Consider the following 57,671-nt stretch of genomic DNA (forward strand, 5'->3'; position numbering starts at 1 on the left):
AAAGGAAATAATGGTCCTCGCCATCATTATAATTGACCTCGCTGTATGTTTGGTGAGCAAATTTGGTTACTAAATGCAAGTGTTTGCCTGCCACATGGGCTAAAAAGGCAGCCAAATCTTTATGATACGTAATATTTACATCATTCCAATAATCTAATCCGGCACGTTTTAAGTGTTTATCATCTGTTGAAAATCCTAAAGGTTCGATTAAATGCAACGGTGTATTCGTCGCTGCACATGTCCGTGCAATATTTCCAGTATTTGCTGGAATTTGTGGTTCAAATAAAACAATATGGTTCGTCAACTATCTTCAGCTCCTCAAATATCAATCGTGTTCATTTTAGCATAAATTCAAAATAAATAGCGCCCACAATACTTATTTTCAAAAAAAAACCGCATGACGCGATGATGTCAGGCGGCAGCTATTCTAACCAATAAAAAAAACGTACCGTCTCGGTGTCTAGCACGGCGAGTCGTTACGTTAGTGAAGGTCTCTTCACTAACTTTTATCAGAACAGGACCCTGATAAAAACCAATGAAAAAACAACTTGTAAGTAATATAACACCAATGTCACTTTATTGCAAGACTTTTTTAGGATTTTCTTCACAAAAAAGTCTATCTTTTACGACCTACTAACAAGCGGACGTCAATCGTGATTTTTTCCAATGGTCGCTGTTGTAGCTCGGCTTTAACTTTTTGAGAAACTTGCCACTCTAATGGCGACATTTCTAATAAATCCAACCGTCTTTCCTCGGGAATGTCAAAGCAATAAGTTATTCGTTCATCTACTTCCACAGCTAATTCCTCGGCAAAACGTTGGACTACTTTTTGATTGGAATAACTTTGTTTCTTTTCGTCATTGGGATAAAAAGCCGCTCGTAATTCCTTTAAATAATTCTCTTCAGGAATAATTTTAATCACAGTCCCGTCAGCTTTTAGTACTCGCCGAAATTCTTGATAATGTGAAGGAGAAAAAATATTCAAAATCGTATCAAGCCCTTCATTCGCAAATGGCAAATTCGTTAAATCCGCCACACACCAAAACGCATCAATTGGCTGATTACTTGCTAAATAGATTCCTTCCTTTGATAAATCAAACCCGATTTTCAGTCCAGATAAGCCTGCTTGACTTAACTCAGCTAGAAAACTCCCTTCACCACAACCAACATCGACTACTGTTTTATTTTGAGGAAGATAGTGCATAATTTTGTTTAAAACAGGCGCGTACATGCCACTTTGAATCATTTTTCCTCGAGAAGTAAACATTTTTTTATTATATTCTGTCTGAACGCCATGATTTAGAAAGTATAACGTGCCTTTCTTGGATAAATCAAATTGATGCCTCTGTTGACAAATCAGACCAACCCCTTCTACATGCATTGGTTGATGACAAGTTGGACAGCGAAATACAGCTGCTTCTTTTTTCAATAATTGTTGTGCTCGTTCAATTTTCTTTAACATTTAAAACTCCTTACGTTCATCAAATGAACATTTTCTCTTATAAAAAGTTGCACTCTTTTTTTCAGGGCTATGGTAGTAAGCAGAATTATGGTACAATGCCTGTGAAGAAAAAGCAAGGAGCGATAAGAAATGATTAAAGAATTCTGTGCCGAAAATTTCACTAAGATTCCCCAAGCCATTCAAAAAGGTGCGAATCGCATCGAATTATGCGATAACTTAGCCGTGGGTGGAACGACGCCAAGTACTGGTGTTATTGAAGAAGTCTTAGCATACGCTGGCGAAAATTCTGTACCAGTGATGACAATCATTCGTCCTCGTGGCGGCAATTTTGTCTATAATGATATTGAATTAAAAATTATGCATACCGATTTAATCGAAGCAAAGAAATTAGGAACCGACGGCATTGTTATTGGCTGTTTAACTGAGGACGGCTGGTTAGATGAAGAAGCTTTGGACTTATTCATTGAAACAGCTGAAGGCTTGCAAATCACTTTCCATATGGCTTTTGATGCCTTGTCGAAAGAAAACCAATTTAAGGCGATCGACTGGTTAGCTGAGCGTGGTGTGACGCGTATTTTAACTCATGGCGGGCCAGCTGGTACCCCTATCGAAGACAACTTTGATCATTTAAAAGAATTAATTGCCTACGCAGATCAACGGATTCTTATTTTACCAGGTGGCGGTATTTCCACAGAAAACGTTCAAACTGTGATGGACACTTTAAAAGTCACAGAAGTCCATGGCACAAAAATTGTTTAATTTCTTGTATCTAAAAAAGTGAGGTAGCCATCGTAGTAACGGCTATCTCACTTTTTTGATTTCAAGCAAACCAACGAAACCTTTTACCTCAGTCTCATGATAAATAAGTGCAATTTTTTAAACAAAATAACGCATAAACATGCTGGCAATATTGAAATAAATTAATACACTGGTTAAATCACTTAAGGTAGTAATAAACGGGCCACTGGCAACTGCGGGATCAAACCCTAATTTATCCATTAACATCGGGATTAAACTCCCTGCTAAATTCGCCACAGTAATTGCACAGAGCATTGCCATCCCAATCACAAATCCAAGCGGAAGATTATGTTGCCACACGCCAACCACAATCATAATGGTTAAACCTGTCACAGCCCCCGTCACTAGTCCCGTGAGCACTTCACTTAAGATTAAGCGACCAAAATTACTATCCTTTTCATCTTTCATAGCCAAACGGCGTACCGCGACCGCCAATGATTGTGTCCCAGCATTGCCGGCTGTTCCGGTAATTAAAGAAATAAAAACGGCTAAAATACTCGCTTCGCTAACTAAAGACTCATAATTACTGATTAAAGAGGCCGTAGACATTCCTAAAAACAGCAATGTAATTAACCAAGGTAATCGTTTAGAAGCGGCTTTTAAAGGGTTCTCACTAACTTCCTCAACGTCGACCCCGGCTAAACCAGAGTAGTCGCTAGCGGCCTCATCATCAATAACATCAATAATATCATCAACTGTTACAATCCCCAACAAATGATCATCATAATCTGTAACTGGCACAGCCAAGAAGTCATAGTCACGAATTGTTTGCGCGACATCTTCTTGGTCATCGCCAACATGAACTGAAATAACCCGTTCATTCAAAATATCAGCAATCAAGGTATCATCATCATTAACAATTAAATCCCGCAACGAAATAACGCCGACTAAATGATTTTCTTGGTCGACTACGTAAACGTAATAGATTGTTTCCGCCATGTCCGCTTGATTCTTTAAGACGTACATCGCAGAACGCACTGTTTGATTCGCCACAATCGAAACAAATTCGGTGGTCATAATCGCCCCAGCAGTTTCATCTTCGTAATGAAGTAACTCTTTAATTTCGCCTGCTTCTTCACTACTTAACAAACTAAGATATTTCGCCTTTTGACTTTTATCTAACATATTTAGTAAATCCACCGCATTATCGGTATACATCTCAGCTAACATATCTGCTGCATAACTTGGGCGCATTTCAGCTAAATAATCTTTCATATTCTCATTATCTTCTTCGATAACATCAAACATATCCGCTAGTTCTTTCGGAGATAGGTAATTGTATAAATGTTGTCGGTCTTTTTCATCTAACGATTGGTAAAATTGTCCTTGTTCATAAATGTGTAACGCTAAAAATAGCTCACGAAATTCGTTCATTTGTTGATTTTTTAGCGTTTCTAAAAGAAGGGCAAATTGCTCTTCCATTTCTTGGCCTTCATTCATCTTACACTTTCCCCTCCTGCCTCTTTATTATTATAACGTATCATCTACACTTTTCATATCCTCCGCTAGTGGGGAAATCAGATGAACCGTTTCTTTGGTAAAAGGATGAGTAAAAATTAGTTCCATGCAATGCAACGCTTGCCGCTCAATTCCTTGATCCATCTTTCCATGATACATCTCATCCCCTAACAATGAACAGCCAATTGCTTCAAAATGTACCCGAATTTGATGTGTTCGTCCTGTATGGAGCTGAATGCGCACAGCTGCTGCTTGGGCTCCTCTTTTTGCGAGCCAATATTCTGTACTAGCAAATTGACCTGTTTCGATAACTTGGCGTTTTAATAAAGAGGACAAGTCGCGCCCAATTGGCTTTTCAATCAATTGATGCTCGTTTAACTGCTCAATCGCTCCACCAACAAGGGCATAATAAATTTTTGTCACCTTTTTTTCTCGTAATTCTTGGTCAATTAAAGCATGGGCAAAGCCGTGTTTCGCAAATAACATCAGCCCAGAAGTATCTCGATCTAAACGAGTCACGACATGAATAACTTGATTCACGTAATTTTGTCGCTTGTAATAGCCCTTAACACGATTCGCCATCGTTCCTGAAGGATGATACTGAGCAGGTATTGAGGCAATGCCAGCAGGCTTATTAACTACTAAAAAATGATCATCTTCAAACACAATTTCAATCGGTTCATCATCTGTTAATAATGTCTCATGTTCCGCTTCATCTGGAATCGTCATTTTAACGACATCGCCAGTTTGTAAAGGATAGATGGCATTTTGAACGGTCCCATTCACTTGAATTTTACCACCCTGAAATTTCACCTTTGCTAATAACCCTTTTGAAACACCTTGTTCCTTTAAAAAATATTTCACTTGTTGTGTTGTTTCTTTGTCATATGTCCATTGAAATTCCATCGTTTAATTAATCCTCACCAATAAAGGCATCTTTCACTCGATGCCAAAAATGCATGTGCCGATAAGAGGCAAAATGAATCCGTTCGTCTGCAATTCGATAGCAGACAGAAGCGATATTTTCTTGATAAATATCTAATTGGTCCACCGTGACAAAATAATCATCACTTTCCTGTAATTTAATCTCCAGCCACTCCGTATGTGCGATTACAATCGGTGACCCCAATGTTCGAAAGACACGATTGTTTAAGGAGGCGATTTCGGTTAACTGAAACGCATTAATGCTAGGATGCAAAACAGCCCCACCAATACTTTTATTATACGCAGTAGAGCCGGTTGGGGTCGAAATCGACAACCCATCACCACGAAATCGTTCAAACAGTTCGTCTTTAATAAACACATCGCCCACCATCGTCCGGTTTCCTCGTTTAATTGTCGATTCATTTAATGCTAAAAAATGTTTATCTGGTTTCCCATCTCTAAACCGAATCCGCACATCTAATAATGGATAACTTGTACTTTTTTCACGATGAATACATAAACTTTCAACTAGTTCTTTTAATTCATAATCACGCCAATCTGTATAGAAACCCAAGTGTCCGGTATGTACACCTAAGAAACTTACTTCGTTTAACAGATGATTAAATCGATGAAAAGCGGAAAGAAGCGTACCATCTCCGCCGACTGAAATCACAAGTTCAGGTTGACGATTGTCTATTTGAATTTGGTTTTGCTCTAATAGTGTTGTCAGTTGTTTTGTGACTTGTTTCGATTTTTCTTCCGAGTTATGAACAATCGCCACTTTCATAAGCAGACTCCTTTACTGATTTTCTGGTGTTTCGTTTTTAATTTGCTTATAGTATTCGTTTTCTAGCAATCCACGGCCATGAGAGAAGTAATGTTGTGCTTCTTGAATTTCTTCACGAATAGATGACATTTCTTCATCTAATAAATAGGCTGCCTCTGCCGCTCGCTGAAGGCGTTCTTTCATTTCTTCAGGAAAGACACCTTGATATTTATAATTCAAAGAATGTTCAATCGTTGCCCAAAAATTCATGGAAAGTGTCCGAATTTGGATTTCGGCCAAAATAATCTTTTCCCCAGTGACTAATTGCACAGGATATTCCACCACCACATGGTACGAACGATAACCACTTTCTTTTTTATTTTCAATGTAGTCCCGTTCTTCCACAATTTTTAAGTCTTTACGATTTCTTAAAAGTGCGACTACCTGGTAAATGTCTTCCACAAATTGGCACATAATCCGCAAACCAGCAATGTCTTGCATTTCTTCTTCAATCCGATTTAAAGGAATATGCCGAATAGCCGTCTTGGTCAAAATACTATCTACTGGTTTCACACGTCCTGTAACGAATTCAATTGGTATGTGTTTATCTTGCTCCCGAAATTGTTTACGAATACCTCGTAGTTTTACTTTTAATTCGCTGACCGCCTGTTCATATGGCGCTAAAAACAGCTCCCACTCTCGTTCCATGGTAGATCCCTCAATTTCCTTGAATTTCATTCACTGATTATTTTACCACAGTCCTCCCTAAAATAGGGTGTTATTCGCTATTTGATTTCCAAACGCCTTTCATTAGAAAAATTTTTCACAGAGAAGACCACTTTTCTTGACGGAAACCTATATAATATGTGAAAATTGGAGTGATTTAAGAAAGAGAGAGAACCCCATGAGTGAGCACTTAGAAATTGAATTTAAAACATTAGTTAGTCCGCAAGATTTCAAACGATTAATCGACCATTTTTCTATTCAAAAAACGGACTTTTTTACGCAAACAAATCATTATTTTGATACGGACGATTTTCAATTAAAAGCACAACGAATGGGCTTAAGAATTCGCGTATTAGCAGATCGTGGTGAGTTAACCTTAAAAGTTCCTGCGCCAGAAGGATTATTAGAAATCAATGACCCTTTATCGCTTGAGACGGCGAACCACTTTATCAAGAGGAATCACCTCCCTACTGAGGGGGCTGTGGCGAAGAAATTACAAGAATTAGGTATTGAAATCGCCTCGATCCATTTAATTGGTTCATTAAAAACAGCACGTGCAGAAAAACAAATTCCTCAAGGACTACTTGCGTTAGACGAAAGTTGGTATAACCAACAGCACGATTTTGAATTAGAGTTAGAAGTTACTGAAGCTGAAAGCGGCAAGCAAGCGTTTCAAACATTAATGGCTGATTTGAACATTCCCATTACGCTTGCACCTAACAAGATTCAACGCATGATGCGGACCACTGCCCCTTAGTATTCGAAGCACTGACGTTCTGGCACCTGTATTTGAAAAAGCATGGCATTGGAGGAAGTATGAATGGTTGAAATTTATTTGTTCGTCAATCCTTTAGGCGGCGTCTGTTTAGAAATTGAAAAAGAAATTATACAATTGTCTGTTAACGACAAGAAAAAAATACAATTGCGCTTTATCCCTTTATTAAACATGAAAACGATCAATGAATTTTTGAGTCGTCAACATATTCCGATTAATGACATTAAACGACGGAATCGAATTTTTGAAGATTTATACTCAGCCGCTCTTGACTATAAAGCAGCACAGTTACAAGGCCGAAAAAAAGGCCGACAATTGTTGATTGGCTTACAAAAAGCAGTAGCTGAAGACGGTCTAGCTTACTCTCCTGAGTTATCAGAAGAACTACTTCTAGCGGCCGGCGGGGATATTGATATGTATCGTAAAGACCGACAATCCGATTTTGTCAAAGAATCTTTCCAAACCGACCAAAAAGTTGCTCGAGAAATGGGGATTAAACAACATCCTACCGCAGTCGTTTACAACTATACTTGCGAGAACGATTTCGGCATTTTAGTCGAAAATTTTGAAAACATGGATGAAATTAAACAACTTTGTCGTGTCCATCCACATAACGAACCGTTGCTGGACCAAGGTGACGCAACCTTTGAATTTAAACGTCGCTCCAATTATCATTTTCCAAATGGACATTTACATTTATTATAAAAAAGAAGGACCAGTTGACTGGTCCTTCTTTTACTATTTTCACCATGTTCTATAATAATAGATAAAGTCTAATACTACTACATTTGATGCTTTGTTCTTATAAAAGACAGCTATGGAATGGGTCCATGTATATATATTATGTACTCTTAAATATTAACACCGAAATTTGTATCAACCACCAATATCTATTTCAGTTCATCGACTAATCTCTTGGAACGCTATCAGACAATACTCGCCGATACTAACTCAAAAAATCGAGTAAATTTTATTCGGTTTAACACAAGCTAATTTATTTCTTCCCATTTATTTTTAGTCTGTTTATATAATATGGTTAGTTCTTTTTTATCCTTATCTAAATTTTTATTTATTAATTCCTGAATCTCATAAGAAAATTTATTTCTTTGATTTACATTGTCAAAGATGAATTCTTTATCAAAAGATAACTCTAACCCATTTAATGCTCCTGTTGTCCAGTAAATTTTTATATTCGAATCATCACCGCTATAATACATATTAAACTTTTCGTTTTCAGAGATATACGAACTCATTAATTCCAATTCTTCTGGAATTGTAAACAGATTATAATTATCAATTTTAACCACATGATATTGAATGTTATCTTCTATTAAATTATAAGTTTGACCATTTTGATTCCATTCTTTGACACCGCTATACAAATTATTCAGACGAAGTTGTAAAATAGTAAAATATCCACCTATACATAGTACTATAATTAATAATATTAAAAATAATTTTTTGTACTTCTGTCCCTCTCTAATATCTTTCGAAAGTTTCTCCACCATCGTATTGTCCTCCTTCAATAATCGATCCAAGGTCATTTCATAAAGATTACTTAGTTCAATTAAACAATCAATATTAGGATATGATTTATTATTCTCCCAGTTAGAAATTGTTTGCCTAGTAACGTATAATTTCTCAGCAACCTCTGATTGTGTCAATCCTAATTCATTTCTTCTCATTTTTAATGAATTCCCTATGTTCAAAAAAAAACCTCCTTTTATTACTCTAAAGATAATAGAAGCTTGATATAAAAGAAAGCAACAATCTATTTAATTATATAACTAAACCTGGTTTTACACAGATATATTTACTATTCTGTATAAAACCAGGTTTATATTTTATGTTTACTAAGAAGTTACGAATTATAATTTTTCAACCAAAGCTTCTAATTCCGTTAAACGTTCTTCAAAAACTTTCATTGCATCTTCGATATACGCGGCTTGTGTCATATCCACGCCCGCTTTTTTCATCACTTCAATTGGGAAGTCACTACTTCCTGCTTTCAAGTAGTTAAGGTAGTTCTCTAAAGCTCCCTCTTCTCCAGCTAAAATATGTTTAGACAATGCCGAAGCGGCTGAGAAGCCAGTTGCATATTGATAAACATAGTAATTGTAATAAAAATGTGGAATTCTCGCCCATTCGTAACTGATTTCTTCGTCTCTAACTACTTCTGGTCCATAATATTTAGCATTGAGCTCGCCATAATACTCACTCAAATATTCACTTGTTAATGGCGTGCCTTTAGCATCTTCCGTGTGAATAAAATGTTCAAATTCCGCAAATTGGGTTTGACGGAAAATGGTTCCCTTAAAGCCGTCTAAATAGTGATTTAAGACATACGCACGTACTTTAGGATCTGTTTCTGTTTGTAATAAATATTCTGTTAAAATATTTTCATTTGTGGTTGAAGCAATCTCAGCTAAGAAAATTGAATAGTCGCCATAAACATACGGCTGATTATTTCTTGTATAGTAACTATGAACACTATGGCCCATCTCATGGACTAATGTAAATAGTTGATCCAAACTATCATGCCAATTCATTAAAATGTATGGGGCTGTATCATAAGCTCCTGAAGAATATGCGCCGCTTCGTTTTCCTTGATTTTCAATCACATCAATCCAACGACTTGAAAAAGCTTCTTTGACAATAGATAGATAGTCTTCACCTAGTGGTTTTAAAGCCTCAATTGCTTTTTCTTTTGCTTCTTCATAGCTGTAACGAATTGGTGCTTCACCTAGCAAAGGCGCATACAAGTCGTACATGTGTAATTCTTCTACGTTTAATAATTTTTTTCTTAATTTTACATAACGATGTAGCAAAGGTAAATGTTTATTTACTACAGCTACTAATGTTTCGTGAACACTTTCAGGAATATGATTACTTGCTAAAGAGGCTGCCCGAGCAGAATCATAATTTCTAATTTTTGCTTTATAGTTATGTGTTTTAACATGTGCACCTAAAGTTGAGGCTAATGTATTTCTAAATTGTTTGTATACTTTGTACAACCCTTTAAATGCTGCTTCACGAACAGATGGATCGACACTTTCCATTAATTGACCATAAACGCCATGAGAAAGTTGAATTGTTTCGCCTTCAGCATTTTGCACAGTTGGAAATTCTAAGTCTGCATTATTTAAAATTGAAAATGTATTACTTGAGGCACCAAAAATTTCACTAGCCCCCGCCAGTAAAGCTTCTTGTTCCATCGATAAAACATGGGGACGTTCATCTAAAATATTTTGAATATAGTGACGATAAACAGCTAATTTCGGCTGCTCTTCAAAATATCCCCAGATTTGTTCATCACTTAATGTTAAAACCTCTGGGTCAAACCAAGAAACAGCTTCACTAACTTGTGCATATAAAGAACTAGCTCTGGCATATAAAGCTTGGTAAGCTGTATTTGTAGTGTCTTGATCATTTTTTAAATGAGAATAGACATATAATGTTTCCACTTTTCGATAGACATCTAAAACGTATTCTAACGCAGCTAGAAAAGCTTCTGCACCATTCCCTAAGGTACCTTTAAATGATTCTGCTTGATTTAGCTCTTCTGTCAACTGATTATACGCAACATCAAAAGCAGCATCATCTTTAAAAATTTTGGTTAAATCCCAAGTCAATGGAGTTGGAACTTCATCACGTGTTGGTAATTGTTTAATTTCGCTCATAGTTTACTCTCCTTTAAGAAACGTTTTACTCATTATACTATCATAATTTAACACGTGTGACTAAAAAAATGTTGTTTTTTCACTTTTTTTAGCCAATGAATGAGCTTTTCAGGATCTTCTCTTAGGAAAATACTAGTTATTAGGTACTTATTGTTTACTTTAATTAACACATAACATTCTTGTAACCAGCTCAATAATCTATTCCCCACGATTTTAAAAAGCTTTTTTAAGCCAATATTCGGCAGTGGCTGCCAAACAAAGTTCCCTTCTTCCAAAAAAATAGCTTCCAAGATACGCCATAGTTCCTGTTTGGTCACTAAACGCTCTTCTTCGGTTTTTAGTGCTTCCCAAACAAGCATTTTTAAATGAATATCTTCTTCAGAAGAAGGTAATAGCTTCAATCCAGGATAGTAAAACCAAGGAGGTAACTGGAGAAGGTGACAACCTTTCGTATATAAAAAGCTCTGTGTTCTAAGCAACTGAGCATTTCTGTAACCAAGTTGTTGTGTCAATTTTTGATAATAATCATGCATCAATTGACCAGTGTGCCGTCTATTTGGCAGTAAATTTAAATTAGCGGTCGGTAGTCGGAAGATTTCTAGTAATTTTTTTTCGTAAAAATCCCATGATTGTTTTCTTCTATAAAATTGTTGACATTGACTCTCTTCAATATGACAAAGTAATTCTATTCGTTCTTGCTTCTTATTGGCCGTCCATAAATAAAATCCCAAGGACTCCGAAAAGTAAAGGAATTGTTTCGTTAATTGCGTGAGCTTGTCTTTAGGCACTAATCGTTCACCTAAAATCCAAACAACTTGATAGCCATGAGCTTGATAAGTCTCCGTCCGTTCCACCAAACGTTTAATTGGCAATGGACTACATTGAATTTCAATGGCTATCTTGCCAATGAGTAAATCTGGGCGTTGCTTCAAGGTGGGTAAGTATGCCTCAACTTGAAAGGACAGCTTTTCGCGTAAACACTTTTCCGCAAAAAGCTGCTTCAAGCGGAGGTGTTCTTCTGTTTCAGCTTCTGCTTCGTACCAACAACTATTCTTTTTACGATGAGCAAAATGGGGTATTTTAATGGGGCCTGCCTTCAAAATGACCGATTGATAACACATTGGACACACAAAAGCTTGTTCGCTTCGTATCTGTGTTAATTCATCAATCGAGCAATCGATTAAAGAAAATAATTCTTGGTTGTCTGCCGTTAAAGCTGTTAACATGATTTTCACCTCTCATAAATAAACTACGCAAAGTTTCTTAATTTTCATCAAAAAAAAAAAGCAAAAACTCGAAAGTTTTTGCTTTTTTGCTTAATCATTAAAGTAATAACGTGTTAATTCCAGCGCACTGCGTTCCATAATACAAGTGCCATATTCGACTAAAGTATCCTGAGTGACAGTTGTTTTATGAGCGAATTCTAAAATCTGTGCAATTTCATTGTCAACATTTGTTTTTTCTAATTCATCGGTTAAGAACAAAACTTGTAAGTAATAACGATCGTTGTACGTGTATAAGTTAGTCAAAACAGATTGCATGAAGACTTCTTTGGATAATTGGATCATCGCTTCAAAATTATCTAATTCAAAGATTACATTTCTGTTTGTTTCATCTGTGGCTTCCATCTCATCAAGTTCATCGGCGGCTGCTTTGTCTGCTTCAATTTGTTTGCGAATCAATTCGCTAACATCTGCATTGACTTCGCTCAGACCTTCTAAGGAAGACAAGTCGTCCATAGCGACATTTTTACTAATAAACAGTTCTAAGCCATCATTTTTAGGCAAGACTTGGAAAGTGACTGCTTCACTACCTTGGAATTCATCTTCGACATCAACTTCTTCTAAAATACTATAAAAGAAATTTTCAACATCTTTGTGGTTTCCTAGTAAGTCAAGAAAAGTAATCCCTCTATCCGCCAGGTCTTCGTTGCCAATTAACACACGAATCGTATTTTCATTAATATGTTCCATTTCCATAGCGCTACACCTCTCTTTGCTTCAATCAGGAAACTTCTTACGTTCATTGTAGCGAAAACTACACAAAAGTAAAGTGGAAAGTCTGTAAATCCTCGAAAACTAGCGAACGTTTTATAAACTTTGAACTTTTTTAACGATTGGTTTTTCGCTCCTTCTACCTCTTCATCTTAACGCAGTCTCTCCAAAAAAGATACTATTTTTCCTTGACCACGTTCTGCCAAATCAAATGAATACAAGTTCTAAATATGTATTAAAAAGCCAGAGATAAAAATCCCTGGCCCTAAATTCATATGAATCGTTCTTTATTAAAATTAACAAATAAAGAACAAAATTTTATATTTTTTATAAACCTGCCATTAATTGTGCTTGGCGCAATTCCAGTTGTCGAACATCTCTTGGTAAGAATCGGCGAATTTCATCTTCGTTAAAACCGACTTGTAATCTTTTCTCATCAATCATAATTGGCCGACGCAACAATCCAGGGTTTTCTTGAACCAACTCTAATAAATCTTGAAGTGGAAGCTCGTCCAAATCCATATTTAATTTTTGGAAAACTTTAGAGCGAGTAGAGATAATCTCTTCTGTTCCATCTTCTGTCATGATTAAAATTGCTTTTAATTCCTCAATATTTAAAGGTTCAGAAAAAATATTTCTTTCTTTAAAAGGAATTTCGTGCTCTTGCAACCAGGCTCTAGCCTTACGACATGACGTGCAACTTGGGGAAGTATAAAGTGTCAACATTGTGCATCACTCCTTTTCGCGAATCATCGCGTTTCTGAAACAGGGAACTGTACTGTTCCTCTATTTAAAACCAGTATACCTAATTTCTAATAAAAATACTAGGGGTTTTTAAACATTTTTTATTAACTTTGTTTATTTTTCCTTCATTACATCCGTGTAAAATTAGGGTTAATTTTTATGAAATTTTATGGATATTCGTTATGATTCTGTAAAAAAGTAATACAGTTTTCTATTTTTATGGTTGCTGTTATAATTTACTTCTCTTGGTGATTTTTCAAGAAGTTCCCATGTATTTTTTTCTAATAAAATGTATAATAGAACTATTCACTATCTTAAGTCTAAAGTCAGGTGGTTATTTAATGAAAACAATTTTTTCTGGTATTCAGCCCAGTGGTACTCCGACAATCGGAAATTACATTGGTGCAATGAAACAATTTATCGAATTACAAAATGAATACAATTGTTATTTTTGTATTGTGGATGAACATGCCATTACCGTTCCCCAAGAACCGCAAAAGCTACGCCAACAAATTCGTAGTTTAGCAGCTCTTTACCTAGCGGTTGGTTTAGACCCACAAAAAGCAACAATTTTCATACAGTCTGAAGTGAGTGCGCATGCAGAAGCTGGTTGGATCATTCAGTGCAATACTTCTATTGGTGAGTTAGAGCGAATGACACAATTTAAAGATAAATCGCAAAAAAATGGTCGTGCTGGCGTAAGCGCTGGTCTTTTAACATACCCTCCATTAATGGTTGGTGATATCGTGTTGTACAACGCTGACTTAGTGCCAGTCGGAGATGATCAAAAACAACATTTAGAATTAACACGTGATTTTGTGGAACGCTTCAATAAACGTTATGCCCAAAAAAATCAAGAAATTTTAACGATGCCTGAAGTAAAAATCGCTGAGCAAGGTAGTCGAATTATGAGCTTACAGGAACCAACGAAAAAGATGAGTAAGTCTGATACAAATGTGAAGGGCTTTATTTCAATGCTTGATGAGCCAGCAGTGATTCGCAAAAAAATCCGCTCTGCTGTAACTGATTCAACTGGTGTAATTGAATATAATAAAGAAGAAAAGCCTGGTATTACTAACTTACTAAATATTTATTCTGCTGCGACAGGTCAAACTGTTGAGGAACTTGTTCAAGCATACGAAGGCAAAGGCTATGGAGACTTCAAAGCAGATTTAGCAGAAGCAGTAGTTGCCTTATTAGAACCTATTCAAGTGCGCTACCAAGAGCTTCTAGCTTCAGAAGAATTAGATATGATTTTAGATGAGGGTGCAGAAAACGCTCGCCAGGTAGCCAACAAAACACTTCAACGAATGAAAAATGCTGTTGGTTTGGGAAGAAAAGTTCGGCGCTAACTAAACATAATAAAAACCTGCGAAGTTTTATTCGCGGGTTTTTTATGTTCTAAATTGAGCATCGTACAAGCGACGATAGTGGCCTCTTTGCGCGTACAAAGTTTCATGTGTTCCATCTTCTAAAATTCCTTGGTCACTCACTACGATTATTCGATCAGCATGTTTAATCGTTGCCAGTCTGTGGGCAATAATTAATGTTGTTCGCCCGTCAGCTAACGAGTTTAATGACTCTTGAATCACTTGCTCTGTTTCTGTATCTAATGCAGAAGTCGCTTCATCTAGAATTAAAATCGGCGGGTTCTTCAAGAACATTCGCGCAATTGCCACTCGCTGCTTTTGACCGCCCGATAATTTCACGCCACGTTCGCCAATAATTGTGTCCAAGCCATCTGGCATTAGCTGAATTACATGTTCTAAATGTGCTAATTTCACCGCTTGTTGAATGTCTATTTCTGTAGCATTTAAATTCCCATAAGCAATATTTTCTCGTAATGTTCCAGGGAATAAAAACACATCTTGTTGAACAATTCCAATTTGCTTACGTAATGAAGCCAAGGTCATTTGCTGGATATTTCTACCGTCAATCGTAATTTCACCACTACTGACTTCATAAAAACGAGGCAACAGATTGCACAAGGTCGTTTTTCCTGAACCACTTTGGCCAACGAAAGCAACGGTTTCACCAGGTTGAATTTTTAAATTGATATGGTCTAAAACTTTTGTGCCATCTTCATAAGCAAATGAAACATCTTTATAGGCAATCGTTCCTTCTAAATGCGAAACAGCAACAGCTCCTGGCAAATCTTTGATGGACGGTTGTTTGTCCATTTCTTCCGTAAAACGTTTAAAACCAGCAAATCCTTTGGGATAACTTTCAATCATATTGTTGACTTTTTCAATCGGCCGAATAAAAATATTGGCTAATAAAATAAATCCTACAAACTGACCTTCTGTAATTTCTCCTTTAATTGTATAATACGCACCAAAAATTAATGAAAATAAATTTATCAGACGAATTAATAAGTAATTATAGGCGGAACTGACACCCATCACCTTATAAAAATATAATTTCGATTTTCGATACATTTGATTTAAATAATTAAACTGTTCTCGTTCAAATGGTTCATTTGCAAAAGATTGCGTGACACGTATTCCACTTACTGACGCTTCAATCCCAGCATTAAATTCACCTAAATTATCGTAAATATCCGTATTCGCTTTTGTCATTTTTTTATTAAAATAGCCTAGCGCAATCGTGATAAATGGCAATAAAATAAACGTAGCGATGGCTAATTTCACGTGAATGGTTAACATTAATAAAAAAGAACCTGCTAACGTCATAATCGTAATAAAGACGTCTTCTGGACCATGATGCGCCACTTCCGAAATTTCAAAAAGATCAGTGGTCAAACGGCTCATTAATTTCCCTGTTTTTTGATTATCATAATACTCAAACGGTTGTGTTTGAAGATGTTGATATAATTCTTCACGCATATCTGTTTCAATATTCACGCCTAACATATGACCAAAATAAACCACAATAAATTGTAAAAACGTATTGATTATATAAAATGCAAATAAGCCCGCACTAGCTAATGCAATGAGGCGAAAATCTCCTTTTGGCATAATCTTATCAATTACTTGGTTGACTGCTACTGGAAAAGCCAACTCTAACAGCCCCGCAAAAACGGCACACCCAAAATCCAAAATAAATAATCGACGATAAGGTCGATAATACCCAAAAAAACGCTTTAACATAACTCCCTAACTCTCCCCCTTCATTCTCATTCATTATACGGAAAAAGACTGTCTCTTGCAAAATTCTAACTTCTATCAGAACACGTGTTATTTAAGTAACTTTGACTCAAAATCATTTTCACAAACTTTTCATTATCAGAATATTTTTTCATTTATCGTTTCCATTTTTTCGGTAAAAATAACTATAATTGTCTTTTCCCGCAAGGCTTTGATTTCTGTACAAAACCTTGAAATACAGTGAAAAATACTCTATTTATTTGTGAAAATATCGGCTACAATATAACATATGAAAAGTTTTGTAAAAAAGTTAAGAGGTGCACTTGTTAAATGAGAACCATTGTTTTTGATGTTGATGACACGCTGTACGATCAGCAACAACCCTTTCGAAATGCGATGACTAAAATTTTCCCGAACGTTGCGACAGAGGATATGCATGAATTGTATCTTCGTTTTAGACACCACAGCGATGAAACGTTTCCGAAAGTTTTAGCCAATGAATGGTCCCTAGATTTCATGCGGTTTTTCCGAATGAATGAAACATTAAAGGATCTAAACTATCCAGGAATTTCACAAGAAGAAGGAAAAATTTTCCAACAAGTTTATGAAGAAGAATTGGATAATATTACGATGCATCCAGAAGTTACTAAGCTTCTTGATACTTTACAAGAGAAAGAAATTCCGATGGGGATTATTACAAATGGTCCAACAGACCATCAATTTAAAAAAGTTAAACAATTGAATCTTGAAAAATGGGTTCCAAGCCAAAATATCATTATTTCTCAAAGTACGGGTTTTCAAAAACCTGAAAAGGAAATTTTTGATTTAGCCTGTAATCAATTTTGTATGGAACCTGAACATACTTTATATGTTGGTGATAGTTATGACAATGATATTGTAGGCGCACGTAATGGTGGCTGGCATTCTCTTTGGTTTAACCACCGCTCTCGTGAACTACCAAGTTGCCAACCTGCATCACACCTTGCAGAAGTCACTTGTTTCACCGAACTTTGTCCGACTGTGGAGAAATTATTTAATCTTTAAAAAAAAGCCGCTCTTCAAATTGAAGAGCGGCTTTTTTTATTTATTTTTTTGTTTTTTCAGACGTAAAATGATGAACAGGCAAATTATCAGTAAAAGGATCAATAAACCGATTAAGAGATAAATAAGTTTAGATTCCGTTTTTTTGACGGTTACATCTTTCTCATTAAATGTTTTTGCTTCCTCTTTTGAGATCGTAAATTCTTTCGTAAATTGCCATTTTTTTCCTGAGCCTTCCACAGTCATTGCCAATACATACGTCCCAGCTTCCATTTCATTTTCTTCATAAGGAATAGGGAAATTAAAAATTGAATTGGGCGCCATTTGCATATCTTCTTGTTCTTTCTCTAAAATAACGTTATTTGTTTTCTTATTTTTAACATTTGCCGTTACTTTCATTGATTGAAGATAGGCTGCTTCATGGTTTAACAGTGTTGCAGAAATAACACTGCGCGCATTTCTTTGCGTCGGTTCAACTTTCTCTAAAGACAATTCTGGTTGTACAACTGTTTCATTTTCTCGAAGTAAAACAGCTACTGTATAGGCATAGCGATTTTCAATTGCTAAGCCGTTTGTATTTTCTTTTTGCTTGTCTTTCGTTTCATCGACTTTTTCACTAAACGTGATCCCGCCCGCTAGTTGCCCTGAAAACTCTTCTTTAGGCATCTTCACTCGCAATTCAACTACTTTTTCACTTTTAGCAGGCAATTCAACACTCTCACCGCCGTCTTTCAGTTGAATGATTTCTGATAAATCTGCTGGTGCAGATTTATCTAATGCTGTCAACGACTCACCATATTCAATCACTCCGTTGCTGTTTGTTGTGGCCGACTTCACACTAACATCAATCACTAAATTTTCATCTGTACTATTGGCCGCTCGAACTTTCAAAATTTGTTCTTGGTCTGGTTTCATCATTAAATCAAAATATGTTTTTGTTTTATCTATTTGGTTTTCTGGAATTTCTGTTTCAACACTAAATCGTAATTCTGCTGCTGAGGTTTCAATCCCAAAAGCAAAGAAATAAAAACTTAGGATCATCAGAATAAAATATCTATTTTTCATTTCGCTCTACACTCCATTTCTATGTAAAGGAGAAAGGCTGAGTTCCCCTCTTCCTTTCTCCAAAAAGGTTCTTTTTATACTGGCGTATTAGCTAATGTCCAAGTAATTGTTGTTTTGTAGGCATCGTTTAATTTAACTGATTTACCTGGCACTTTTAATTGAACATCTTTCATTACTTGACGGCCGTCAACTTCAGCAATTGAACTAGCATTGCCGTATAAGTATGACCATTTCCCAGCACCTTGATCTGTTGCGGCTACCATCACGTTATGACTTTCACCAACTGTACCAAAAGTTACGCTCGCTAAACTTGTTGGTGCAGCGCTTTGTCCTGCTGTCACAGCTGAAGCATTTTGAAAGACAATTTCAGTTCCTTCAAGCGTCTGACCTTTTGTAGCAGAAGTAAATGCAGAATTTTGTTTTGCAGATAAAGTCCAGCCTTCTAAAGTTCCACGATTATCTGTAATTTGAGCAAATAAGGGGCCCGTTTTTTCAACATTATTTTTATCTTTTAAAACTTGTGCTGATGCAAAATAGATTTCATCTTTTGTGCTGATGATATTTTCACCAAAGTTTAAACTTGAAGCATAGTCCAAGGTTAAGGGGCCTGTAGAACCTTCATCAACTGGTTTGTCAGGATTTACTGGGTCGATAGGTGTCACAGGATCTTTGCCGTCTTTGTCTTCTGGATCCACTACAGGATTTTTGCTGTTGGGGTCTTTTTCATCTGGTGCTTTAAATTTTACAATAGCATCTGTGTCGCGATTAGCCACTTCCTCTGCTTGAACTGGTAGTGTGCCTACCGCGATGGTTGCTAAAATTAAGCTACTTGCGATGGTCATTTTTTTCATGTTAGTGCTCCTTCTCTTCTATTGTTATAGTTTCAATAATTATACGCTTGGTAAATCAGCGATTGTCCATGTTAAAACAGTTTTGTATTGAACAGCATCTTTTGGTGTTGCTCCTGGTACAGTTAATGTGATCGCTGTATTTTTATCTACGCTTTCACCGTCAACTTCCACTTTTTCAATCCCACCGAACGCACTAAGCCAAGTTCCAGAACCTTGACCTTCAGCGGCAGACATCACATTTGATGAATCGCCAGCTACTAAAGTTACTTCATGCGCAGTTGGTGTGACTGCTTTGGAATTAGACACTGCTTTGTTTTGACTTAATTTAATTTCTGAACCGTCTAAAACTTTATTTAATGTTTCTTTTGTCGCTGTTAATTGTGTTTCTTGTTTAACTGTTAAGGCCCAACCGGCATTCGTTCCGCGTTTGTCGGAAATTTGTACATAATTTGGTTTAGGATTAGTCAAATCAGGACCAGAACCGTCTGCCAAGAAAAAGTATTGTGGATTTGCATAATATTTTTCATCTTTATTTGAAATTTTATTTTTGCCAAAGTCTAAACTAGAAGCATAATCGATACTTAGTGGACCAGTTGTTCCTTCATTTGGCTTATTACCAGTGTCTGGTGTCGTTGGGTCAAAGGGTTCAACAGGTTTTTCGGTATCTGGATTCACTGGATCGACAGGTTTGTTGATAGAGGTATCCGGCGTAAATTCTACGATGGCATTTGATTCATAGTTTTTTTCTTCTGCATTCACTTCTGGTGCAATAGCCACGCCTAAAGTGATAGCGGGGATTGTTGATAAGATAATTTTTTTCATTTTATTGTTCCTTCTTTCTTTTTTTTAAAATAAAACTAGCCATAAAGATGACTATTATTCCGAGATAATTAAACATTTGTTGCTGTTTAGTACCAGTTCGAGGTAAGAAGCCTGAGCCTTTTTGATCAACCGTTTTACTTGTTGAATGCTTCAATGATTCTCCACTCACTGCTGGTATTGCTTCCGACTGCTTGGGGAAACGCTGTGGTATCTTACCATCTGGTTTTTCTTTGTTGGCTGGTGGCTCATACTCGCCATAAAAAGAAACTTCTGCATTTGTCGGATAGGCATTTGTTTCAGCAAATACATCAACTGATGAAATCAATCCTAATAGCAATACACCGCTAACTATTTTTTTGATAAGACTCACCCCCTATTTTGCACTGCCATCAGGTACGTCCATCAAGTGCCAAGTTAGTTTTGCTTCGTATTCTTCTGCTTTGGCCGTCCCTCCAGGAACAGATAATAACAACTCTTGGTCATTTTCTTTCCATTGATCAGAAATATTTGTTTCTTGATGTCCATTGACTTGGTTGTGAACAAGAATCGATTGGCCTTCTGGAATGTCCTGTAAGCGATGGTTGGTTCTAAATTTTAAAATATTCGGCAACGTAGCACCTGATTCAGATTTGAAATCAGAAGTAACGGTTAGTGCAAGCGACCAATTATTCCCCGTTTGACGAGTATCCCGTATCACTAATGGTTGATCCATGGAAACAATTGGATATTGGGTCGTGCTACTAGCGATTTGCAGCTCATTCCCAAAGGAAATCGCTGTGGGTACCGTTTTGAACCTGACAGAGCCAACCACAGTGACTGTTAGCGCTAATTCATCAATCTTGTAGCCTTTATCATAGACTTCCACGACCAACTGCTGTTTTCCATAAGTTAGTTCTGGTAATAACAAGGCTTTTTCCTTAAATGTTTTAGAATTAGTGGTTGTTTCATCTGCTAATTTCTGGATTTCTTGGCCCTCTTTTTTGACAATAAATTGTAATCTATTCCCAGCATCGACATCTTGCCAATAAAAAGGCAGGGCTGTTTTTTGAAAGTCATCAATATCGATTGTTTTTTCCATCGACTTTTCTATACGCTCTTTTGACCAAGATAGTTTCGTTTCACTTAAGAAAACTTCTTTGACAGGTTGGACGACTGTTCCAGAAAAGTTCCCTAAGTATGCTTTATCTGTTGATTCCCAGATATAAGAAACGCCTTCATGAGCTTTGGGTAAATTCCATTCAAACAGTCCTTTTGTGGCATCGTAACTTCCATAAGGGCTAATCGTCAGCGGTGGAAATAGTTGACCATCACGAGATACCACCTTATTTTTTAATTGCAGTGGTTTCCCAGCAATATAATCGACAGAAGATAAGATAATCATTTGATTAGATACATCTAGCCCTGTAATGGCCGTTAAGCCTTTTAACGGACTGATATCTGAAATTTGATTTTCTCCCACATCTAAAACTGTTAGATTGAGTGTTTTCTCTAACGGTGCCAAGGAAGAAATTTGATTGTTTCTTGCATACAGTACACGCAGATTAGGAACAGTGCTTAAAGCTTCCAGACTAGCAATCGTTTGATTCATAATACTCAACTCTTCTAGACGTGGCTTATTCGCCAAGGGCGCAATTGTTTTTAATTGATTATTTTCCACATAAAGACGGAGTAGGTTATTTGCTTCCGTAAGCCCATCTAAAGTAGCAATCTGATTATTGGCAGCCCAAATGGTTTCTAAATTACGAAGAGAACGAAGCGGGTCGAAGGAAGTCACTCGATTATTCGGCGTGATTTTTGACGGATGATCTGTCGTATTTTGGATACTTAAATTTTTTAAAGCAGCCATTCCTTCAAGTCCATTTAATGTCGTTAATTGATTGTTCTCAACATACAAGCCTTCTAAACTAATTAATCCTGCTTGACCTAACGGACTAAGATCAGCTATTTTATTATTTCTCATATATAAAAAACGTAATAGCTTAAATTCACCTTTAGCAAAAGGACTCAAATCTGTTACATTGAGCGAATCTTGAAAAGATAATTCTTCTAAGTTTCTTAGGTATTGAACTCCTTCCACATTAGAAACAACGACATTTTCTAAAATAACTTTATTCAGTTTATCCAATTCTGCTTGGGTGACAGTATTAGAGGTCCGAGATTTGCTTAACTGTTTTCTGATATTTTCCGCAAAGGCTGGATCAGGAAATAGTGTACTGATAGGCGTCGCTTTATCTAAGACAGCACCTGCGTATAATTGGGGCATCATCAGTTGTGCTTCCGTTATCGCTAGTGCTTCATTTGGCGGCTCTTCACTTGTTTCAACAGTCGTTAACTCTTCTGATTGGGGAATCTCCGAACTACTGGTTGCTGAATTTTGCTCTTCTGCTGATGAAGTTTCTGGAATCTTTTCTTCTGAAACAGATGAAACATTTTCTTCACTGGAGGATGCGATTGTTTCGGTCGTTTCGGCGAAAGTTGTTACAGGAAGTAGCAAACTATTAGCCAAAAGTAAGGCACTAACTGCGGAGATGCACATTTTTTTCATAAACTTCACCTCCTGATATTTTCTTAATTATAGTGAATATCAACTGAAAATGGGTTCAATTACGACAAACTGTCCAAATTAATTTGTATAGACAAGACAAAGAGCGCCAAATAGGGTTTTCTACCCCTATTTGGCGCTCTTTGTCGCTAAACACAACCAGAATGTATTATGACAAATTCTCAATTATGCCTAGTTTTCTTTTATTTCTTTTAAACTATCCTCTATTTTTTCCAATTGCCCAGCAAAAAATTCTTGTTTGGCTTTTGGTAAAAACAATGTGATAGATAAGAGGATTTGTTCTTTAAAGATTGACCAATCTGCGAATATTTCTTCATTGGTTAAAATCATTTCTATTTTTTCTGCTATTTTTTTCCAGAGGATCATTCGCCAGTTATTTTCACCCACTTCATATTCTTTAAACATGCCTAATACATGAAGAATATGGGGAACATTTTGGCTGACAATCGCCGCAAATAAAAAATCAATAATTACTTGCTCGATAATTTCTAGCGAGCGAATATCAATAATTTCCCGCTCATTGACAGATTGTAGCACACGAAAAAGTAACGAAGTTGGAAACGGCTGCAAGCCAACGTTTTTTTGTAATGCTAAAAATTTCAAATTAAAAATAGTATACACATCGGCATTAATTAATCGTTCCAGAATCTGATTTTCTAATGCAATAATTTCCTCTTTTGTCACAACCGTTTGAGGGTTAAAAAGATATTCCAACGCCAACATCGAATACATTACTTCTTGCTTTCCTAAAGCAAAAGACGATTTATCATAATACGCTCGATAATCTGCAACGATTCGACTACTTTCTTGAAAATTTTTACTAAAGATTGCTTGATTAAACTGCTCCTTAGCTAAAACTGTTTTGGACATTGGCGTTAATTTTTCTGTCATTTCCATCGGCGAAATAGACAAGATTTCGACAATAATGGCTAAATCCGAAATACGCAATTCACTATTTCCTTGGACAAAGCGTTGATAACTTCGACTAGAAACACCATTTTCATCAAAGACACGCAGAGGAATATTTTTTCCTTTACGAATCCGTTCAATTTCTTCACCTAGCGGCCGATATTCCATATATTCTTTTTGTTTCAAACGAATTACTCCATTTCTCTTTAAATAAGATAGCAACTAAGTTGAACGGCTATTCTCCAATGCTTAAAATTGTGCGAATATCTTCTTCCGTCATTTTCGCTAATTGCTCTTCATTTCCTTGAATCACTTTTTGGAACAGCTCGCGTTTCTCTTGCTGTAAGGAATTCATTTTTTCTTCAACCGTTCCTTCTGCAATCATCCGCCACACTTCAACAACTTTTTTTTGTCCCATGCGGTGTGCCCGACCAGCCGCTTGTTCTTCGACTGCGGGATTCCACCATAAATCGTATAAAATAACTGTATCTGCACCAGTTAAATTTAGTCCGGTTCCCCCTGCTTTCAATGAAATTAAGAAGACATCTTTTTCTCCTTCATTGAAAGCATTCGCCATCGTTAACCGATCTTGAGGCTTCGTACTTCCTCGTAAATAAAACGTCTCTAAGCCTAATTCATTCAATTCTTTTTCTAAGATAGAAAGCATGCTTGTGAACTGAGAAAATAATAGGACACGACGATTGTTTTCTTTGGCAGCCACTAAAAAGTCTTTGACTTGTTCCACTTTGCCAGAACCTCCCGTGTAATCCTCAATAAACAAACGCGGATCGCAACAGATTTGTCGTAAACGGGTCAAGCCTGCTAAAATACTCATGCGATTTTTCTTGAAGGTCGCCTGATCCATTTGACTGACATCTGCTTGCATTTGTTTTAGATAGGCCAAATAAACCGTTTTTTGTTCTTCTGTTAAGACACTGTACATATTATTTTCAATTTTTTCTGGTAAGTCTGCGAGCACCGTTTTCTTGTCTCGTCGTAAAATGAATGGTTGAATCATTTTGGCAATTTCTTCCGGCTTAATTTCTCGAAAGGCTTTTTTGCCTGGGAACAATCCCGGTAAGATCATTTGAAAAATTGACCACAGTTCATCTAAATTATTTTCAATTGGTGTGCCACTTAATGCAAAACGTTGGGGTACTTTTAAACTTTTTAAGGCTTGCGCCGTTTTAGTCCCACTATTTTTAACCATTTGGGCCTCATCTAGAATCAAATAGCCGACACGCATTTCCTGATAAAGCTGAACATCTTGTCGCATACTTGCATAAGAAGTAATCAGAATATCTTCGGTGCTATTTTGTAAAAGCGCTGCTCGTTCTTGGCGATTGCCAGAAACCACTTGAACATTTAAGGTTGGCGCAAAACGTTTGACTTCGGCTAACCAGTTATAGGTTAAACTTGCAGGAGCGACAATCAAAGCTGTCCCTTTCAAGCGCTCTTCTTCTTTTTCCGAAAGTAAATAGGTAATGGTTTGTAGTGTCTTCCCTAAACCCATTTCATCAGCTAAAATACCGCCAAATTGATAATGGCTAAGCATTTTCAGCCATTTATACCCTGTTTCTTGGTAATGGCGTAACGTTGCTTGTAAGGTTTTGGGGACTTGCGCTTCAAAGTTTTCTGGATGTGTTAAATCCGTGACCATTTTTTTAAAGGAATCTGAAAAATGTGCCCGCTCGTTGTCTTCTAATAAACTTTCGATCATGAGGCCTTGGTTTTTGGGCACATGAATGACATTGTCTTCTTGATGCATATTTTTTCGCAGCTTCGTTAAAATTGCACTTGTATGGAAAAATTCCTCTGAGTCAAAAGCAAGAATTTCACCACTTTTTAACGTATAAAAAGCATCATTACGTAGCAGACTAGTCAATACTGCATCGATTTCGGTTTCATCAATGCCAGTGACATCAAACCGAATATCCAACCAAGAATCCCCTTCCGCAACTTCAATCGTTGGTTGATGATGCTGGGCATCTAAATACAATTCCCGTAATTTCCGTCCCATCCGAACTTCTCCTAATTGACGGAAAGCTGGAACTTCGGCTTTAAAGAAATAATACAAGGACTCTCCAGCAGGTAAGACTTTTTCAAAGCCTGTGGTTGTTTGCTGATAGGCAAACTGTTGAAATTGCTGCTTAATTGCTGTTTCTTTTGCTTTATCTCGAACGATTTCTTGATTGACTTCAGGTAATTGAGCATATTTCGGGTTTGTCGAGAAAATGACTTCTCCATAGTGATAGTCAATCCGAGCGTTAATCCGACCTTTAATTTTCTTAAAAATAAAGACTGCTTTTAAAGGATGATGGACGACTAATTCTTCAACTGATTCTTCAACAGACACTCGACCAATTTTTTCCAATAATGGTAACACTTCACTAAATAAATCAGAAACTGTTTCTTTTTCATAAATAATTGACGGCTCTTCCAAGCGTTTCATTAATTGAAGTAACGTGGTGTAGATGGCTTCCTGCTCTTCTGTTAGTAAATAAACCGTTTGATCCGCAATCGCCCAGTGATAGTGGGCTAGAAACGTTGTAATAGGATTCTGAATAGTTAATTTGAAGCTTTGTTCCTCGGTTTTTTGCACTGTAAACGTAAGTGGCAAACTGGTTTCTTTGAACGTTAGATAGCGATACTTATGAGTTTGATTGGTCAATATAAACTGACCCGTTCGATTCATTTTTTCAACTAACGATTGACTGCGATCAATTGGTAATAATAGATAACGTTTGTCGATTTTCCCTTTAACTTGAATACCGTTTGCACCTAATAATTGGCTGGTATGATAAATTGCCGCAAGTTCTGTTAAAATTTCTTGAATCTCCATTGAAAAAGAATCATGTAGCAAGGTAAATTGGTGTTGTTTATTCACCATAAAGGTCATTTCTTTTTCATATGCTTGTAAAAAATCACCAATATTTTTCACAATATATGTTTTAGGTTTGGTGCCTTCCAAACCAATTTTTAAAGAAAGACCAATCGTTGATAATTCTGGATAGTAATTATTCGTTTCGATCACATCTAAATGAAATTCTAAACGTAAAGGCTGCAAGGGAACTTCGGCAGAAGCTTTGCTTAATTTGGCAAAGCCTTTGGTAAACATTTCAGCTGTTGATCGATTTGTTTTCTCAAAACTGACTGTTTGATTCGCTTGAATAATTCTTGACACGCCTCGTTGTTTCAGTGCCAGTTCAACTGCCACTGTATGCTTGCAATAGCCATGTTCCATCCAATATTGACATTCACAAACATCTTGTTCTTTGGCGGTACCATCCAATTCAACAAGATAAAGTTCTTCCCCTAAAACCTCAGACAACCAGATCCTTTTTTCTGGATTTTGAACGATAGATAAGACCCGGCCTTCTTGCATATATTCGCGCCCTTGTTCAACGATTCGCTCTGGAATACTCCATTTCATCGACTCACCTCCTCTTCTACTAAGCTAGCTGATAGTGAACGGTACTTTGACCATTCCCATTGCTTTTTATTTGTAATTGTTGTGGAATTCGTGCTTTTAATTCGCCAATATGACTAATAATCCCAATCATGCGGCCTTCATTTTCAATCGTTTCTAACGCCTCCATTGCCATTTCCAATGCTTCTTCATCTAAGGAACCAAAGCCTTCATCAATAAACAACGCATCAATTAAGACTCCGCCGGCTTGTTCTTGAATCACTTCTGCTAAAGAAAGTGCCAAAGCTAACGCTGCTATAAAACTTTCCCCGCCTGATAACGTGTGAGCACTGCGCACCGTCCCCGAATTGTCATCATAAATATTGATTTCTAGCCCCGTTTGATTCCGATAACTGCCTGCTTCGTGATTCAATTCAAATTGATAACGACTATTGGTCAGGCGGTCTAAACGCTGATTAGCGACTGTCAGCACTCTTTCTAAATACGTTTGTAACATATACCGTTCAAAACTAATTTTTTTAGGATTATTGCCATTCACCGTATCTGCCAATTGTTGTAGTGCAGCAACTTCCTCAAACTTGTCTTCAATTGTTGTTCTTTGCGCATTAATTTCTTGAACCAACTGTTGGTTGTTCAGCATTTTTTCATGCAGTTGATAGTATTCTTTTTCTTGTTCTTCAATTTGTTGTGTTATTTGTTCAATTTCTGTGGTGATTAAAGATAATTCTGGGAACGTATCACTAGATAATTTTTTTTCAATTTCAGCGAGTTGGATAGTCAGTTGGGTTTGCTCTTGTTCAAATAAAGCAATTTGTTCTTGCTGACTTTCTAGTGTCGGTACCTCTTTCAACCACTCCGTCAATTGGTCCTCTGTCACTCCTTGTTCCGTTAAAACTGCGTTTAACTGACTCTCAAGTTGTGCGACTGTTTGTTGAAGTGTTTGTTGTTCTTTCTCCAAATGAGTCAACGTACTTTCAAGGATCATTTCTTCTTTCTTCAAGGTTTCTCCTTGTGTCGTCACGTTTTCTTTTTGACGTTCAAATGCAGAGAGTTCTTCTTGACGCAAAGCTTGTCGTTTAGTCATTTCTTCGTATGTGACGGTTGCATCCAATAATTGGCTAGCAATCATTTGCTGGTGGATAGTGATTCTTTCCAGACTTTGTTGCATTGTTTCTACTTGTTGTCGGAGCACTTCAAAGCGTTGAGAATTTTCAGCTACTTGTTCTTCTAGTTCCGTCAGACGGTCCTTTTCGACTGAAATTTCCGTTAGTTTTTGTGCTATTTGTTGTTTTTCTTTAGCTAATTGCGACTCAACTTCCGCAATTTCTGCAGGTGTTACTTGTGAAAAAGTTAGTCCTGTTAACGGCAACTGCAAGTCAGCAAACTGCGCTGCTAATTGTTCTTGTTCCTCAGTATACGCAGCTTCCTGTTCTTGTAATTGGCTTTCTTTCTGTTGCTTTTCCGCCCCTAATGCAGAGAGCGTTTCAGTAAATCGTTGAACCGTTTTTTCAACTTCCGTTAATTCCCGTTCCGCTTGATTAATCTCTTCTAAGGAAACTTCTTGATGAGTTTGTTGCTTTGGATGTTCTAAAGAGCCACAAACTGGGCAAGGTTCCCCCTCTTCAAGTAACAAGCTTAATCGTTGGATTTGTAAAGAGGCCCATTGACTTTTCTTTGTCTGCAACTTCGCTTCTTCGGCGCTTTTTTGTTGCTGTTCAACAGCAAACCGTTGTGTCAACTCGTGCAATTCCCCTTGGTTTTGACTAATTTTTTGCCAAGCTTTTTGATTTTTTTGCCAACGTTCTACAAAATTTTGCCAATGATCTGCTACACTAGAACATTCAAAATTTGCTTTTTCAAGTGTTCCTTCTTGTTCAATAAATTGTTTGGCTGTCGCCACTTTATCCGCTAATGTTGTTTTTTCCTGTTGGCAAGATTCATACTCTTTTTGAATGGCTTGATAATTGGCTTGTTCTGCTATTTTTCGTTGAGCTAACTGTTCATATTCTTGGTATTGTGGTAATTGACGTTGAATCGTTTGAAGATGTTCTTGTTTTTCAGCAATCAATGGTTGTTGTTCTTCCAACTCACTCATGATTGCTTGCCAATCTGTCAATGCTTGTTGCGTTTCCATGAGAGCTTGTTGTTTGGACTTTGTTTCTTGTTCTTTTTGTTGTTTTTCGCTTCGTTTTTCAAAGACTTTTTCAGCTAAAGATTGCTGTTTTTGGCTCCATTTTAATTGCTGAATCTGTTCCTTTAACCGCTCAATGACGGTTTCCTGTTCAGCTTGTTTTGCTTTCTTTTCCAGTAATTCTTCTTTTTGCTGTTGCAAGTTTTGTCGTTCTTCAATAGCATAACGAACTTGCTCTTTTGCTTGTTTGGCTTGTTTTAAGGTTGCAATTTGTTCTCTTTCAACTAATAGTTGTTGCTGAGCCTCTTGTTGTTGGCTTTCTAATAATTGAAGTTTTTCAAAAAGTGTCATTGTCGGTTCAGGTTCTTCTGACCAATGCAACTGTTCTGTTTTCAGTTCAATTTTTTGCTGGGTTTCTTGAATCTCTTGATTGGCAATTTTTAAGCGTTCTTTTAAATTTTCGCTGAACAACTGATACAATTCTGTTCCGAATAAATTACGCAAAACCTTTTCTTTTTCATCACTTTTAGCAATTAAAAAAGTCCGAAACTCTCCTTGTGGTAACAATACAATTTGAGCAAATTGATTGGCATTCAAATGCAATAATTCTTGAATGAGTTCGTCCACTTCACGTCTTTTAGAATAGGCTCGTAGTTCTTTCCCTTGAGCATCTTTGACAATTAAAGAAATTTTGGCACTTTGTTTACGGACTCCTGTGCCACGTTTTTTAAAAAGTTCTTGTTCGGGAAGGCGGTTCAGTTCATAGAGATACTCGTTATGTTTAAAAAGCAAAGTAACTTCAGTGGCTTCTGAGGGGTCAGCAAATGTGGAACGCATTTCTTTGCCTAAACGTAATTTTCCAGAACTTTCACCAAACAAAGCATAGCTCATTCCATCAAAAATCGTTGTTTTCCCAGACCCTGTTTTTCCACTAATTAGAAAAAGTGAAGAATCTTCAAACTTCGTAAAATCAATGGTTTCATTAATATACGGTCCGAAGTTTTTCAATGTTAAAGATAATGGTTTCATCCTGTTACTTCCCTCTTTCTAATTGATTAAGTGTACTCAGTTCTTCTTGGACCCATTGTGCTTGTTGTTCTGTCAAGGCCTCTCCTGTCACATCGTTAAAAAAGTCATGCAGATGTTCTTCTGGTGAACGTTGTTCTATTTGTACCACTTTTTTCTGATTTCCGTTGCTTGTTTCTCGACCATTCAAACGTTCCAACCCAATAATTTTGGGGTAAATTTTTCGCAATTGATTCATCATGTTGGGAATGATCGCTCGGTCGGTTAATTGGACATGTAAATAATTTTCCCGATTCACTTCTTGATAAAAAGCGGGATCCGTTAACTGCTGAAACGAGCCCGTCAATTGTTGAATGTCTCGCAATGGTTTCAAAGTACGGAATTTAAAATGAACTTCAGCTTCTGTTTCAACAAGCCAAACACCCTTTTCTTGTGTCATTTCTGATAAAGAAAATTTTACAGGCGAGCCACTGTATCGAGCATTAGGTGCCTGCAACGCATTTTTTCCATGTAAGTGGCCCAACGCGACATAATCAAAAGGCTCTAACAAAGCCGTCGGTACAACATCCAAACCACCCACTGTTAATTTTGTTTCAGAATCAGTTTTTTCACTGCCAGCGACAAAAAAATGACTAACTAACACTTGTTTTTTGTTGGGGAGAAAAGATTCTTGCATTTTCGCGACAACTTTTTCCATCGCCGCCTGAATCGTTCGAATCGTTTCATCTTCAAAATATAAGCGAGCCGCAATCGGTTCAAAATAAGGCAACAAATAAAATTGGGTATTGTCGATTTCAATTGGTTGAAAGGCTTGTTCTAAACGCGTATTCAAATGAAATTGCGTTTGGTTAAACCAAGGGCCTCCTGTTTCTAAACGAGTGCTGCTATCATGGTTTCCCGAAATAGCTAACACGGGGAAATGCTCTTTGAGATTCATTTGAATCATCATTTCATTAAAAATCTCGACTGCTTCAACCGCTGGAACAGAGCGATCATACAAATCTCCAGCGATCACAACAGCATCCACTTGCTCTTCTTTCGCAATTGCTAAGATTTGTTTAAAGGCTTCCCTTTGTTCTGCCAATAAATCAAAACCATGTAATTTTTTGCCAATATGCCAATCTGCTGTATGTAAAAATTTCATTTTTTCACCGCCTAAAAAAGTCCTTCTTATTATTATAACAAATTTCTGGTATTTTTTAAGAAAATCGGACAGAAGAATTAGATTTTTAACAAACTTTTTTCTTAACGCAAGAAAAAAGACAGGGAGCATCATCTTTTGATGAAACTACCTGCCAGTAACATTCCTATTCTGTAGCGGTTTGTTTTATTCTTTTTCTGTTGATTCATATTTAAAAGTTGGATCAATTTCTTTATCTAACTGATCAAATGCTTCTTGCATCCGACGTTCTACTTCAGCTAAACCGTCTTTATCCATTTTTTTAATATCGCTAATATCGATTGGCTCCCCAAAACGAACCGTTACTTTTTTACGTTTAAACAACTCTTTTAAAGTTAACGGACCTTGATAAACAGATGGCACGATAGGTACTCGCCCCATTTTAGCAATCAAGGCTACCCCGCCTTTTAATTCTGAGGAATGACGCGTACCACTGGGGAACATAATCAAACTTAAATCAGAATTTTTTAAAATTTTGACAGGTGTTTTAATCGCGCTGGGACCGGGCTTCTCACGATCCACCGGAAACGCATTCGCATGTTTTAAAATGAAACGTAAAACAGGATTTTTAAACAACTCTTTTTTTGCCATAAAACTAAACTTCTTAGGACTGCCAGCAACAGCTAAATACAGCGGTTCCCACCATGTTCGATGCGGCGCAACTAAGACATAGTTTTGGTCTTTTGGTAATTTTTCTTTATTTTCATAATGTGCATTTCCATTAATCACAAATAAAATGACGCGAACCACGCCACGCATAAATGTAAAAAACATAATTTTCTTCCTTTCTTCTCTCCGCTTTCTAGTATGCCGAAAGCTCTACCTTTTGACAAGCTTTTTTTACGTCTATCAATTAGAGAAATAACATGTCCCTACTAATCTAGGGAACAGATTTTGTCATACGGGTTTAAAAGTAGTATAATACATGAACAATCAGATGAAAAGTTGGAGGTTCTTAATCTATGTTATTATCCGGCGAACGGATTGATCAATTATATGCGGATGATATTCAAATTATTCAAAGTAAAGAAGTCTTTTCTTTTTCCATTGATGCAGTCTTATTGGCTAATTTTCCGCAACTACCAAAAAAAGGCAAGATTGTCGATTTGTGTGCTGGCAATGGCGCGGTCGGCCTCTTCGTTAGTCGGAAAACAGCTGCAAAGATCGACCAAATCGAATTACAACCTCGTTTGGCAGATATGGGTCAACGAAGTATTCTATTAAATAAATTGGAAAAACAAGTAACGATGTATGAACGTGATTTAAAACAAGCGACAGAAGTCATCAAAAAAGATTCTGTGGATTTAGTACTATGTAACCCCCCATACTTTAAAGAACGACCAACTAGCCAAAAAAATCCAAACCCGCACTTAGCGATTGCCCGTCATGAAATTCACACGTCTCTTCAAGAAGTGGTCACTGTGTCGGCGGATTTATTAAAAACAAATGGTCGCCTCGCAATGGTTCATCGTCCTGATCGTTTCCTGGATATTTTACATGCCATGGAAAACGCCAATATTGCGCCGAAAAAAGCTCGGTTTGTTTATCCGAAGCCAGGCAAAGAAGCTAATGTTTTACTAATTGAAGGCATTAAACAAGGCAAAAAAGACGGTTTTCGTGTGTTACCACCTCTTTTTACATACAATGAAAAGAACGAATACGAAGCAGAAATGAAGGCTATGCTGTATGGAGAATAAGAAATCCCATTATTTTTATGTTTTACTTTGCCAAGATGGTTCCTTTTACGGTGGCTATACAACTGAGCCAGAACGTCGATTAACCGAACATAATAGCGGAACTGGTGCAAAATATACTCGATTAGCCAAACGACGGCCAGTCGAAATGATTCATACAGAGAAATTTGAAACACGTAGCGCGGCCACCAAAGCCGAAGCCGCCTTTAAAAAATTAACGCGCAAACAAAAAGAACAGTATTTAAAAACTTTCCATTAAGTGACAATAAGCAAAAAGAAACAGCCATCATTTCATTGATGAAATGATGGCTGTTTCTTTCTCTTTTTAAACTAAGTTTTCGACAAAATGAATAACCATTTCGGCTGATTTTTTCCCAGCTTCATCGATGAATTCGTCAAAGCTTTGAGTTGCTTCGCCATCTGCTGTATCACTCATTGCCCGTACAACTAAGAATGGAATATTGAACTGTGAAGCCGCTTGGCCAATTGCTGCGCCTTCCATTTCACAAGCTAAGGCTTCAGGAAACTCTTTCTTAATTTTGGCGATTTTCTCAGCGCTATCCACAAAAGTATCTCCAGTAACAATCAATCCTTTACGAATAGCTAAACCAGTTTTTTCAGCAGCTTTCGCAATTTCCATCCGCAAGTATTCACTTGTTTCAAAATACAAAGGCACGCCACCAGGCAATTGTCCATAGGCATAACCAAAACCAGTGACATCAACATCAAAGTAAGCTAATTTGTCTGCAATGACTAAATCGCCAACTTTTAGTCCTTCACCGATACCACCAGCAGAACCTGTATTAATCACCATATTTACGCCATATTGATGAATCAATAAAGTCGTGGTCACAGCTGAGGCCACTTTACCAATTCCTGAACGAACCACAATCACCTCATGTCTTCCTAACGAACCAGAAACAAATAAAGCGCCTGCTCGTTCCCATGACATTGTGTCTGTCAATTTTTCTTTTAGAATTTTGACCTCTTGATCCATTGCTCCAATAATTCCAATTTTCATAGTGATTCCTCTTTTCTATAAATTCAAAACGATATATGCCACAACGGCTAATAAAATCGCTACAATAATAATTGCCTTGTTTAACCAAGTACTCCGTTCTCGACGCTTCGAGTATTCTCCTACTCGTGACTTGTTGATTGGTTTTTGTTTTTTCTTTTCTTTACGATAAAACGTCGAAATTTCTTTTTCTTTTCGCTTATACGCTTTTTCCGCCAGCTTCTGCTCTTCTTGCTGACGACGTTCCGCTTCTTTTTCTTCTGCTTCTCTGCGTTTGCGAAGCTCTGTCCGAGTGACTAACGGACCTTTGCTCATTGCGTGTCCTCCTTAAACTGTCTCTGCAGTAAATACAATTCCCAGTATTGTATAGCAAAAAGTGTTTTGGCATCACAAATCGTGCCTTTTGCCACCTCTGCTTTGGCTTCAGCTATTGTTAGCTCGTAAAGTTCCAAGATTTCATCTTCATCTTGAGGACGCGGATTTTCGACTTTCTGCAAATCCGTTGCCAAATAGAGAGCCAATTTTTCATTAGCAAATCCTGGTGACAGATACATTGAATTTATGTAGGTAAGCTGACCTGCACGATACCCAGTTTCTTCTTCTAATTCCCGCATAGCCGTCGTTTCCAGTTGATTTTCTTCTCCAGGATCAATTTTTCCCGCCGGAATTTCTAAAATTACTTGTTCCAAGGGTTTTCTAAATTGTTTAACTAAGACGATTTTTCCTTCTGCGGTTAACGGAATCATAGCTACTGCGCCTGAATGAAAAACCAATTCGCGTTTAGCAGTGCCGCCTGTCGGTAAAGCCACGTCATCCAAAAAAACATCAATAATCTTTCCTTTAAAAATTTCTCGACGTTGAAGTGTTTTTTCTTCGAAGTCCTCATAATTTAACATATCTTTCACCAACCTTTCTTGTTTATCATACCCTAAAATGATAAAAATCGCACCCCTTCTTCTCTAGTTAAACCCTTTTCAAAGAAAAAAATTTATTGCTTTAGAAAAAAATTACATTTTCGAAAAAAAATAGACATAAAAAATTCACAACTTCCTTGTATTATTTAAGCATACCAACAAACAACCCTAACAAAACACTTTTTCATTTTTAACTCCTTTCCCGTCCTACCCCCAATTAGGACGGGTCTTTTTTTGCGTTTTATACTTTTTTTCTTAGGATTTCACTAAATCATAAAATACATCTTCCGCTGTATGTCTTTTCTCTCACAGAGTATGCTAAAATAACTATTGTAACGAGAGCTGACTCTTTCGAGGATTAGATAGATAGGAGGAACTATATAAATGAACAAATTAAATACAAAATTACTGATTGGCTATATTCTTTTAGGAGCCTTAATCATTGCTGTCGCTAGAGAATATGGCTTCTTCGCTTTTGTGATTCTGGTAGGCTTTTTAGGATTCGTTCTCTATCGAAAAAAGAAAAATGCCGCCGACAAGAGCGATCAAATGCCTTACTTAACAAAAGATAAAGAAGCCCATTATCGTGAGTTGGGGTTATCTCCACAAGAAATTGATTTTTTCAGAAGTACAATGAGCACAGCCAAAAAACAAATCATACAATTACAAGAAAACATGAATCGTTCAACTAAATTACGGGCGATTGACTTACGTAATGATACTACGAAGGTTTCTAAAGCTCTGTTTAAAGAGTTAGTGAAAGAACCTAAAAAGTTACACTTAGCCAATCACTTTCTCTATACACATTTACCAAATATCGTTGACTTAACAAGTAAACATTTAGAAATCGAACAACATGAAGTAAAAAACAAACAAACGTATGAAAAATTAGAAGAAAGCGCACAAATCATTGACCAATTGTCAAAATTAGTTAAAAATGATTATGAGGAAATCGTTTCCGATGACTTAGACGATTTAGATGTCGAAATGTCGATCGCTAAAAGCAGCTTGTCGCAAAAAGCTGCAACTGAGGAATCACCTCAAGTAAACGAAGACCAGCAATAATCATTAGGGAGGAAAAAAAATGACTGAGCAACAACCCAAAGAAACAACATCTGTAACCAATACATTGGATGATTTATTAAGTAATCCATTTTCATCAATGGATGAACTAACACCAACGCAACAAAATGAACTATCTGAGTTAAAAGAACAGCAAGCAGCTCCTCGTTTAATTGATAAATTACCACAAGAACGTCAAGCCCAAGCAAAAGAGTTAGCTTCAAAAATTGACGTCCAAGATTCACAAGCAGTAATTACCTATGGTTCAAATGCCCAAATCAAACTCGGCGAATTTTCGCAAGCGATGTTAAACCACGTTCAAGCACAAGACATTGGTCCTGTTGGTGATTCACTGACCGATCTAATGTTTCGTTTAAATGAAGCCAATCCCAATGAATTACGTGCTGGCGAAGGCAACTTTATTCAAAAAATGTTAGGTAAAGTCAAACAATCCGTTTACGAAATTACCGCCAAATATCAAAAAATTGGTGCGCAAATTGACAAAATTGCTGTCAAATTAACCCATGAAAAAGATGGTCTTTTAAAAGATAATGCCATGTTAGATCAATTGTATCAAAAAAATAAAGATTATTTTGATGCCTTAAACATCTATATTGCCGCTGGGGAATTAAAAGCAGAAGAACTACGGACGCAAATTATTCCTGAAGCCATGAAAAAAGCGGAAGAATCTGGGGATCAAATGGATGTCCAAATTGTTAATGATTATAACCAATTCCTAGACCGTTTAGAAAAAAGAACCCATGATTTACGCTTGGCTCGTCAAATTACGATTCAACAAGCCCCACAAATTCGTTTAATTCAAAATACTAACCAAGCCTTGGCTGAGAAAATTCAATCATCGGTGAATACAGCGATTCCGTTATGGAAAAACCAAGTAGTCATCGCCTTGACCTTACTCCGTCAAAAAGATGCTGTGACTGCTCAACGTCAAGTCTCTGAAACCACCAATGACTTACTGAAGAAAAATTCAGAAATGCTAAAAATTTCTGCAATTGAAACAGCAAAAGAAAACGAACGTGGCCTAGTCGATATTGAAACATTACAAAAAACACAAAATGATTTAATTGAAACTATCCAAGAAACATTACGTATTCAACAAGAAGGAAAAGAAAAACGCCAAGCTGCCGAAATCGAACTTGGCCATATGGAAGAAGATTTGAAAAATAAATTATTAGAATTAACACAATAAACAACGTTTAGAACAAACTTCTTATAGTACAAGCCTGGGACAAAAATCCAAAGTGATTTTTGTCCCAGGCTTGCTTTTCTTTTTACGCTTGAATATTGTATTTCAGCCACTTAATGATACAATAAAAGAAAACCATGTTTCTTTTTGAAAGGAGGAGCAATTGTGCCACAATTTGCTTCTAAAGCCGAAGAAAAAAATTATTATGAACGCCAAGCTAGCTTAGCAGAGTTTCTAACTTGGTATCATCAACAAGAATTACCTGAATATGAAAAACCCTCTTTAACCGTTGATATGGTTCTTCTTTGTTACAACAAGGAAGCTGATCAATTAAAAGTCTTACTGATTCAACGTAAAGGTCACCCCTTTAGAAACTCATGGGCGCTTCCTGGCGGTTTTGTTAATCGTAACGAATCTACTGAAGATAGTGTTTTAAGAGAAACAAAAGAGGAAACTGGTGTGGTGATTTCTCAAGAAAATATTGAACAATTACACAGCTTTAGTCGCCCAGATCGTGATCCTCGTGGCTGGGTCGTGACAGTCAGCTATTTAGCCTTTATTGGTGAAGAACCTTTAATTGCTGGCGACGATGCCAAAGAAGTCCACTGGTTCAATCTTGAACGGCATGGTCAACATATCACGTTATCTCATGAAGATGTGGAAATTACTTTAGACTTGAAAACAGCGGCCTCTCTTGGTAAAGATACATTAGCCTTCGACCATAGTGAAATTATAATTAAGGCGTTTAATCGTGTTGTTGATAAAATGGAACATGAACCGCAAGTGCTTCAAGTCTTAGGAAAAGATTTCACCATTACGGAAGCCCGTAAAGTTTTTGCGAAGTTCCTCGGCGTTGATTATCGCAGCATTGACCATTCAAATTTTAAAAAAGCCATGACACAATATTTTGAAGAGTTAGGTGAACGTCCCGTTGGCATTGGCCGCCCTTCAAAAATTTACCAATTGAAAACAACAACAGGTTTCTAAGAGGAGGGAATATTTTTTGACTGTTTACTTAAGAAAAGCAGAACCTTCTGATTTGCCTGACATCCTTGCTATCATTGAAGATGGACGCCGCACCTTACAAAAAAGTGGCATTCCCCAATGGCAAAACGACGATGGCCCGAATCAAGAAATTTTAGCAAAAGATATCGACCAGCAAACTTGCTATATTTTAATGGTTGATGATGCCTTGGCAGGCGTTGGTGTTTTATGTTCGGAGATTGATCCTGCTTATGAAGCGATTTTTAATGGTTCTTGGCAACCTCATTCTCAAGCTACGTATACAGCAATTCATCGTGTTGCTCTAAAAAGTTTCTTTCAAGGTCAAGGACTGGCTTTGGTGCTTTTGCGCTCACTGGTTACAGCCGCTCGTTTGCAAGGTGCTACTGATATTCGAATTGATACACATCCACAAAATCTCGCTATGCAGCACCTGATTAAAAAAGCTGGCTTTGTTTATCAAGGTGACGTGATTTTAGATGTTAACGATGGCGAACGTTATGCTTATCAGATGATATTGAAATAAAAAAGTTAGGGATAACTGCCAGATTGACAGCTATCCCTAACTTTTTACATCTTATGAACACTATGAGCGCTTTGAATGCCCTCACAGGCTTCTTTACAAGCTTGATTAATTAATAAATAAGAGGATTCTTTTTGGCGGATTCCTAATTGATATTTCAATTCATCTGTCACTTGGCAAGATTCACTTAATGCCTCTAACCAGAAAAATACTCCTTCTTTATACGTATCTAATCCTTCTAGCAAGATTTTCGTTGCTTCTTTATCATAATACGGCTCTAAATTTTTACGAAACATCATTTCTTCTGTAAAAAAACGATTCACATTATTTCGGCAAAACATATAAGTGTCACGGCCTCTCCGATGTGCAGCCTGATTACAACCGTATTCTTGAACTTCTTTAGAGATGGCTTTGAAAATTTCGTTGTATACTTCAATTCTTTGCATAATTGACAAAATGGTATCTGTATAACTAAACATAACTCCTTGCTCCCTTCCCCTTCTAAGTAACAAAAATTTGCTTGTTACTTTCATTATAAAGGGAATGTTGGGTTTATATCAAATGATACGCTGTTTCCTTGCTAAAATCCTTCGTTTTTTCCTTAGAAGAATAATAAGTAAGCGGATTATTTAATCTGTTATGTTCGGATTTTCTACACTTGGAAAATAAATTATTTTATAAAGCCATTTTCCGTTTTAACTGATGGCAACGGGCCAGTCTGTGTATTGCCAGGAACACCAATATACGTATTGCCGTTGATAGAAGTCATTTCGTTTTCCTCAGCTGCTTCATCTTGAACGGTATAATCACTTTGATATAAAAATTCACCGTTCGTATGGAAGACATAGCCGTCTTGATCTCGTTCATCTGGCTTTTCTAAATTTAAAGACACACGTAATTGATGACGGACATTTTCAATACTATCTGGATATAGTTCAACCATACTGCGCCCTTCATTACTAAAAGTGCGCCAGTCAAAAGAAAGCTGTTGTTTATCATAATTGGTCCAAGTCAAACCTTCTTTGACTAAATGAGTCAATTCATTGGAATCCACATCAGTTTGAATGTTTCCATTTAACGAATCAATAATGTCCATTATTTTCATGATTGATTGACCAGATTTCAACTTGTCTTCAACTGCTTGAATAATTTCTTGTTGTCGGAATCCACGCATAATATCGTTATCGCTATGTCTTTCACGGGCATAAGATAAAGCTTTCGTACCATCTAAATGCTGTTTCCCTGCATCAAAATGAATGGATCCTGGCCCGTCTTTGGTGACACCATCAAACGCCTGCTTGACATTGACATCTATGCCGCCAACTGCATCAATTAACTTAATAAAAGATAAAAAGTTAAACACAACGTAATGATTGATTGGAATATTCAATAATTTCTCAACGGTGTTAACAGAAGCTGTTGGTCCATCGTAGGTATAGGCGGCTTCAATTCGCTGCATCCCTTGGTAATTTTTCGCATCAATTTGCACAAAACTATCCCGTGGCAAACTTAAATAGGTTATTTTCTTCGTCTTGTTATTCACGGTAATCACCATCATAGCATCAGTCCTAGTTGTGCCTAATTTCCGTTCAATTGTATTGTCTAGACCCATGACCAAAAACGATTGACTATCTTTATTTTGCGCTTCAGTATAATCATTTTTTATGGGGACATAGCCTTTATCAATCGTTTTCTTTAAATAACTACCCGCTACAGCAAAGTATGCTGAGCCGACTGTGACAAAAAACAAAATGATGACTAAACTAATTAAGCTGATTTTTCGCTTCCTACTCATTGGCTGTACTTCCTCTCTCTTGAAAAGTCTCCACCATCATTACTACTCCTCTAAGCAGACAAGAGACAAGTCTATCTTACCAGTCCCTTTCAAAACTAAACATAGCAGAATTTATATAGGGGTATAACCTAGAGGAAACAAAAAAGAGGGGCTTGTTTGTTTAAAAGTCTCTCTTTTTTGTTATTTATTTTTGTGTTCTTTTTTGAACAATTCCACCATTTTTTGCTGTGGTTTTGGAAAAACATAGTCCGAAAATTGTTGTGCTGCTACCCATCGCTGCGACTCTAGTGTGGCTAATTCGCCTGTATTTCGGCCATAAAAGACTAAGATATGCCATTTTAAATGACTGAAAATATGAACGACTTCGCCTAAGGCACGTTTTTGCCAGACAACTGTTTCATAGTCCGTAAAAAAGCTGACAGGTTCTTCAGCGACCAAAGGCTCTGTTACAGGCTCTAACTCTAAAGTTAATTGTTTTTCCGTTTCTACTGGTTGCGCCATTTTTTGCAATTGTTGAAATTGTTTTTTGCTAATTTCTTCAATCGGAAACAGCCACATATTGGCTAACAAACCGGTTTCAGGGCGTTGTTCTAATAAAAATTCTTGCTTTTTATTTTCAATAATAGTGCCGACATAATACACATCTTTCGGCTTAACTTTTTTTGATTTGACTGGATAAGCGGTCATTTTATCTGCCTGATAGGCCGCACAATATTGCTGAAGCGGACAGCTTTCACACTTAGGTGAAGTTGGGGTGCAGACGGCTGAGCCTAGATCCATTAAGGCTTGATTAAAATCCCCTGGACGCTCACGATCGATGATTTTAAGCATCGCCGCTTCAAATACTTTACGACTACTCGCTTTTGCAATATCTGCATCAATTTCAAATAAACGGCTCACTACCCGCATGACGTTACCGTCAATTGCTGGTTCGGGTAAATTAAAGGCAATACTGCCAATCGCACCAGCCGTATAGGGGCCGATTCCTTTTAAACTCCGAATATCTTCGATTGTGTCAGGCATTTTCCCACCAAATTCTGAAACAATCTGTTGCGCTGCCACTTTTAAATTACGCGCTCGTGAATAGTAACCTAACCCTTCCCAAGCTTTCAACAACTTATCATCTGGCGCTTCCGCTAAATCTTGAATCGTCGGAAACCATTCCATAAATCGATAAAAATAATCAATGACTGTATCTACGCGAGTTTGTTGTAGCATAATTTCAGAAATCCAAATACGATACGCATCTGTATTCGCTCGCCAAGGTAAATTGCGTTTTTCTCGTTCATACCAAGCTAAAAAATCTTCCTGGAATGAACTAACTTTTGCGGGACTCCACGCCTCCCAAGGCTCTTTATTCGTCATGTTCTACTTCCTTTTCGCTAATAAATTGCTGAATCAAATCATAGTCAAACCCTTTTTGGAATAAGCTTTGTTTGACTTTTTGGACTTTTTTAGAAAAATCAAATCGCTGATTGGCACGCCATAAACGTTCGCCTTCCTTGTTTAACGCTTGTTGTTCTTGTTCTTCGTCCTTTTCAAAAGCTAAAGATTCCAAAGCTAGATCAATGATTTCATTTGTAAAGCCCTTTTGCATCAGATGCAGACGCGTTTTCTGTAGTGCATCTTTAAAACTTTTAGTTCGATAGCGTTTCATGGCCTTTTCTGCAGTTGCTATGGCAACATTAAGCTGTTCATCTAACGTATAAAAGGTCAAGCCATGCTGAATATCTTCTTCACTAATGCCTTTTTGCTTTAATTGTTGTGCCACATTTCGTGGTCCTTTATCACTGGTTCGCATAGCTGTCCGTACGTAACTTTCACTAAAAATTGCATCATCCAACAACCGCAGCTCTTCTAAACGTTGAACGATTTTTACTCGATCTTCAGGTACAATTTCTTTCTCTTTTAAATAAGTAAAAATCTCTTTCTTTGAACGTAATTGATAGCTTAAATAATTCATCGCCATTTGTAACCCGACATCATAAGAACTGGCTTTTTTTATTTCTTCTATTAAAGTATCTGATAACTCTTGGCCTTTTAGCAGACGCTGCCGTACTAAAATATCTTCCGAGACACGCAGTTTTTCGCCTGAAGATAGCCAAAGTAGATAAAATTCACCTTTATCTTTACTAATTCGTGTGATTGTTGTCATCTTATTCTCCTGCCCCTCTAAATCAGAACATATATTCTACTATACCATAGAATCCTTGGAAGCCAAATAAATAAAAATGTGCTAAAATGGGAGGAAGTGAAAAATGTGAGATGACTAAAGGATGAAAGAATATGACCCAACAACTAGTAAAAAAAGGCCAACAAATTTCTTTAAAAATTAAACGATTAGGAATTAATGGCGAAGGTATCGGCTATTATAAAAAATTAATTATTTTCGTTCCTGGGGCGCTACCGAAAGAAGAAGTGACTGCCACGATCACAAATGTTACACCAAAATTTGCTGAAGGAACCCTTCAATCTGTCAAAAAAGCTGCTAAAGATCGCGTGGTCCCTCCTTGTCCTGTCTATGAAACATGTGGCGGCTGCCAACTACAACATTTAGCCTACAAAGCACAATTAGACTTTAAAAAAGATTTATTAAAGCAGGCGCTTAACAAATTTAAACCAGCCAATTATCAAAACTATGAACTACGAAAAACAATTGGGATGGAGAATCCTTGGAATTATCGAAATAAAGCCCAATTCCAATTACGCCAAATCGATGGCCAAGTAGAAGCTGGTCTCTATCAAGCTGATTCACATCAATTAGTACCGATTGATAACTGTTTGGTCCAACAGCCTGCGACAACCAAGGTGATGAATACATTAGTTGATTTATTGAATGACTTTCAATTACCAATTTATGATGAACGTAAAAATAGTGGTATCTTTCGAACATTAATGGTTCGAGTGGGCATCCAAACTGGCGAAGTCCAAGTAGTGTTCATTACACAATCGCAGAAATTTCCACAAAAAGAAAAAATGGTTCGCGCAATTAATGAACAATTACCAGAAGTTGTTTCTATTATGCAAAATGTCCAAAATAAAAAAACCTCTCTAGTAATGGGTGATGATACCCTTCACTTATGGGGCAAAGAAAGCATTGAAGAACACATTAACGACGTTGTCTTTGATTTATCGCCGCGAGCATTTTTCCAATTGAATCCAGAACAAACGGAAGTTTTATATAATGAAGGAATCAAGGCCTTAGATTTACAACCAAATGAAACTGTTGTTGATGCTTATTGTGGCGTCGGGACCATTGGCTTAAGTTTAGCGAAACAAGCGCATCAAGTTCGTGGTATGGATACCATTCCCGCCGCAATTGACGATGCTAGATTCAATGCAAAACGACTTGGTGTTACGAACACACATTATGCTGTTGGAACAGCTGAAGACTTATTACCTAAATGGTTCAAAGAAGGCTTTAAACCTGATGCCATTGTAGTTGATCCCCCACGGACTGGTTTGGATCGTAAATTATTAACGGCCCTTTTGAAACAACCACCTAAGAAAATGGTGTATATTTCTTGTAATGTATCCACGTTAGCACGTGATTTAGTTCAATTAGCCAAAGTATATCAAGTAGACTATTTACAATCTGTTGATATGTTTCCACAAACCGCTCGTTGTGAAGTTGTCGTAAAATTAACGAGAAAATAAAAAAAGGCACCAAGTTTCACGAAATTCGTGAGACTTGGTGCCTTTAACTAATTAAACAATTATTTACTTAATTAGCTATTTTTTCGTCCGAAGAAGAATGAAACCACAGCAACTAAAATTACTGCCCCAATAATTGATGGCACAATTGCCATACCTGCTACGTGAGGACCCCAGCTACCTAAGATTTTTTCTCCGATAAATGAACCAACTAAACCGGCAACGATATTCGCAATCCAACCCATTGATTGACCTTTGCTTGTAAGCGCGCCAGCGATAGCACCGATAACAGCACCAACGATTAAAACCCATAAAGTATGCATAAAATAATTCCTCCTAAATGCTTTATCTAGCGAATAATTCGCTATGTTACTATTATGGACTACTTTTATTAGATAACAAAATAGTTTGCTTGTTTCCATGAAAAAAAAGCAATAATTTCTGATAATTTCATTAAAAAAACTCAGAACAGGAGACCGAAGTGCACTGTTCTGAGCTTTTATTTAAGAAATTGTTGGTCGTTTTACTCGTTCATGTGCGACATCCGCTGCTTGAATCTCTTTATTATTAAAAGGTGTTAAGCGGAATGCCAATTGGAATTCTTCAAACGTAGTCCGGTATTTTTCTAATTGCCACTGGCCACAAGAGTAGCTACCTAGGGCGTTTTGTTTGTAATCGATATTTAAAACAACATACTCACTTTCTTGTAATTCATTGGTATGCTTAGCAACATCTAGCGCTTGTTCTTCAAAATAAGAAACACTAAAATTATATGAATCAGCCGCTGTTGCTACTACCCCTTGGCCACGATCATCCGTGAATGCGGACCATTTAGTCGCCATGTGGTTACCATTGGCTTGTGGAACAACATAATTAGTGAACATTTCCGCTACTGTAGCATCATAAACGCCAAGTAAACCAGCTTCTTGTGAATCTACATAGTTTTCTCTCGGCCCTTTACCGAAATATTTTACTTCTGATAGAGACTTGTCTAAATGGAGAGTCACACCCAAACGTGGTAACATATCTGGCGCATTTTCAATTTTACCGGCAGGACTACCTTTTAAGTCGAAGAAAATTTCGCCATTTGGTGCAATTAAATACTGATAGGTACATTGATAATGCCAAGCACTGTTAGTCGTTCCGTTAATTGTTTTTACGATGACTTGGATAAAATCATCAACTTTTTTCCACTCAAAAGAACGGACAATTTCATGCTCTAAATGTAAGAAATATTTCTTCTTCATTTCATCAATAATTTCCATATCATTACTGATCGGTGCCCGCCAAAATGTAAATTTCGGCCCTCTATGCAATAATTTTTTACCATCTCGTGTCACATTCGTTAAGGCGCCCTTCACTTTATCAAAATTAATTGAAAAGTTTGGTCCTTCAATGTATAAATGAGGGCCAATTTCCTTTGCCATCATCGTGCCAACTGGTGTGATCTCGATCCCTGGTGTTGCAATTGGCAACTCAAACTGTGCGGTAGCTAATTCATGACCAGCAGATGCATAGGCGGTCGTTTCTTTCAATTGATATGAAAGAGTTAAATAATAGGCGGCTCCTGCCTTTTTAGGAAAATCTAAATGATAAGGTAAGTGCAGTCTTCCTTCTGCTCTAGCAGCAATTGTTGGCACTGCTACTGTCCCTGATTGAATCACTGTTTGATCTTCAGTAATTGTATAAACCAGCTTAAAGATAGCCAAGTTTTCAAAGTCAAACCGACTCAATAATGAGAATTCACCTGACAGAACGTCAATAGCGCTAGTTGTAATGGGTTCAATGACTTTTTTGTATTCATACAAGCTAGGAGATGGCGTACGGTCAGGCATCAACATCCCATCAATACAAAAATCTTTGTTACTTGGATCATCGCCGAAATCGCCGCCATAACGATAATAAACTTCACCGTTATCTGTTACAGATTCAATGCCATGGTCAAACCATTCCCAAATAAAGCCACCTTGTAATTTATCATGAGCATAAAATAGCTCTTGGTATTCTTTTAAATTCCCAGGGCCATTCCCCATCGCATGACAATATTCACATAAAATATGCGGTTTTTTTGAATTTTCAATAATCGTATTCATCAGTAATTCTCTAGTTGGGTGTTCCAACCAAGTATACATTGTAGAATAGACATCCGTGACCTCTGCCTCAAAATCACCTTCATAATGAACCAAACGTGTTGGATCCATTTCTTTTGCAATACGGGCCATTTCAATAAAGTTATGACCAAACGCAGATTCATTTCCTAACGACCAAAAGAGAATTGATGGATGGTTTTTATCCCGTTGAATCATCCGTACCATCCGAGAAACATAAGCCGTTTCCCATTCTGGATCGTTACTAATCCAATCATATTCTCCAGTTAATTCAAAGCCGTGACATTCCAAATCAGTTTCATCAATCACATACATTCCATATTCATCGCATAAATCATAGAAATAAGCAGATGCTGGATAATGACTGGTTCGAATGGCATTAATATTAAATTGTTTCATTAAACGAATATCTTTTTCAATTTCTTCACGACTAACCACTCGACCATTTTTCGGATTATAATCATGACGATTCATTCCTTTTAGTTTAATGGCCACACCATTGACTAAGAAAGTCTCACCAGATACATGAATATTTCTGAAACCAACTTTTTGCGGAATAACTTCGACGACTTCCCCTTCAGAAAAAACAGTAATAAATAGTTGATACAAGTATGGTTTTTCAGCTGACCAAGCAGTGACAGACGGTAAACTTGCTGAAAATTCAACCGTACCTTGATTTCCTGCGACAGTCTCTTTAAGAACCGTTTTTCCCTGCTGATCCATCAACTCCAATTGAACTTGTTGTCCTTTGTCTTGCCAAAATTTACCCGTAATTGCCAAGTGGCCATTTTGATACGAATCATCTAAATCGGAAATAATAAAGAAATCTTCCAGCCCATTTTCTGGTACACCGAGTAATTCAACATCACGAAAAATACCACTTAACCACCACATATCTTGATCCTCTAAATACGTACCATCTGACCATTGATAGACTCGCACCGTTAAATCATTTTTTTCACCAATTTTAGCGTAAGGCGTAATGTCAAATTCTGCTTCATTTCGTGCACCTTTACTGTAGCCAACTTCATGGCCGTTCACCCAAACATGATAAGCTGAATCTACGCCACAAAAACGTAAAATGATTTTTTTATCGTAAAATGTTTCATCTATAGCAAATGTTCGTTTGTAAATACCTGTTGGGTTTTCTGTTGGTACATACGGCGGATTAATGGGAAAATTGTACCATAAATCAGAGTAATGCATTTTGCCATATCCTTGGACTTGCCAATTTCCAGGAACAGTGATTTGATCCATTTGGCTTGTATCAAAATCCGTCGCAAAAAAGTTTTCTGGGCTGTATTCTGGCGCTTCTAAAAAAAGAAAATGCCAGCGTCCATTTAAATTTTTGTATGCTTGTGTATATTTATTTTCATTTAGTAAGGCTGTTTCTTTCGAGGGAAAGCTCGAAAAGTGTGCTCGTCCAGGCAACCGATTAATACTATCTACTTTATAATTTTCCCAAGTCTTCATAATCCATTTCTCCTTTACCAACTTCATTTTTTTCTTTTGTTTCATATCGTTTCCAACAAATCCAAGCAAAGCCCATAAAGACAATTAACCCAATAATGTTATACGCCAACATGCCCAGTGGACTAGCGGTTCCTTTCGGTAACGTGCCATTGATTTCTTCCATGATTAATTTTGGATCCGGCACAGTTGACATAAAGAATACAAAGATAAAAATGGCTAATAAGAAAATTCCCGCAATTAAGCCAAAGGTTCGATTACCAAAGCGGAAACTTCTCGGCATTGTTTCTTTTTTCCAACGAAGCCCAATATAGGCGATTAACAAGAACAAGACAGGCACTAATGACGTAGAAGCTGTCATATTAATTAACGTTTCTAAAAAGCTATCCATATTTCCAATTCCTAATGCTGGAATGGCAACTAAAATCGTCACAATAATTCCTTGAACTAACAAAGCATTGGTTGGATTTCCCTCTTCGTTCGTTTTCACTAGCCACTTACCGAAGACCCCATCAGGAATTTCTGAGAAAAATACTTTAACTGGTGCTGCCGTCCACAGAGCCAAAGAACCAAGACTTCCGACAAATAAGATAATTCCTACTAAGCGCACCATCATTGCTGCGGGAATATGGAAATACGTACCTAAAATTTTAAAGATATCAAAAATACCATTTGAAAAATTTCCTTTTAAGACGTCCGTTGGCACTACCAAACCTACAGCAACGGCACCAAGAATATACATGATACCGACCGCAATCGTTGCACCAATCATCGTGCGGACAAACGTTTTATTGCCGCCTTTAACATCCTTAATGTATACGCCGATACTTTCACCACCGCCAACAGCTTGTAAAATCCACGCCATCGTCATGAAAAAAGTCCAATTAAAAGTTGGCATAATTGACGTCGTGGTAAATTCTTGTGCTGGCTCATTGCCAAAACCAAACACGACGACAAAGGCTAAAACCACAAAAGCTACGCCCATAAATAAACGAGCACCACCCGCTAAGCTTGTCACTTTCGAAATCCACGAAACCCCTTTAATACAAACCCATGTCATTAACCAAAATAACAGGATAGAAATCACTGCAATTATTTTAGTACTATGGTTTCCTTGAAAAACGTTTTGACCTAAAAAAGCGTATGAACCATAAATCAATGTATTCGGTAGTAATGAACAGAAGAAAAACAAGTTGACAAAGAAATACGACCAAGCGCCTAAAAATGCCCATTTAGGTCCTAGCACAGATTCCAACCAACTGTGAACACCTGATTCATTTTCAGAATTAGCAGAAGCAAATTCTGCAATCATTAGAATAAATGGTAAAAAGTAAAAAATAGAGCCGAATAAATAGCCTGGAATAGTTGCTAGGCCAATCTGAATACTGTTGTTAACAATGCTGGGAAAGGCAAAAACCGCTGAAAAAGTCATGAGCATCAATGCGACAGAACCTAATCGTTCCCGTGAATGTGTTGCCATTTTACTACATCCTCTCTTTATCAAATTAATTAGTACTCACACATTGTAAAACGCTTACAGTTTTTTAAAAATAAAAAATGTTGCCTATTTCTTGTAAAGATGTTGACTTTTAGAAAGCCTTTACATACTCTTATAAAGAGGTGATAGCATGCAAAATGTTTTTACAAATAATGTCAGCATCCTGATTAATGATCAACCTATTAGCCAAGAATTTCATCTTTATGAAGCTGGCTATGAAAAATGCCGTCCGACAAAACCAACTGAGTTTGCCCCTATTAATTATTGGGTTTTGCATTATTGTAGCGATGGTGAAGGCTATTTTTCAACACCCTTTATGGAAAAACAACACATTACCGCTGGTGATTTGTTTATGATTCCAGCCAATTGTCGCAATATTTATTATCCTAATCGGCAAAATCCTTGGACCTATCATTGGGTCGGTTTTGTTGGAGATCTTTCGTCTCAGTATTTAGAAAAAATAGGTCTGACTACCGAAAATTGTATTTTAAAAGGAACTGTTGATAAGAAATTAGAAAGTTTATTTAAAAATATTTACCAAGAAGCGAAGAAACATAATCATTTTGGCAGTTTAAGTGAAAGCTTTCAATTGTTGAATTATCTAGAGCATCATTCCGTTACACAGCACGAAAATCAAAGCCAACAATTATTTAACCAAATTAAAATGGCTATTCACGAAAATTTTTCAAACAATCTTTCAATTAGTCAATTAGCTTCTGAGTATAACATTGATCGTAGCTATTTATTTAAGCTGTTTCAGCGTTATGAACAAACAAATCCTAGTATCTATGTACAAAACTTAAAATTGCAAAAAGCCTGTTCTCTGTTAAGAAAAAGTTCCTTAACCATCACGGAAATCAGTTTTGAAGCAGGTTTTTCTTCACCTTCTTATTTTTCAAAATTTTTCTTCCAGAAAAAAGAGATGACACCTCGACAATATCGTCAACAGTTTTTGACTTAAAATAAATTGTCATTATTCTTAAATCTGTATTTTTATCCTTTTAAAAGATTGACAAGTTTTCGTTATGCAGCATACTTGTCAATCTTTTATATAATGACTAATTTACTCGAAACTACCATTAAGCGAATACAGTACTTCTATAACCAACACCTTTGAAATATTTTGACACTAATGTAATGCTCTCTATGGATCGTTTTTTTGATAGATTAACAGTTTAAAATTTATATTTTTTATCACCTAGTATATATTCTTAAGCTTTTCTTAATATTTAATTGTTACAAAAATATTTCAAAAATGTTACAATAAGTAACGAAAGGAATGATTAAAATGAAAAAAATGTTTTTAGGACTCTTTTGTTTTGTTTCGATTACCACACTATCAGTTTCTAATGTATGGGCAGAAGATTCGGCTAATGAAGCTTCTGTGGAAAAGTCAACAGTTACTTCTTTAACTCAAGAAACTTCAGCAACAACAATTAATGCTTCAACTGATTCAACAGCACTTACAGCTGAAAGCGAGGAACTTCCATCGCTTCGTCAAACACTTCTTAATTACGTAGGTATGTATGGTTTAACAGAAACCTTGATAAATCGTTTATCTGATGACGAACTGGACTACGCAAAAAAAGTTTCGTTTCATTTTGTAAACCAAGACGTCAGTGGAACAGCGAGAATGATTACTAAATTATATGGTGAGAAACCTATACCGGAGGACTCCTACTCTACAGATTACTCAACATTAACGATTGATGACTTAAAAAATTATTTACCTCAAATTCGACTTTCGTTAATTTATGTATATGATTTAAATAGTGATGTTGTAAATAATTTAAGCGATCAAACACTCATCGATTTAATTAATCAAGTCAAGGTAGACTACGCTAACCAAAATTATCCATCTGATGTTCGTGGCGATTATGGTTTAGCATCAATGGCAGATAAAATAAAAGCAAACGATTATACGTCAATTAATCAAAGTGCTGAAAGTGTTTCTTCGGATACTACTAATACAGAATCTACATTACAAACAACTACAAGCAGTACGAAGAAAGCTACTACATCAAGTTCAACTGAGCACAAAAAGGGGATATTTCCCAGTACTGGCGAAAAAAAATCAGTTTTATTTACCATCATTGGAATCATCTTACTATCTTTAGTTAGTATATTCATTATAAAGAATAAAAAGAAATAGACCTACTATTCAATCATTATTTAAATAATTTGCTTTTTATCAAATAATATTGATAACGAGAACTTATAGAAATTATCAAATCCAGAGGTTAAGATCCTCTGGATTTTCTCTTTAGCTATGAATGCTTATCTTTATTAAACAAAAAGATTATTTTGACAATCAATTCACTAACTTTACCACCATTTAAAAGCTTAATAAAAAAGAACCCTTGCCACACAAGGGTTCTCGAACATTCAAAAGTTGAATGAATTATTTTACTGTTACTGAAGCGCCAACTTCTTCTAAAGCAGCTTTTAAAGCTTCTGCTTCTTCTTTAGAAACAGCTTCTTTAACTGGTGCAGGAGCGCCATCAACTACAGCTTTAGCTTCTTTCAAGCCTAAGCCAGTTGCTTCACGAACTGCTTTGATAACTTTAACTTTTTGATCGCCAGCTGCTGTTAATTCAACAGTGAATTCAGTTTGTTCTTCTGCTGCTCCACCTGCTGCTGGTCCAGCTACTGCTACAGGAGCTGCTGCTGATACGTCAAATTTTTCTTCGATAGCTTTAACTAATTCGCTTAGTTCTAAGATAGTTGCTGTTTCTAACTCAGCAACGATGTTTTCAATGTTTAATGCCATTTTGAATTTCCTCCATTTAAATTAAAATTGTTTGTTTTTTATTTGTTTGAATTAGACTGCAATTAAGCAACTTCTTCGTTTTTCTCTGCCACTGCTTTGACAGCGTAAGCCACGTTGCGGACTGGCGCTTGTAATACAGATAATAGCATAGATAGTAAACCTTCGCGGTTTGGTAGTTTTGCCAACGCAGTAATTTGTTCCACTGAAGAAACTTTTCCTTCGATGACGCCACCTTTGATTTCTAATGCTTTTGCATCTTTAGCAAATTCGTCGATGATTTTAGCTGGTGCTACTACATCGTCGTTGCTGAATGCGACAGCAGTTGGGCCTGTAAAGACTTCGTCTAAGCCGTCTAAACCAACTTTTTTAGCTGCACGAGAAAGGATTGAGTTTTTGATGACTTTCATTTCTACGCCTGCTTCACGTAATTGTTTACGTAAGTTAGTGACTTCTTCAACTGTTAAACCACGGTAGTCCACGATTACAACTGATGCTGCTGATTCAAATTTCTCAGCGGCTGCTTGAACTAGGCTTTCTTTTTTAGCGATTGCTGCTTCACTCATTTATTTCACCTCCTGATTTTGATGGTGGAGTTGGACTTGGTTTACGTTATGTAAAGTAGAAGAATCAAATGAAACTTCGCTCACTTCGTTCGCCAAGTATTGTTTTACATCGGCTTTTTTTCAAAAAGTCGTGTAAAACAACAAAACTCCATGCCACCGTAGACATAGAGGGACCGAATTGTATATAACTCAACAATTGTCCTCGGTAGGAAATTAAGACTTGCGTCACCTACTGTCTTCGGTACAGTTAATTATTAACCTCACTCACTTTACCATAGGGTAAGTGAGTGAGTCAAGAATTTTTTAATTATTTTCTTTCAAATTAGAAAGAAGCTTGGTCAACGTGGATTCCAGGTCCAAATGTTGTTGTTACTGAAATGTTTTTGATGTATTGACCTTTAGCAGTTGATGGTTTAGCTTTCAATAATACGTCGTTAATTGTGTTGAAGTTTTCAACCAATTTTTCGTTATCAAATGAAACTTTACCGATTGGTACGTGGATGTTACCAGCTTTGTCAACGCGGTAAGTTACTTTACCAGCTTTAACTTCTTCAACAGCTTTTGTAACGTCCATTGTTACAGTACCAGTTTTAGGGTTTGGCATTAAACCTTTTGGTCCTAAGACACGGCCTAATTTACCAACTGTAGCCATCATGTCAGGAGTCGCAACAACTACGTCAAAGTCGAACCATCCACCTTGGATTTTTGCAACCATGTCGTCGTCGCCTACGAAATCTGCACCAGCAGCTTCAGCTTCTTTAGCTTTTTCGCCTTTAGCGAATACTAAAACAGTTTGTGTTTTACCAGTTCCGTTTGGAAGCACAACTGCTCCACGGATTTGTTGGTCTGCTTTTTTAGGGTCAACGTTCAATTTGTAAGCAACTTCAACTGTTGCGTCAAATTTCGCGATGTTTGTATCTTTTGCTAAAGCTACTGCTTCTTCAACTGAGTAAGCTTTTGTAGCATCAACTTTTTTCAATGCTTCTTGCATTTTTTTGCTCTTTTTAGCCATTTTGTTTCCTCCTTGATTGTGGTTATAACGGTTGTACCTCCCACGTCTTTCATATCTTTAAATATGAAACGAACTGAGAAGCTACTTCTTTGAGTAAGTGTGGAATAAAAATTATTCTACGATGATACCCATGCTTCGTGCAGTTCCTGCAACCATGCGCATTGCTGCTTCAACGTCAGCGGCGTTTAGGTCTGCCATTTTAAGTTCAGCGATTTCTTTCACTTGATCGCTTGAAACTGTTGCAACTTTAGTTTTGTTTGGTTCACCTGAACCTTTTTCGATTTTTGCAGCTTTTTTCAATAAGACTGCAGCAGGTGGTGTTTTAGTAATGAATGTAAATGAACGATCTTCATATACAGAGATTACTACTGGAATAATTAAGCCTGCTTGGTCAGCTGTACGAGCATTGAATTCTTTAGTGAATCCCATGATGTTGATACCTGCTTGACCTAACGCTGGACCTACTGGTGGAGCTGGTGTTGCTTTCCCCGCAGGAATTTGTAATTTAACGATTTTTTCTACTTTTTTAGCCACGAAAATACCTCCTTAAGTTCTCGTGCGTGGTTAATGGGGTTGAGATTTCCCCTCCCACTCAACGTACATTTAAAACATACCCTATTACTATACAGGATTCCCTTTACTTTTTCAAGATGTTTTTATGATTTCAAGACAATTTTTTTATCCGTTATTTTCTTCATGAAATGCGCATCATGCTCAATCACTAGCATTGCAGGCTTCACAGATAAGATTAGCGCTTCTAATTGTTGATGATTAAACACATCCAAGTAATTAAGGGGTTCATCCCAAATATAAAGCTCTGCTGATTGAGACAATGATTTGGCTACTTCGACTTTTTTCCGTTGCCCCATACTCATTTGTTCAATTCGATTAGTGAAAACGGCACGCTCCATCCCAAGTTTTCGTAAGTTATTTAAAAATTGAGTGTAATCTAACTGATTTTTCTCTGCAAATTCGGATAAAGTTCCTTGATTGTCTTCATAATCTTGGCGCACATAAGAAATGGTTAATTGGTGAGCCAAAGTGGCTTCGCCTTCTGAATCCCCAGAAAAATTATCCAATAAATACTGAATTAAGCTCGATTTTCCTGAGCCATTTTTTCCTGTTATTCCGACAATTTCTCCCGCGTTTATTGAAAAAGAAAGTGGCGCAAATAGCCAATTTTTCTCGTAGCCTAGACGAAGCTCTTCCACCGTCAATAATGTTTTGTGATGCGTTGGTTGATAATCCATTGACAAAGGATCAATATACTCAAGATCTTTTAATAGTTTTTCTTTTTCTGCTAATTGTGTTTCGGCGCGTTGTTGAATGTGTTTCGAGCGCTTCATTACGCGCGCTGCCCGGGCACCAATGGCTCCTGTATCAAAAATCGCCCCGCTCCCTTTTTCCTTAGCGTTGCCGTACTTATCACCTTCACGGTTCATCGACCATTCCGCTTTTTTACGAGCGGTTTCTTTCAAGCGATTGACTTCTTTTTTGATTTTTTCATTTTCTGCTAGTTCAAAAGCATCTCTTAATTTTTTTTGCTCTTCATAAATAGAAAAATTCCCTTGATACAGTGTCAATTGACTTTTTTCAATCGCCAAAATATGATCAACCACTTCATCAACAAATGCCCGATCGTGGCTGACTAAAATAAACCCGTGTTTCTTTTTCTTCAAATATTCAGCCACTTGTTGTCTGCCAGCTAGATCTAAATGATTTGTTGGCTCGTCAATTAAAGGAAAGGCATTTTCTTCAATAAAAAGAAGACCTAATAAAACTTTCGTCTTTTCGCCGCCTGATAAAGAAGAAAAGGGCCGCCATAAAACTTCAGGATCAACGTTTAAAAGCGTTAATTCTCGTTCTAATTCCCACTGTTCAAAAGAAGTCACCTCTTGTAAGACATAATAAGTGAGCTGTTGTTCTTCTGCAACTGTTTGTGGAAAATAGACGAAATCGACTTGATGAAGAATCTCTCCTTGGTAATCCAACTGCTTTTGTAACAATCTTAATAAGGTTGTTTTCCCACGGCCATTGCGGCCAATCAATCCTAATTTCCAATTGGTATCCATCGTGATATTTGCCTGATCAAAAAGCAACGCTTCTTGATTATCATAGGCAAAAGATAGTTGTTTTAGTTCAATTTTCGACATAAATATACCTCCATAAAGCAAAATTGATGCAGCTTTACGGAAATCAGCGGCATCAATCCAAGGTATACAAAAAGACCCGTGGCTGAATTCTTTAAGCTAATTTCCGAAAATCCGCACACTCCACCCGTTATAATCAGGCAAAGTTATACAGTTTCTCTAAAAAATTAACTTAAATTTTCAACGCACGAATCCCTCTTTTCGTCTTTTATTATCTAGAATTTAGCATCTCTTCACTGATTTGTCAACGAAGGCCCCTTGCTTTCATTCTGATAAAAATTTAAATTATTCGCTAAAACACAAGCGATTGCCTAGTTCCCCGCCATTTTTTGTGTTAGACTTCCAATGAAAACATATTCTAATGAAGAAGGTGCTGAAATGGAAGAGTTACGCTTTAATAGTGTTTTTGATATTATCGGACCTGTTATGATTGGTCCAAGCAGTTCTCATACAGCTGGAGCGGCAAGAATTGGAAAAGTGGTTCGGAGTATTTTTGGACAGCAACCTGATAGCGTTGACATTTATTTATATGAGTCTTTTGCTAAAACTTATCGTGGTCACGGAACAGATATCGCCTTAGTTGGCGGCCTTTTAGGTATGGAACCAGATGATGAGCAACTAGCCAATTCTTTGGAAATTGCTTATGAACAAGGAATGGAAGTTTGTTTTATTCCTAAAAGTGAAAAAGCAGACCACCCTAATTCCGTTAAAATTGTGGTTTCTTCTGGCGACCGAAAACTATCTGTGACAGGAATTTCAATTGGTGGTGGAAACATTCAAATTTCTGAATTAAATGGCTTCAAATTGTCTTTAAGTATGGGCACGCCAACATTTATCGTTGTCCATCAAGATGTTCCTGGCATGATTGCTAAGGTGACCAACATCCTTTCAGCTAGCGATATCAATATTAGTACAATGACCGTTACCCGAGAATCTAAAGGGGAAAAAGCGATTATGATTATTGAAGTTGATCAAGCCGAAGTCGGTGACATTGTCATGCAATTAGCTGAAATCCCTCATATATATAGCGTCAACTATTTTGACTAAATGAACGTAAAGGAGTAATACGATGTTTTATTCAATTGAAGATTTGGTAGCTCAAGCGAAAGAGTACCCTTCTGTGAGCGAATTAATGATTGCAACAGAAATGGCTCATGGCGGGTATTCTCGTGAACGAATTATTGAAACAATGGAAAAAAATCTAGCCGTTATGAAACAATCTGTCGCTGAAGGAATCGCTGGTGTTACCTCAGTAACAGGGCTAACTGGTGGCGATGCAACCCGCTTAAATGATTACATACATTCAGGCAACTTTTTAAGCGGTGAGACCATTTTACAAGCCGTGCGAAATGCGATTGCTGTTAATGAAGTTAATGCAAAAATGGGCTTGATTTGTGCTACACCAACCGCAGGCAGTGCCGGAGTAGTTTCTGGCGTCTTGTTGGCAGTTATTGATCGCTTAAAGTTAACGCATCAGCAACAATTGGATTTTCTATTTACAGCTGGGGCTTTTGGCTTAGTGATTGCCAATAATGCCTCAATCAGTGGTGCCGAAGGTGGTTGTCAAGCTGAAGTCGGCTCTGCTAGTGCAATGGCCAGTGCCGCTTTAGTTGCGGCTTCTGGCGGTACGCCTGATCAATCTGCTCAAGCTGTGGCTATTACGATAAAAAATATGATGGGCCTCATTTGTGATCCTGTTGCAGGACTTGTTGAAGTCCCTTGCGTGAAGCGAAATGCATTAGGTTCTTCTCAAGCCTTCATCTCAGCTGACATGGCTTT

General features: G+C 37.0%; 53 protein-coding genes and 1 other annotated feature (2 of these 54 cut by a window edge). Of the genes, 16 read left to right on the forward strand and 37 right to left on the reverse strand.

The features are described 5' to 3' along the window. Both trmL and IGL93_RS10320 read right to left on the reverse strand, forming a co-directional pair. Window positions 1-304 carry the 5' portion of a tRNA (uridine(34)/cytosine(34)/5-carboxymethylaminomethyluridine(34)-2'-O)-methyltransferase TrmL gene (gene trmL, locus IGL93_RS10315; RefSeq protein ID WP_002356493.1) on the reverse strand. 203 nt of this gene lie to the left of the window's left edge, so only the first 304 of its 507 coding nucleotides appear in the window; its start codon is at window positions 302-304; its stop codon lies off the left edge, out of view. 312 nt (window positions 305-616) lie between these two features. Further along, window positions 617-1,462 carry a methyltransferase domain-containing protein gene (locus tag IGL93_RS10320; protein ID WP_010776048.1) on the reverse strand — a complete coding sequence of 282 codons (846 nt, stop codon included), beginning with the start codon at window positions 1,460-1,462 and terminating at the stop codon, window positions 617-619. Window positions 1,463-1,591: 129 nt separating this feature from the next. Between IGL93_RS10320 and cutC the strand changes: the two genes are divergently transcribed. Beyond that, complete coding sequence (gene cutC, locus IGL93_RS10325) at window positions 1,592-2,221, forward strand: copper homeostasis protein CutC (protein ID WP_010776049.1); 630 nt, start codon at window positions 1,592-1,594, stop codon at window positions 2,219-2,221. Window positions 2,222-2,338: 117 nt separating this feature from the next. Here the strand turns inward: cutC and mgtE are convergent, their stop codons facing one another. The 4 genes from mgtE to IGL93_RS10345 are packed head-to-tail and all read right to left on the reverse strand — an operon-like array spanning window position 2,339 to window position 6,116. Continuing rightward, window positions 2,339-3,700, reverse strand: coding sequence for a magnesium transporter (gene mgtE, locus IGL93_RS10330; protein WP_002362548.1), 1,362 nt, complete (start codon window positions 3,698-3,700; stop codon window positions 2,339-2,341). 30 nt (window positions 3,701-3,730) lie between these two features. Then, window positions 3,731-4,624: an RluA family pseudouridine synthase gene (locus tag IGL93_RS10335; RefSeq protein ID WP_002362281.1), complete on the reverse strand. Its 894-nt coding sequence runs from the start codon at window positions 4,622-4,624 to the stop codon at window positions 3,731-3,733. Between the two features lie 7 nt (window positions 4,625-4,631). Beyond that, a complete protein-coding gene (locus tag IGL93_RS10340) occupies window positions 4,632-5,429 on the reverse strand; it encodes an NAD kinase (protein WP_002356486.1) in 798 nt (265 codons plus the stop codon). 12 nt (window positions 5,430-5,441) lie between these two features. Continuing rightward, entirely contained in the window at window positions 5,442-6,116 is a 675-nt protein-coding gene (locus IGL93_RS10345) for a GTP pyrophosphokinase (protein WP_002356484.1), read from the reverse strand. A 196-nt stretch (window positions 6,117-6,312) separates the two neighbouring features. Between IGL93_RS10345 and IGL93_RS10350 the strand changes: the two genes are divergently transcribed. Further along, window positions 6,313-6,891, forward strand: coding sequence for a CYTH domain-containing protein (locus IGL93_RS10350; protein ID WP_002395485.1), 579 nt, complete (start codon window positions 6,313-6,315; stop codon window positions 6,889-6,891). 63 nt (window positions 6,892-6,954) lie between these two features. Beyond that, window positions 6,955-7,614: a ClpXP adapter SpxH family protein gene (locus IGL93_RS10355; protein WP_002356482.1), complete on the forward strand. Its 660-nt coding sequence runs from the start codon at window positions 6,955-6,957 to the stop codon at window positions 7,612-7,614. 284 nt (window positions 7,615-7,898) lie between these two features. On the opposite strand, the gene IGL93_RS10360 is transcribed toward IGL93_RS10355, so the two are convergent. The 5 genes from IGL93_RS10360 to spxA all read right to left on the reverse strand — a co-directional run bounded on the left by IGL93_RS10360 (window position 7,899) and on the right by spxA (window position 13,309). Continuing rightward, complete coding sequence (locus IGL93_RS10360) at window positions 7,899-8,618, reverse strand: helix-turn-helix transcriptional regulator (protein WP_010713157.1); 720 nt, start codon at window positions 8,616-8,618, stop codon at window positions 7,899-7,901. A 159-nt stretch (window positions 8,619-8,777) separates the two neighbouring features. After that, the gene (pepF, locus tag IGL93_RS10365) at window positions 8,778-10,589 is read right to left on the reverse strand and encodes an oligoendopeptidase F (RefSeq protein ID WP_002356480.1); all 1,812 of its coding nucleotides are present in this window, start codon (window positions 10,587-10,589) and stop codon (window positions 8,778-8,780) included. 47 nt (window positions 10,590-10,636) lie between these two features. Further along, window positions 10,637-11,815 carry a competence protein CoiA gene (locus IGL93_RS10370; RefSeq protein ID WP_010713156.1) on the reverse strand — a complete coding sequence of 393 codons (1,179 nt, stop codon included), beginning with the start codon at window positions 11,813-11,815 and terminating at the stop codon, window positions 10,637-10,639. A 90-nt stretch (window positions 11,816-11,905) separates the two neighbouring features. Then, window positions 11,906-12,568, reverse strand: coding sequence for an adaptor protein MecA (locus tag IGL93_RS10375; protein ID WP_002356478.1), 663 nt, complete (start codon window positions 12,566-12,568; stop codon window positions 11,906-11,908). Between the two features lie 342 nt (window positions 12,569-12,910). Next, window positions 12,911-13,309: a transcriptional regulator SpxA gene (spxA, locus tag IGL93_RS10380; RefSeq protein WP_002356477.1), complete on the reverse strand. Its 399-nt coding sequence runs from the start codon at window positions 13,307-13,309 to the stop codon at window positions 12,911-12,913. A gap of 359 nt (window positions 13,310-13,668) precedes the next feature. Between spxA and trpS the strand changes: the two genes are divergently transcribed. After that, the gene (gene trpS / locus IGL93_RS10385; RefSeq protein WP_002359559.1) at window positions 13,669-14,679 is read left to right on the forward strand and encodes a tryptophan--tRNA ligase; all 1,011 of its coding nucleotides are present in this window, start codon (window positions 13,669-13,671) and stop codon (window positions 14,677-14,679) included. A 42-nt stretch (window positions 14,680-14,721) separates the two neighbouring features. Here trpS and IGL93_RS10390 read toward each other — a convergent pair whose 3' ends face one another. Next, entirely contained in the window at window positions 14,722-16,437 is a 1,716-nt protein-coding gene (locus IGL93_RS10390) for an ABC transporter ATP-binding protein (protein ID WP_010776051.1), read from the reverse strand. Window positions 16,438-16,764: 327 nt separating this feature from the next. Here IGL93_RS10390 and IGL93_RS10395 point away from each other — a divergent pair, with 327 nt between their 5' ends. After that, window positions 16,765-17,478 carry an HAD family hydrolase gene (locus IGL93_RS10395; protein WP_002356474.1) on the forward strand — a complete coding sequence of 238 codons (714 nt, stop codon included), beginning with the start codon at window positions 16,765-16,767 and terminating at the stop codon, window positions 17,476-17,478. Window positions 17,479-17,514: 36 nt separating this feature from the next. On the opposite strand, the gene elrE is transcribed toward IGL93_RS10395, so the two are convergent. From elrE to IGL93_RS10445, 10 genes are all read right to left on the reverse strand, one after another. Beyond that, on the reverse strand, window positions 17,515-18,540 hold the full coding sequence (gene elrE / locus IGL93_RS10400; protein WP_002376547.1) for a transmembrane protein ElrE: 1,026 nt from the start codon (window positions 18,538-18,540) through the stop codon (window positions 17,515-17,517). A gap of 74 nt (window positions 18,541-18,614) precedes the next feature. Continuing rightward, entirely contained in the window at window positions 18,615-19,391 is a 777-nt protein-coding gene (elrD, locus tag IGL93_RS10405) for a WxL domain-containing protein ElrD (RefSeq protein WP_002362542.1), read from the reverse strand. Window positions 19,392-19,430: 39 nt separating this feature from the next. Beyond that, window positions 19,431-20,213 carry a WxL domain-containing protein ElrC gene (gene elrC, locus IGL93_RS10410; protein ID WP_002362540.1) on the reverse strand — a complete coding sequence of 261 codons (783 nt, stop codon included), beginning with the start codon at window positions 20,211-20,213 and terminating at the stop codon, window positions 19,431-19,433. Window position 20,214: 1 nt separating this feature from the next. Continuing rightward, on the reverse strand, window positions 20,215-20,583 hold the full coding sequence (gene elrB / locus IGL93_RS10415) for an LPXTG anchor domain-containing protein ElrB (protein WP_002356469.1): 369 nt from the start codon (window positions 20,581-20,583) through the stop codon (window positions 20,215-20,217). 3 nt (window positions 20,584-20,586) lie between these two features. Beyond that, window positions 20,587-22,758: an enterococcal leucine-rich protein ElrA gene (gene elrA / locus IGL93_RS10420; protein ID WP_010713154.1), complete on the reverse strand. Its 2,172-nt coding sequence runs from the start codon at window positions 22,756-22,758 to the stop codon at window positions 20,587-20,589. Window positions 22,759-22,947: 189 nt separating this feature from the next. Next, on the reverse strand, window positions 22,948-23,853 hold the full coding sequence (elrR, locus tag IGL93_RS10425) for an Rgg family transcriptional regulator ElrR (RefSeq protein ID WP_016618104.1): 906 nt from the start codon (window positions 23,851-23,853) through the stop codon (window positions 22,948-22,950). A 67-nt stretch (window positions 23,854-23,920) separates the two neighbouring features. Next, on the reverse strand, window positions 23,921-27,118 hold the full coding sequence (locus IGL93_RS10430) for a DEAD/DEAH box helicase (protein ID WP_002362298.1): 3,198 nt from the start codon (window positions 27,116-27,118) through the stop codon (window positions 23,921-23,923). 19 nt (window positions 27,119-27,137) lie between these two features. Then, entirely contained in the window at window positions 27,138-30,275 is a 3,138-nt protein-coding gene (locus tag IGL93_RS10435) for an SbcC/MukB-like Walker B domain-containing protein (protein ID WP_010776052.1), read from the reverse strand. A gap of 4 nt (window positions 30,276-30,279) precedes the next feature. Further along, entirely contained in the window at window positions 30,280-31,548 is a 1,269-nt protein-coding gene (locus tag IGL93_RS10440; protein WP_002397872.1) for an exonuclease SbcCD subunit D, read from the reverse strand. Between the two features lie 51 nt (window positions 31,549-31,599). Continuing rightward, a complete protein-coding gene (locus tag IGL93_RS10445; RefSeq protein ID WP_002356461.1) occupies window positions 31,600-32,226 on the reverse strand; it encodes a lysophospholipid acyltransferase family protein in 627 nt (208 codons plus the stop codon). Between the two features lie 188 nt (window positions 32,227-32,414). Between IGL93_RS10445 and IGL93_RS10450 the strand changes: the two genes are divergently transcribed. Together IGL93_RS10450 and IGL93_RS10455 are read left to right on the forward strand one after the other, a co-directional pair. Further along, window positions 32,415-33,149 carry a tRNA1(Val) (adenine(37)-N6)-methyltransferase gene (locus tag IGL93_RS10450; RefSeq protein WP_002356457.1) on the forward strand — a complete coding sequence of 245 codons (735 nt, stop codon included), beginning with the start codon at window positions 32,415-32,417 and terminating at the stop codon, window positions 33,147-33,149. Further along, window positions 33,139-33,405: a GIY-YIG nuclease family protein gene (locus IGL93_RS10455; protein WP_010707201.1), complete on the forward strand. Its 267-nt coding sequence runs from the start codon at window positions 33,139-33,141 to the stop codon at window positions 33,403-33,405. Before IGL93_RS10450 ends, IGL93_RS10455 begins: the two co-directional genes overlap by 11 nt. A 66-nt stretch (window positions 33,406-33,471) precedes the next feature. Here IGL93_RS10455 and IGL93_RS10460 read toward each other — a convergent pair whose 3' ends face one another. From IGL93_RS10460 to IGL93_RS10470, 3 genes are read right to left on the reverse strand one after another with little or no spacing between them, the layout of a single operon-like run. Then, window positions 33,472-34,167: a 5'-methylthioadenosine/adenosylhomocysteine nucleosidase gene (locus IGL93_RS10460; RefSeq protein ID WP_002356454.1), complete on the reverse strand. Its 696-nt coding sequence runs from the start codon at window positions 34,165-34,167 to the stop codon at window positions 33,472-33,474. 15 nt (window positions 34,168-34,182) lie between these two features. Next, window positions 34,183-34,479: a cell wall synthase accessory phosphoprotein MacP gene (macP, locus tag IGL93_RS10465; RefSeq protein WP_002356451.1), complete on the reverse strand. Its 297-nt coding sequence runs from the start codon at window positions 34,477-34,479 to the stop codon at window positions 34,183-34,185. Then, window positions 34,476-35,060: an NUDIX hydrolase gene (locus tag IGL93_RS10470; RefSeq protein ID WP_002356449.1), complete on the reverse strand. Its 585-nt coding sequence runs from the start codon at window positions 35,058-35,060 to the stop codon at window positions 34,476-34,478. The genes macP and IGL93_RS10470 overlap by 4 nt, the downstream gene beginning before the upstream one ends. Window positions 35,061-35,462: 402 nt before the next feature. Here IGL93_RS10470 and IGL93_RS10475 point away from each other — a divergent pair, with 402 nt between their 5' ends. The 4 genes from IGL93_RS10475 (at window position 35,463) to IGL93_RS10490 (ending at window position 38,875) form a co-directional block, all read left to right on the forward strand. Further along, the gene (locus IGL93_RS10475) at window positions 35,463-36,143 is read left to right on the forward strand and encodes a 5-bromo-4-chloroindolyl phosphate hydrolysis family protein (RefSeq protein WP_010713149.1); all 681 of its coding nucleotides are present in this window, start codon (window positions 35,463-35,465) and stop codon (window positions 36,141-36,143) included. A gap of 19 nt (window positions 36,144-36,162) precedes the next feature. After that, window positions 36,163-37,350 carry a toxic anion resistance protein gene (locus IGL93_RS10480; protein WP_002356447.1) on the forward strand — a complete coding sequence of 396 codons (1,188 nt, stop codon included), beginning with the start codon at window positions 36,163-36,165 and terminating at the stop codon, window positions 37,348-37,350. A gap of 144 nt (window positions 37,351-37,494) precedes the next feature. Further along, window positions 37,495-38,334, forward strand: a complete 840-nt coding sequence (locus IGL93_RS10485; protein WP_002384084.1) for an NUDIX domain-containing protein — start codon at window positions 37,495-37,497, stop codon at window positions 38,332-38,334. 16 nt (window positions 38,335-38,350) lie between these two features. Next, window positions 38,351-38,875 carry a GNAT family N-acetyltransferase gene (locus IGL93_RS10490; RefSeq protein WP_010776053.1) on the forward strand — a complete coding sequence of 175 codons (525 nt, stop codon included), beginning with the start codon at window positions 38,351-38,353 and terminating at the stop codon, window positions 38,873-38,875. Between the two features lie 44 nt (window positions 38,876-38,919). On the opposite strand, the gene IGL93_RS10495 is transcribed toward IGL93_RS10490, so the two are convergent. The 4 genes from IGL93_RS10495 to recX form a co-directional block, all read right to left on the reverse strand. After that, window positions 38,920-39,405, reverse strand: coding sequence for a hypothetical protein (locus IGL93_RS10495; RefSeq protein WP_002356444.1), 486 nt, complete (start codon window positions 39,403-39,405; stop codon window positions 38,920-38,922). Between the two features lie 137 nt (window positions 39,406-39,542). Then, window positions 39,543-40,667, reverse strand: a complete 1,125-nt coding sequence (locus IGL93_RS10500; protein ID WP_002368824.1) for an LCP family protein — start codon at window positions 40,665-40,667, stop codon at window positions 39,543-39,545. 180 nt (window positions 40,668-40,847) lie between these two features. Then, complete coding sequence (gene mutY, locus IGL93_RS10505) at window positions 40,848-42,032, reverse strand: A/G-specific adenine glycosylase (RefSeq protein WP_010776054.1); 1,185 nt, start codon at window positions 42,030-42,032, stop codon at window positions 40,848-40,850. Next, window positions 42,022-42,822 (reverse strand): recombination regulator RecX, encoded by an 801-nt coding sequence (gene recX / locus IGL93_RS10510; RefSeq protein WP_010713146.1) that lies wholly within the window; start codon window positions 42,820-42,822, stop codon window positions 42,022-42,024. The genes mutY and recX overlap by 11 nt, the downstream gene beginning before the upstream one ends. A 131-nt stretch (window positions 42,823-42,953) precedes the next feature. On the opposite strand from recX, the gene rlmD reads away from it, so the two are divergent. After that, window positions 42,954-44,324, forward strand: coding sequence for a 23S rRNA (uracil(1939)-C(5))-methyltransferase RlmD (rlmD, locus tag IGL93_RS10515; RefSeq protein ID WP_002359466.1), 1,371 nt, complete (start codon window positions 42,954-42,956; stop codon window positions 44,322-44,324). Between the two features lie 71 nt (window positions 44,325-44,395). Here the strand turns inward: rlmD and IGL93_RS10520 are convergent, their stop codons facing one another. From IGL93_RS10520 to IGL93_RS10530, 3 genes are all read right to left on the reverse strand, one after another. Continuing rightward, the gene (locus IGL93_RS10520; protein WP_002356434.1) at window positions 44,396-44,644 is read right to left on the reverse strand and encodes a GlsB/YeaQ/YmgE family stress response membrane protein; all 249 of its coding nucleotides are present in this window, start codon (window positions 44,642-44,644) and stop codon (window positions 44,396-44,398) included. Window positions 44,645-44,824: 180 nt separating this feature from the next. After that, window positions 44,825-47,947, reverse strand: coding sequence for a beta-galactosidase subunit alpha (ebgA, locus tag IGL93_RS10525; protein WP_284954678.1), 3,123 nt, complete (start codon window positions 47,945-47,947; stop codon window positions 44,825-44,827). Next, a complete protein-coding gene (locus IGL93_RS10530) occupies window positions 47,880-49,379 on the reverse strand; it encodes an amino acid permease (protein WP_002359464.1) in 1,500 nt (499 codons plus the stop codon). Before IGL93_RS10530 ends, ebgA begins: the two co-directional genes overlap by 68 nt. Window positions 49,380-49,527: 148 nt before the next feature. Here IGL93_RS10530 and IGL93_RS10535 point away from each other — a divergent pair, with 148 nt between their 5' ends. Both IGL93_RS10535 and IGL93_RS10540 read left to right on the forward strand, forming a co-directional pair. Beyond that, complete coding sequence (locus tag IGL93_RS10535) at window positions 49,528-50,358, forward strand: AraC family transcriptional regulator (protein WP_002356429.1); 831 nt, start codon at window positions 49,528-49,530, stop codon at window positions 50,356-50,358. A gap of 318 nt (window positions 50,359-50,676) precedes the next feature. Continuing rightward, the gene (locus tag IGL93_RS10540) at window positions 50,677-51,549 is read left to right on the forward strand and encodes an LPXTG cell wall anchor domain-containing protein (protein WP_025192003.1); all 873 of its coding nucleotides are present in this window, start codon (window positions 50,677-50,679) and stop codon (window positions 51,547-51,549) included. 249 nt (window positions 51,550-51,798) lie between these two features. Here IGL93_RS10540 and rplL read toward each other — a convergent pair whose 3' ends face one another. The 5 genes from rplL to lsa(A) form a co-directional block, all read right to left on the reverse strand. Continuing rightward, window positions 51,799-52,167, reverse strand: a complete 369-nt coding sequence (rplL, locus tag IGL93_RS10545; protein ID WP_002356427.1) for a 50S ribosomal protein L7/L12 — start codon at window positions 52,165-52,167, stop codon at window positions 51,799-51,801. A gap of 62 nt (window positions 52,168-52,229) precedes the next feature. Beyond that, window positions 52,230-52,730, reverse strand: a complete 501-nt coding sequence (gene rplJ / locus IGL93_RS10550) for a 50S ribosomal protein L10 (RefSeq protein ID WP_002388423.1) — start codon at window positions 52,728-52,730, stop codon at window positions 52,230-52,232. A 130-nt stretch (window positions 52,731-52,860) separates the two neighbouring features. Further along, window positions 52,861-52,990: a sequence feature (ribosomal protein L10 leader region), on the reverse strand. A gap of 62 nt (window positions 52,991-53,052) precedes the next feature. Further along, window positions 53,053-53,742 (reverse strand): 50S ribosomal protein L1, encoded by a 690-nt coding sequence (rplA, locus tag IGL93_RS10555; protein WP_002356425.1) that lies wholly within the window; start codon window positions 53,740-53,742, stop codon window positions 53,053-53,055. 111 nt (window positions 53,743-53,853) lie between these two features. Beyond that, window positions 53,854-54,276 (reverse strand): 50S ribosomal protein L11, encoded by a 423-nt coding sequence (gene rplK / locus IGL93_RS10560; RefSeq protein ID WP_002356424.1) that lies wholly within the window; start codon window positions 54,274-54,276, stop codon window positions 53,854-53,856. Between the two features lie 122 nt (window positions 54,277-54,398). Next, window positions 54,399-55,895 (reverse strand): ABC-F type ribosomal protection protein Lsa(A), encoded by a 1,497-nt coding sequence (gene lsa(A) / locus IGL93_RS10565; RefSeq protein WP_010776056.1) that lies wholly within the window; start codon window positions 55,893-55,895, stop codon window positions 54,399-54,401. A gap of 375 nt (window positions 55,896-56,270) precedes the next feature. On the opposite strand from lsa(A), the gene sdaAB reads away from it, so the two are divergent. After that, the gene (gene sdaAB / locus IGL93_RS10570) at window positions 56,271-56,939 is read left to right on the forward strand and encodes an L-serine ammonia-lyase, iron-sulfur-dependent subunit beta (protein ID WP_002414070.1); all 669 of its coding nucleotides are present in this window, start codon (window positions 56,271-56,273) and stop codon (window positions 56,937-56,939) included. A gap of 22 nt (window positions 56,940-56,961) precedes the next feature. Next, window positions 56,962-57,671, forward strand: partial view of an L-serine ammonia-lyase, iron-sulfur-dependent, subunit alpha gene (sdaAA, locus tag IGL93_RS10575; RefSeq protein ID WP_002367199.1) — the 5' portion only. It continues 163 nt past the right edge of the window; 710 of the gene's 873 nt are visible here — the first part of the coding sequence; its start codon is at window positions 56,962-56,964; its stop codon lies off the right edge, out of view.

The organism is Enterococcus sp. DIV1328a (genome assembly GCF_050536905.1).
GTDB classification, from domain to species: domain Bacteria; phylum Bacillota; class Bacilli; order Lactobacillales; family Enterococcaceae; genus Enterococcus; species Enterococcus faecalis.

Bases quoted from the DNA above. Each gene is read 5' to 3' on its own strand.
- IGL93_RS10320 (WP_010776048.1), bottom strand. From the start codon at position 1,462: ATGTTAAAGAAAATTGAACGAGCACAACAATTATTGAAAAAAGAAGCA.
- cutC (WP_010776049.1), top strand. From the start codon at position 1,592: ATGATTAAAGAATTCTGTGCCGAAAATTTCACTAAGATTCCCCAAGCC.
- mgtE (WP_002362548.1), bottom strand. From the start codon at position 3,700: ATGAATGAAGGCCAAGAAATGGAAGAGCAATTTGCCCTTCTTTTAGAA.
- IGL93_RS10335 (WP_002362281.1), bottom strand. From the start codon at position 4,624: ATGGAATTTCAATGGACATATGACAAAGAAACAACACAACAAGTGAAA.
- IGL93_RS10340 (WP_002356486.1), bottom strand. From the start codon at position 5,429: ATGAAAGTGGCGATTGTTCATAACTCGGAAGAAAAATCGAAACAAGTC.
- IGL93_RS10345 (WP_002356484.1), bottom strand. From the start codon at position 6,116: ATGGAACGAGAGTGGGAGCTGTTTTTAGCGCCATATGAACAGGCGGTC.
- IGL93_RS10350 (WP_002395485.1), top strand. From the start codon at position 6,313: ATGAGTGAGCACTTAGAAATTGAATTTAAAACATTAGTTAGTCCGCAA.
- IGL93_RS10355 (WP_002356482.1), top strand. From the start codon at position 6,955: ATGGTTGAAATTTATTTGTTCGTCAATCCTTTAGGCGGCGTCTGTTTA.
- pepF (WP_002356480.1), bottom strand. From the start codon at position 10,589: ATGAGCGAAATTAAACAATTACCAACACGTGATGAAGTTCCAACTCCA.
- IGL93_RS10370 (WP_010713156.1), bottom strand. From the start codon at position 11,815: ATGTTAACAGCTTTAACGGCAGACAACCAAGAATTATTTTCTTTAATC.
- IGL93_RS10375 (WP_002356478.1), bottom strand. From the start codon at position 12,568: ATGGAAATGGAACATATTAATGAAAATACGATTCGTGTGTTAATTGGC.
- spxA (WP_002356477.1), bottom strand. From the start codon at position 13,309: ATGTTGACACTTTATACTTCCCCAAGTTGCACGTCATGTCGTAAGGCT.
- trpS (WP_002359559.1), top strand. From the start codon at position 13,669: ATGAAAACAATTTTTTCTGGTATTCAGCCCAGTGGTACTCCGACAATC.
- IGL93_RS10390 (WP_010776051.1), bottom strand. From the start codon at position 16,437: ATGTTAAAGCGTTTTTTTGGGTATTATCGACCTTATCGTCGATTATTT.
- IGL93_RS10395 (WP_002356474.1), top strand. From the start codon at position 16,765: ATGAGAACCATTGTTTTTGATGTTGATGACACGCTGTACGATCAGCAA.
- elrE (WP_002376547.1), bottom strand. From the start codon at position 18,540: ATGAAAAATAGATATTTTATTCTGATGATCCTAAGTTTTTATTTCTTT.
- elrD (WP_002362542.1), bottom strand. From the start codon at position 19,391: ATGAAAAAAATGACCATCGCAAGTAGCTTAATTTTAGCAACCATCGCG.
- elrC (WP_002362540.1), bottom strand. From the start codon at position 20,213: ATGAAAAAAATTATCTTATCAACAATCCCCGCTATCACTTTAGGCGTG.
- elrA (WP_010713154.1), bottom strand. From the start codon at position 22,758: ATGAAAAAAATGTGCATCTCCGCAGTTAGTGCCTTACTTTTGGCTAAT.
- elrR (WP_016618104.1), bottom strand. From the start codon at position 23,853: ATGGAATATCGGCCGCTAGGTGAAGAAATTGAACGGATTCGTAAAGGA.
- IGL93_RS10430 (WP_002362298.1), bottom strand. From the start codon at position 27,118: ATGAAATGGAGTATTCCAGAGCGAATCGTTGAACAAGGGCGCGAATAT.
- IGL93_RS10435 (WP_010776052.1), bottom strand. From the start codon at position 30,275: ATGAAACCATTATCTTTAACATTGAAAAACTTCGGACCGTATATTAAT.
- IGL93_RS10440 (WP_002397872.1), bottom strand. From the start codon at position 31,548: ATGATGCTCCCTGTCTTTTTTCTTGCGTTAAGAAAAAAGTTTGTTAAA.
- IGL93_RS10445 (WP_002356461.1), bottom strand. From the start codon at position 32,226: ATGTTTTTTACATTTATGCGTGGCGTGGTTCGCGTCATTTTATTTGTG.
- IGL93_RS10450 (WP_002356457.1), top strand. From the start codon at position 32,415: ATGTTATTATCCGGCGAACGGATTGATCAATTATATGCGGATGATATT.
- IGL93_RS10455 (WP_010707201.1), top strand. From the start codon at position 33,139: ATGGAGAATAAGAAATCCCATTATTTTTATGTTTTACTTTGCCAAGAT.
- IGL93_RS10460 (WP_002356454.1), bottom strand. From the start codon at position 34,167: ATGAAAATTGGAATTATTGGAGCAATGGATCAAGAGGTCAAAATTCTA.
- macP (WP_002356451.1), bottom strand. From the start codon at position 34,479: ATGAGCAAAGGTCCGTTAGTCACTCGGACAGAGCTTCGCAAACGCAGA.
- IGL93_RS10470 (WP_002356449.1), bottom strand. From the start codon at position 35,060: ATGTTAAATTATGAGGACTTCGAAGAAAAAACACTTCAACGTCGAGAA.
- IGL93_RS10475 (WP_010713149.1), top strand. From the start codon at position 35,463: ATGAACAAATTAAATACAAAATTACTGATTGGCTATATTCTTTTAGGA.
- IGL93_RS10480 (WP_002356447.1), top strand. From the start codon at position 36,163: ATGACTGAGCAACAACCCAAAGAAACAACATCTGTAACCAATACATTG.
- IGL93_RS10495 (WP_002356444.1), bottom strand. From the start codon at position 39,405: ATGAAAGTAACAAGCAAATTTTTGTTACTTAGAAGGGGAAGGGAGCAA.
- IGL93_RS10500 (WP_002368824.1), bottom strand. From the start codon at position 40,667: ATGAGTAGGAAGCGAAAAATCAGCTTAATTAGTTTAGTCATCATTTTG.
- mutY (WP_010776054.1), bottom strand. From the start codon at position 42,032: ATGACGAATAAAGAGCCTTGGGAGGCGTGGAGTCCCGCAAAAGTTAGT.
- recX (WP_010713146.1), bottom strand. From the start codon at position 42,822: ATGACAACAATCACACGAATTAGTAAAGATAAAGGTGAATTTTATCTA.
- rlmD (WP_002359466.1), top strand. From the start codon at position 42,954: ATGACCCAACAACTAGTAAAAAAAGGCCAACAAATTTCTTTAAAAATT.
- IGL93_RS10520 (WP_002356434.1), bottom strand. From the start codon at position 44,644: ATGCATACTTTATGGGTTTTAATCGTTGGTGCTGTTATCGGTGCTATC.
- ebgA (WP_284954678.1), bottom strand. From the start codon at position 47,947: ATGAAACAAAAGAAAAAAATGAAGTTGGTAAAGGAGAAATGGATTATG.
- IGL93_RS10530 (WP_002359464.1), bottom strand. From the start codon at position 49,379: ATGGCAACACATTCACGGGAACGATTAGGTTCTGTCGCATTGATGCTC.
- IGL93_RS10535 (WP_002356429.1), top strand. From the start codon at position 49,528: ATGCAAAATGTTTTTACAAATAATGTCAGCATCCTGATTAATGATCAA.
- IGL93_RS10540 (WP_025192003.1), top strand. From the start codon at position 50,677: ATGATTAAAATGAAAAAAATGTTTTTAGGACTCTTTTGTTTTGTTTCG.
- rplL (WP_002356427.1), bottom strand. From the start codon at position 52,167: ATGGCATTAAACATTGAAAACATCGTTGCTGAGTTAGAAACAGCAACT.
- rplJ (WP_002388423.1), bottom strand. From the start codon at position 52,730: ATGAGTGAAGCAGCAATCGCTAAAAAAGAAAGCCTAGTTCAAGCAGCC.
- rplA (WP_002356425.1), bottom strand. From the start codon at position 53,742: ATGGCTAAAAAGAGCAAAAAAATGCAAGAAGCATTGAAAAAAGTTGAT.
- sdaAB (WP_002414070.1), top strand. From the start codon at position 56,271: ATGGAAGAGTTACGCTTTAATAGTGTTTTTGATATTATCGGACCTGTT.